56 protein-coding genes (2 of these 56 running past the window's edge) are annotated in these 54,994 nt (G+C 69.5%); 23 read left to right on the forward strand and 33 right to left on the reverse strand.

Annotated elements, in window-relative coordinates:
- On the reverse strand, positions 1-439 hold the beginning of the coding sequence (locus EV668_RS07865) for a DnaJ C-terminal domain-containing protein (protein ID WP_133769219.1). The gene continues 452 nt to the left of window position 1, outside the view; 439 of the gene's 891 nt are visible here — the first part of the coding sequence; its start codon is at positions 437-439; its stop codon lies off the left edge, out of view.
- A gap of 109 nt (positions 440-548) precedes the next feature.
- Entirely contained in the window at positions 549-1,007 is a 459-nt protein-coding gene (locus tag EV668_RS07870) for an RT0821/Lpp0805 family surface protein (RefSeq protein ID WP_133769220.1), read from the reverse strand.
- A 41-nt stretch (positions 1,008-1,048) separates the two neighbouring features.
- Here EV668_RS07870 and pdxH point away from each other — a divergent pair, with 41 nt between their 5' ends.
- Positions 1,049-1,654: a pyridoxamine 5'-phosphate oxidase gene (gene pdxH / locus EV668_RS07875; protein WP_133769221.1), complete on the forward strand. Its 606-nt coding sequence runs from the start codon at positions 1,049-1,051 to the stop codon at positions 1,652-1,654.
- Positions 1,655-1,691: 37 nt separating this feature from the next.
- Here the strand turns inward: pdxH and EV668_RS07880 are convergent, their stop codons facing one another.
- The 13 genes from EV668_RS07880 to EV668_RS07940 all read right to left on the reverse strand — a co-directional run bounded on the left by EV668_RS07880 (position 1,692) and on the right by EV668_RS07940 (position 14,424).
- Complete coding sequence (locus EV668_RS07880) at positions 1,692-2,954, reverse strand: class I SAM-dependent RNA methyltransferase (RefSeq protein WP_166652380.1); 1,263 nt, start codon at positions 2,952-2,954, stop codon at positions 1,692-1,694.
- A complete protein-coding gene (locus EV668_RS07885; RefSeq protein ID WP_133769222.1) occupies positions 2,947-3,684 on the reverse strand; it encodes a TlyA family RNA methyltransferase in 738 nt (245 codons plus the stop codon). Before EV668_RS07885 ends, EV668_RS07880 begins: the two co-directional genes overlap by 8 nt.
- Before the next feature lie 7 nt (positions 3,685-3,691).
- Positions 3,692-3,991, reverse strand: a complete 300-nt coding sequence (locus EV668_RS07890) for an exodeoxyribonuclease VII small subunit (protein ID WP_133769223.1) — start codon at positions 3,989-3,991, stop codon at positions 3,692-3,694.
- A 55-nt stretch (positions 3,992-4,046) separates the two neighbouring features.
- Complete coding sequence (locus EV668_RS07895; protein WP_166652381.1) at positions 4,047-6,740, reverse strand: DUF2339 domain-containing protein; 2,694 nt, start codon at positions 6,738-6,740, stop codon at positions 4,047-4,049.
- Positions 6,741-6,782: 42 nt separating this feature from the next.
- Positions 6,783-7,445 (reverse strand): HD domain-containing protein, encoded by a 663-nt coding sequence (locus tag EV668_RS07900; protein WP_425359591.1) that lies wholly within the window; start codon positions 7,443-7,445, stop codon positions 6,783-6,785.
- The gene (locus EV668_RS07905; RefSeq protein ID WP_208111490.1) at positions 7,442-8,071 is read right to left on the reverse strand and encodes a DNA-3-methyladenine glycosylase I; all 630 of its coding nucleotides are present in this window, start codon (positions 8,069-8,071) and stop codon (positions 7,442-7,444) included. Before EV668_RS07905 ends, EV668_RS07900 begins: the two co-directional genes overlap by 4 nt.
- Positions 8,068-8,946, reverse strand: coding sequence for a CAF17-like 4Fe-4S cluster assembly/insertion protein YgfZ (gene ygfZ / locus EV668_RS07910; RefSeq protein WP_133769225.1), 879 nt, complete (start codon positions 8,944-8,946; stop codon positions 8,068-8,070). Before ygfZ ends, EV668_RS07905 begins: the two co-directional genes overlap by 4 nt.
- Positions 8,947-9,013: 67 nt before the next feature.
- A complete protein-coding gene (locus EV668_RS07915) occupies positions 9,014-9,265 on the reverse strand; it encodes a hypothetical protein (protein WP_133769226.1) in 252 nt (83 codons plus the stop codon).
- Positions 9,266-9,336: 71 nt separating this feature from the next.
- Positions 9,337-9,774, reverse strand: coding sequence for an NUDIX hydrolase (locus EV668_RS07920; RefSeq protein ID WP_133769227.1), 438 nt, complete (start codon positions 9,772-9,774; stop codon positions 9,337-9,339).
- A complete protein-coding gene (locus EV668_RS07925) occupies positions 9,771-10,847 on the reverse strand; it encodes a hypothetical protein (protein WP_133769228.1) in 1,077 nt (358 codons plus the stop codon). The genes EV668_RS07920 and EV668_RS07925 overlap by 4 nt, the downstream gene beginning before the upstream one ends.
- Positions 10,844-11,566 carry an SDR family NAD(P)-dependent oxidoreductase gene (locus tag EV668_RS07930; RefSeq protein ID WP_133770071.1) on the reverse strand — a complete coding sequence of 241 codons (723 nt, stop codon included), beginning with the start codon at positions 11,564-11,566 and terminating at the stop codon, positions 10,844-10,846. Before EV668_RS07930 ends, EV668_RS07925 begins: the two co-directional genes overlap by 4 nt.
- A 110-nt stretch (positions 11,567-11,676) precedes the next feature.
- Entirely contained in the window at positions 11,677-12,663 is a 987-nt protein-coding gene (locus tag EV668_RS07935; RefSeq protein WP_133769229.1) for a magnesium transporter CorA family protein, read from the reverse strand.
- 3 nt (positions 12,664-12,666) lie between these two features.
- Complete coding sequence (locus EV668_RS07940) at positions 12,667-14,424, reverse strand: acyl-CoA dehydrogenase family protein (RefSeq protein WP_133769230.1); 1,758 nt, start codon at positions 14,422-14,424, stop codon at positions 12,667-12,669.
- Between the two features lie 91 nt (positions 14,425-14,515).
- Between EV668_RS07940 and EV668_RS07945 the strand changes: the two genes are divergently transcribed.
- A complete protein-coding gene (locus tag EV668_RS07945) occupies positions 14,516-15,508 on the forward strand; it encodes an L-threonylcarbamoyladenylate synthase (protein ID WP_133769231.1) in 993 nt (330 codons plus the stop codon).
- Between the two features lie 338 nt (positions 15,509-15,846).
- On the forward strand, positions 15,847-16,782 hold the full coding sequence (locus EV668_RS07950; protein ID WP_133769232.1) for a DMT family transporter: 936 nt from the start codon (positions 15,847-15,849) through the stop codon (positions 16,780-16,782).
- A gap of 163 nt (positions 16,783-16,945) precedes the next feature.
- Here the strand turns inward: EV668_RS07950 and EV668_RS07955 are convergent, their stop codons facing one another.
- The 4 genes from EV668_RS07955 to EV668_RS07970 form a co-directional block, all read right to left on the reverse strand.
- Complete coding sequence (locus tag EV668_RS07955) at positions 16,946-17,890, reverse strand: phosphatidate cytidylyltransferase (protein ID WP_133769233.1); 945 nt, start codon at positions 17,888-17,890, stop codon at positions 16,946-16,948.
- Positions 17,887-18,486 (reverse strand): lysophospholipid acyltransferase family protein, encoded by a 600-nt coding sequence (locus EV668_RS07960; protein ID WP_133769234.1) that lies wholly within the window; start codon positions 18,484-18,486, stop codon positions 17,887-17,889. Before EV668_RS07960 ends, EV668_RS07955 begins: the two co-directional genes overlap by 4 nt.
- A complete protein-coding gene (locus EV668_RS07965) occupies positions 18,483-19,106 on the reverse strand; it encodes a CDP-alcohol phosphatidyltransferase family protein (protein WP_245512924.1) in 624 nt (207 codons plus the stop codon). The genes EV668_RS07960 and EV668_RS07965 overlap by 4 nt, the downstream gene beginning before the upstream one ends.
- Positions 19,107-19,571: 465 nt before the next feature.
- Positions 19,572-19,877 carry an endonuclease domain-containing protein gene (locus EV668_RS07970; protein ID WP_245512926.1) on the reverse strand — a complete coding sequence of 102 codons (306 nt, stop codon included), beginning with the start codon at positions 19,875-19,877 and terminating at the stop codon, positions 19,572-19,574.
- 403 nt (positions 19,878-20,280) lie between these two features.
- On the opposite strand from EV668_RS07970, the gene EV668_RS07975 reads away from it, so the two are divergent.
- Entirely contained in the window at positions 20,281-20,805 is a 525-nt protein-coding gene (locus tag EV668_RS07975; RefSeq protein ID WP_133769237.1) for a hypothetical protein, read from the forward strand.
- 192 nt (positions 20,806-20,997) lie between these two features.
- On the opposite strand, the gene EV668_RS07980 is transcribed toward EV668_RS07975, so the two are convergent.
- The 5 genes from EV668_RS07980 to EV668_RS08000 form a co-directional block, all read right to left on the reverse strand.
- Positions 20,998-22,524 (reverse strand): acyl-CoA carboxylase subunit beta, encoded by a 1,527-nt coding sequence (locus EV668_RS07980; protein ID WP_133769238.1) that lies wholly within the window; start codon positions 22,522-22,524, stop codon positions 20,998-21,000.
- A 303-nt stretch (positions 22,525-22,827) separates the two neighbouring features.
- Positions 22,828-23,541, reverse strand: a complete 714-nt coding sequence (locus tag EV668_RS07985) for an ATP12 family chaperone protein (RefSeq protein ID WP_133769239.1) — start codon at positions 23,539-23,541, stop codon at positions 22,828-22,830.
- A complete protein-coding gene (locus EV668_RS07990) occupies positions 23,534-24,205 on the reverse strand; it encodes an HAD-IA family hydrolase (RefSeq protein WP_133769240.1) in 672 nt (223 codons plus the stop codon). Before EV668_RS07990 ends, EV668_RS07985 begins: the two co-directional genes overlap by 8 nt.
- A gap of 8 nt (positions 24,206-24,213) precedes the next feature.
- The gene (locus EV668_RS07995) at positions 24,214-24,525 is read right to left on the reverse strand and encodes a PsiF family protein (RefSeq protein ID WP_133769241.1); all 312 of its coding nucleotides are present in this window, start codon (positions 24,523-24,525) and stop codon (positions 24,214-24,216) included.
- Between the two features lie 27 nt (positions 24,526-24,552).
- Complete coding sequence (locus EV668_RS08000; RefSeq protein WP_133769242.1) at positions 24,553-25,884, reverse strand: RluA family pseudouridine synthase; 1,332 nt, start codon at positions 25,882-25,884, stop codon at positions 24,553-24,555.
- An 86-nt stretch (positions 25,885-25,970) separates the two neighbouring features.
- Between EV668_RS08000 and EV668_RS25570 the strand changes: the two genes are divergently transcribed.
- The 4 genes from EV668_RS25570 to EV668_RS25740 all read left to right on the forward strand — a co-directional run bounded on the left by EV668_RS25570 (position 25,971) and on the right by EV668_RS25740 (position 28,482).
- A complete protein-coding gene (locus EV668_RS25570) occupies positions 25,971-26,300 on the forward strand; it encodes an SH3-like domain-containing protein (protein ID WP_133769243.1) in 330 nt (109 codons plus the stop codon).
- Positions 26,297-26,584 carry an SH3-like domain-containing protein gene (locus tag EV668_RS25575; protein WP_133769244.1) on the forward strand — a complete coding sequence of 96 codons (288 nt, stop codon included), beginning with the start codon at positions 26,297-26,299 and terminating at the stop codon, positions 26,582-26,584. The genes EV668_RS25570 and EV668_RS25575 overlap by 4 nt, the downstream gene beginning before the upstream one ends.
- Positions 26,581-27,192, forward strand: coding sequence for a nitrile hydratase subunit alpha (locus tag EV668_RS08015; protein ID WP_133769245.1), 612 nt, complete (start codon positions 26,581-26,583; stop codon positions 27,190-27,192). The genes EV668_RS25575 and EV668_RS08015 overlap by 4 nt, the downstream gene beginning before the upstream one ends.
- A gap of 303 nt (positions 27,193-27,495) precedes the next feature.
- Positions 27,496-28,482 (forward strand): cell wall hydrolase, encoded by a 987-nt coding sequence (locus tag EV668_RS25740; protein WP_425359592.1) that lies wholly within the window; start codon positions 27,496-27,498, stop codon positions 28,480-28,482.
- A gap of 42 nt (positions 28,483-28,524) precedes the next feature.
- On the opposite strand, the gene EV668_RS08025 is transcribed toward EV668_RS25740, so the two are convergent.
- Positions 28,525-29,739 (reverse strand): GNAT family N-acetyltransferase, encoded by a 1,215-nt coding sequence (locus EV668_RS08025; RefSeq protein ID WP_133769247.1) that lies wholly within the window; start codon positions 29,737-29,739, stop codon positions 28,525-28,527.
- A gap of 71 nt (positions 29,740-29,810) precedes the next feature.
- Here EV668_RS08025 and EV668_RS08030 point away from each other — a divergent pair, with 71 nt between their 5' ends.
- Positions 29,811-30,854, forward strand: coding sequence for a polysaccharide deacetylase family protein (locus tag EV668_RS08030; RefSeq protein WP_133769248.1), 1,044 nt, complete (start codon positions 29,811-29,813; stop codon positions 30,852-30,854).
- A 15-nt stretch (positions 30,855-30,869) separates the two neighbouring features.
- Here the strand turns inward: EV668_RS08030 and EV668_RS08035 are convergent, their stop codons facing one another.
- Positions 30,870-31,859 carry a tripartite tricarboxylate transporter substrate-binding protein gene (locus tag EV668_RS08035; protein ID WP_133769249.1) on the reverse strand — a complete coding sequence of 330 codons (990 nt, stop codon included), beginning with the start codon at positions 31,857-31,859 and terminating at the stop codon, positions 30,870-30,872.
- Positions 31,860-32,032: 173 nt separating this feature from the next.
- On the opposite strand from EV668_RS08035, the gene ilvD reads away from it, so the two are divergent.
- Together ilvD and EV668_RS08045 are read left to right on the forward strand one after the other, a co-directional pair.
- Complete coding sequence (ilvD, locus tag EV668_RS08040) at positions 32,033-33,865, forward strand: dihydroxy-acid dehydratase (RefSeq protein WP_133769250.1); 1,833 nt, start codon at positions 32,033-32,035, stop codon at positions 33,863-33,865.
- 55 nt (positions 33,866-33,920) lie between these two features.
- Complete coding sequence (locus tag EV668_RS08045) at positions 33,921-35,045, forward strand: aminotransferase class V-fold PLP-dependent enzyme (protein ID WP_166652382.1); 1,125 nt, start codon at positions 33,921-33,923, stop codon at positions 35,043-35,045.
- Between the two features lie 23 nt (positions 35,046-35,068).
- On the opposite strand, the gene EV668_RS08050 is transcribed toward EV668_RS08045, so the two are convergent.
- Positions 35,069-35,905 carry a protein-L-isoaspartate O-methyltransferase family protein gene (locus tag EV668_RS08050; RefSeq protein WP_166652383.1) on the reverse strand — a complete coding sequence of 279 codons (837 nt, stop codon included), beginning with the start codon at positions 35,903-35,905 and terminating at the stop codon, positions 35,069-35,071.
- A gap of 217 nt (positions 35,906-36,122) precedes the next feature.
- Here EV668_RS08050 and EV668_RS08055 point away from each other — a divergent pair, with 217 nt between their 5' ends.
- The 10 genes from EV668_RS08055 (at position 36,123) to EV668_RS08100 (ending at position 46,307) form a co-directional block, all read left to right on the forward strand.
- Positions 36,123-37,106, forward strand: a complete 984-nt coding sequence (locus EV668_RS08055; protein ID WP_245512928.1) for a P1 family peptidase — start codon at positions 36,123-36,125, stop codon at positions 37,104-37,106.
- Between the two features lie 289 nt (positions 37,107-37,395).
- Positions 37,396-38,079: a ribulose-phosphate 3-epimerase gene (rpe, locus tag EV668_RS08060; RefSeq protein ID WP_133769254.1), complete on the forward strand. Its 684-nt coding sequence runs from the start codon at positions 37,396-37,398 to the stop codon at positions 38,077-38,079.
- A gap of 82 nt (positions 38,080-38,161) precedes the next feature.
- Positions 38,162-39,469 (forward strand): adenylosuccinate lyase, encoded by a 1,308-nt coding sequence (gene purB, locus EV668_RS08065; RefSeq protein ID WP_133769255.1) that lies wholly within the window; start codon positions 38,162-38,164, stop codon positions 39,467-39,469.
- A gap of 43 nt (positions 39,470-39,512) precedes the next feature.
- Positions 39,513-41,225: an EF-hand domain-containing protein gene (locus EV668_RS08070; protein WP_133769256.1), complete on the forward strand. Its 1,713-nt coding sequence runs from the start codon at positions 39,513-39,515 to the stop codon at positions 41,223-41,225.
- A 143-nt stretch (positions 41,226-41,368) separates the two neighbouring features.
- A complete protein-coding gene (locus tag EV668_RS08075) occupies positions 41,369-42,256 on the forward strand; it encodes a cation diffusion facilitator family transporter (protein WP_133769257.1) in 888 nt (295 codons plus the stop codon).
- A 467-nt stretch (positions 42,257-42,723) separates the two neighbouring features.
- Entirely contained in the window at positions 42,724-43,920 is a 1,197-nt protein-coding gene (locus tag EV668_RS08080) for a L,D-transpeptidase family protein (RefSeq protein WP_245512929.1), read from the forward strand.
- Positions 43,921-43,957: 37 nt separating this feature from the next.
- On the forward strand, positions 43,958-44,635 hold the full coding sequence (locus EV668_RS08085; RefSeq protein ID WP_245512930.1) for a class I SAM-dependent methyltransferase: 678 nt from the start codon (positions 43,958-43,960) through the stop codon (positions 44,633-44,635).
- Between the two features lie 132 nt (positions 44,636-44,767).
- A complete protein-coding gene (locus EV668_RS08090; RefSeq protein ID WP_133769259.1) occupies positions 44,768-45,028 on the forward strand; it encodes a (2Fe-2S)-binding protein in 261 nt (86 codons plus the stop codon).
- A gap of 155 nt (positions 45,029-45,183) precedes the next feature.
- Entirely contained in the window at positions 45,184-45,672 is a 489-nt protein-coding gene (gene bfr / locus EV668_RS08095; protein WP_133769260.1) for a bacterioferritin, read from the forward strand.
- 98 nt (positions 45,673-45,770) lie between these two features.
- On the forward strand, positions 45,771-46,307 hold the full coding sequence (locus tag EV668_RS08100; RefSeq protein WP_133769261.1) for a Dps family protein: 537 nt from the start codon (positions 45,771-45,773) through the stop codon (positions 46,305-46,307).
- Between the two features lie 67 nt (positions 46,308-46,374).
- On the opposite strand, the gene EV668_RS08105 is transcribed toward EV668_RS08100, so the two are convergent.
- Together EV668_RS08105 and EV668_RS08110 are read right to left on the reverse strand one after the other, a co-directional pair.
- A complete protein-coding gene (locus EV668_RS08105; RefSeq protein ID WP_166652384.1) occupies positions 46,375-46,857 on the reverse strand; it encodes a GNAT family N-acetyltransferase in 483 nt (160 codons plus the stop codon).
- A gap of 132 nt (positions 46,858-46,989) precedes the next feature.
- On the reverse strand, positions 46,990-49,485 hold the full coding sequence (locus EV668_RS08110; RefSeq protein ID WP_133769263.1) for a PAS domain-containing sensor histidine kinase: 2,496 nt from the start codon (positions 49,483-49,485) through the stop codon (positions 46,990-46,992).
- Positions 49,486-49,819: 334 nt separating this feature from the next.
- On the opposite strand from EV668_RS08110, the gene EV668_RS08115 reads away from it, so the two are divergent.
- Positions 49,820-50,317, forward strand: coding sequence for a phasin (locus EV668_RS08115; RefSeq protein WP_133769264.1), 498 nt, complete (start codon positions 49,820-49,822; stop codon positions 50,315-50,317).
- Positions 50,318-50,424: 107 nt separating this feature from the next.
- Here the strand turns inward: EV668_RS08115 and glyS are convergent, their stop codons facing one another.
- The 3 genes from glyS to EV668_RS08130 all read right to left on the reverse strand — a co-directional run bounded on the left by glyS (position 50,425) and on the right by EV668_RS08130 (position 54,221).
- A complete protein-coding gene (gene glyS / locus EV668_RS08120) occupies positions 50,425-52,599 on the reverse strand; it encodes a glycine--tRNA ligase subunit beta (RefSeq protein WP_133769265.1) in 2,175 nt (724 codons plus the stop codon).
- 219 nt (positions 52,600-52,818) lie between these two features.
- On the reverse strand, positions 52,819-53,238 hold the full coding sequence (locus EV668_RS08125; protein WP_133769266.1) for a hypothetical protein: 420 nt from the start codon (positions 53,236-53,238) through the stop codon (positions 52,819-52,821).
- On the reverse strand, positions 53,235-54,221 hold the full coding sequence (locus EV668_RS08130; protein WP_133769267.1) for a glycine--tRNA ligase subunit alpha: 987 nt from the start codon (positions 54,219-54,221) through the stop codon (positions 53,235-53,237). Before EV668_RS08130 ends, EV668_RS08125 begins: the two co-directional genes overlap by 4 nt.
- A 51-nt stretch (positions 54,222-54,272) precedes the next feature.
- On the opposite strand from EV668_RS08130, the gene EV668_RS08135 reads away from it, so the two are divergent.
- Positions 54,273-54,611, forward strand: coding sequence for a hypothetical protein (locus EV668_RS08135; RefSeq protein WP_133769268.1), 339 nt, complete (start codon positions 54,273-54,275; stop codon positions 54,609-54,611).
- 56 nt (positions 54,612-54,667) lie between these two features.
- Here EV668_RS08135 and EV668_RS08140 read toward each other — a convergent pair whose 3' ends face one another.
- Positions 54,668-54,994, reverse strand: the end of a protein-coding gene (locus EV668_RS08140) for a tRNA1(Val) (adenine(37)-N6)-methyltransferase (RefSeq protein ID WP_133769269.1). Its footprint extends 462 nt past the window's final position; 327 of the gene's 789 nt are visible here — the last part of the coding sequence; the start codon falls outside the window, past its right edge — the gene reads right to left on this strand; it ends in the stop codon at positions 54,668-54,670.

Consider the following 54,994-nt stretch of genomic DNA (forward strand, 5'->3'; position numbering starts at 1 on the left):
CCCGCGCGATGTCCTCGATCGTCACGGTGAGGACCGCCGAGATGTCCTCGCCCTTCCGCGTCCGGGACCCTCGCCCGCCGCGCAGCGCGTCTCCGAACAGGTGGGAGAAGATGTCGTCCGCGCCCGAGCCGGCGCCGGCGCCGCCGAAGCCCGAGGCGAACCCCTCGAAGCCCTGGCGTCCGCCGCCCCCGAACCCCTCGAAGCCCTGGAATTTCGGCTTGCCCTCGGCATCGATCTCGCCCCGGTCGAACTGGGCGCGCTTCGTCTGGTCGCCGAGGATCTCGTAGGCGGTGTTGATCTCGGCGAACTTCTCCTTCGCCTTCGGATCGTCGGCGTTCCGGTCGGGGTGGTACTGCTTGGCGAGCTTGCGGAAGGCCCGCTTGATCTCGGCCTCGTCAGCTCCCCGCTTGATGTTCAGTGCCTGGTAGGGATCGCGCATGAAAGGCTCCGGTCCCGCGCCGCTGGGAGGCGGCCGGGAGCGATGTCACGGGACATGTAGGGAGGGTGTTGCCGGCATGCAACGCCCTGGTTGTGGAGCGATGCGCCGTTCAGGCCGGTTTGCGCCATGGCCGGACGTCCTTCAGCTCCCAATCGTCCGCGGAGAGCCGGCAGGCATTGCCCTGCAGGGACGTGCTCCGGTCCGGAAACTCGATCGTCGCGAGGAAGGCGCGGCAGATCTCGTGCTCCTTCACGAAGGGCTGCGCGACGGGCGTGATGGTGCCGCTGATCCGCGAATCCGGGTTATCCCATTTCACGGCGGCGCCGCTGCCCTGGGGATCGAGCGCGATGGCGAGCGCTCCCTTGGCGCGGCGCCAATCCTCCTGCCCGAGATCGGGAGACAGCGTCGTCGCCGCCGGGCGGATCGAGCCCGTCGTTTCCACCTTCTCGTCGGACGAGCCGGTGAGCGACAGGCTGCAGCTGCCGAGAAAGAGGCTCAGGAAAGCCGCCGCAGCACTCGCGCGGATGGCTTCGCGGGCGTTCGATCGTCGCCTATAGGTCTCGCTCATCGGCCTTCGGGTGAGTACGCAACAAACGATCGGAATAGAGCGTGGACAACTTAACAGGTGATTTCACGGAGGCGTCCGAGCCCTTCCGCCTGTTCGAAACCTGGCTGGCGGAGGCCTCGCGATCCGAGCCGAACGATGCGAACGCGATGGCCCTCGCGACCGTCGATGCCGACGGCCTGCCGGATGTCCGGATGGTGCTGCTCAAGGGGGCCGATCCCTCGGGCTTCGTATTCTACACCAACCTCGAATCCGCCAAGGGCGTCGAGCTTGCGGGGCAGCCCAAGGCGGCGGCGGTGTTTCACTGGAAGAGCCTGCGGCGACAGGTCCGCATCCGAGGGCCCGTCTCCCGCGTGTCCGACGCCGAGGCCGATGCCTATTTCGCGAGCCGCCCGCGCGACAGCCGCATCGGCGCCTGGGCCAGCCAGCAGTCGCGCCCGCTGGAAAGCCGCTTCGCGCTGGAGAAGGCCGTGGCCGTGAAGGCGGCCCGCTACGCCGTCGGCGAGGTGCCGCGCCCTCCCTACTGGAGCGGCTTCCGCATCGCCCCGGTCGCGATCGAGTTCTGGCAGGACAAGCCGTTCCGCCTGCACGACCGCGTCCGCTTCACGAAAGCGGCGGACGGCTGGACCACGGCGCGCCTCTATCCTTGATCCCACGATCCCCGGATCACAGGATCAAGGGCGGCGATCAGCGCCGGCGCGGGCTGCGCCCTCCCCGGCCGCGCTCCCGCCGGAACGTGCCCACGAGCTCGACATGGGCGCTCCACTTGAACTGATCGACCGGCACGACGCTCTCCAAGGCGAAGCCGCCCGAGACCAGCGCCGCCGCGTCCCGGGCGAAGGTCCCGGCATCACAGGAGACCATGATCACCCGATCCAGGGATGACGGGATCATCTGACGGATCTGCGCCTCCGCCCCCTGGCGCGGCGGGTCGATGACGGCCGCGTCGAAGCGCTCGAATTCCGTCGGCAGGAGCGGCCTACGGAAGAGGTCGCGCTGCTCGGTCGTGATCCGGCGCAGCCCCTCCGTGCGCCGCGCCGCCTTGTCGAGGGCCGCAAGGAGCGCCGCCTCGCCCTCGACGGCATGGACCTCCGCCCGCTCCGCGAGCCGGAGCGCGAAGGGGCCGACGCCGCAGAAGAGATCGGCGACGCGCTTCGCCTTGCCCACCCCCTCCAGCACCAGCGCGGTGAGAGCCGCCTCCCCCGCAGCCGTCGCCTGCAGGAAGCCGCCCGGCGGCGGCACCGGTGCGGCGCGGCCCATCGGGACGGCCGGCGGGCGCCGCTCGACCAGCACGTCGCCATGGATCGAGACCCGCGCGAGATCGAGTTCGGCCGCGAGTGCGATCAGGCTCTGGCGCTGCTTGTCGCTGGCCTTCCCCGAGCCGCGCAGATCCGCGTCGAGCCCCGCCTCGCTCGCCGTCACGGCGACGTCGATCGGCTTGCCGGAGGCGATCACCACGGCCGCGAGCCGCGCGGCGATGGCGGGCGCGGGATGGAGCGCCGGCACCGTGATCGGGCAATGCTCGATCGGCACGAGATCATGGCTGCCGGCCGCCATGAAGCCCGACCTCACCTCGCCATCGATGCGGCGGGCGTGGAGCACCATCCGCCGCCGCCCCGCGCCATGGCCGTCCGCGAGGGCACCGATCGGCGGCGCGAGCCCGGCCCGGGCGAGGGTCGAGACGACCTTCTCGCGTTTCCATGCTGCATAAGGTTCTGCGGCCAAGTGCTGGGAAACACAGCCTCCGCACCGGCCGAAATAGATGCAGAACGGCTCCACGCGGTCCGGCGAGGCCTCGTCGACCGAGAGCAGCCGCGCGCGCTTCCCGCCGGGCTCGACCGTCACCCGTTCGCCCGGCAGCGCATAGGGGACGGGCACGGGCCCTGCGGCGGTGTCCGCGATCCCGTCGCCGCCGGCGCCGAGCCGGTCGATGCGCAGTTGCTCAGCCACGGATCGCTCCCGCCAGGAACTCGCGATTGCCGTCCCCGCCCTCGATCGGGGACGGGATGGGGCCGACCACCCGGAAGCCGAGATCCCCGATCCGTCCGACGATGCGGGCCACGGCCTCGTCCCGCAGAGCATCGTCGCGGACGATGCCGCCGCGCCCGAGACCGGTGCGGCCGACCTCAAACTGAGGTTTAATCAGAACAACGAGTTGCGACATATCCTTGAGATACGACACGAGCATCGGCAGGACCAGATCCAGCGAAATGAAGCTGACGTCGACCGTCGCGAGGTCGATGCTGCCGGGCGCCACCAGCCCCTCGGCCCGGCGGATATCCGTCGCCTCGAGGGCCGTCACACGCGGATCGGCCGCGATGGTCGCGTGAAGCTGCTCGCGCCCGACATCGAGCGCGATCACGTGCCGTGCCCCGCGCCGGAGCAGCACGTCGGTGAAGCCGCCGGTCGAGGCGCCGACGTCGAGGCAGTCGCAGCCCGCCGGATCGATGCCGAAAGCGTCGAGCGCCGCCGCGAGCTTGACCCCGCCGCGCGAGACATAGGGATGGGGCGCGGCGGCTTCGATCGCGGCCGCGTCGCGGATCATGTCGGAGGGTTTGCGGACGGCGGCGCCGTCGGCCGAGACGAGCCCGGCCTCGATCGCGGCGCGCGCCCTCGCCCGGCTCTCGAAGAGGCCGCGGGACACGAGGACCATGTCGGCGCGGCGCCGCTCGCCGCCCATCGCGGCCTCAGGCTGGGTCGAGCGGCGCGGTGCCGGTCGGCTCGCCGTCCGGCCCGAGCGTGATCCGGTCGATCCGCGCCTCGGCGCGCTTGAGAAGCCCCTCGCAATGGCGCTTCAGCGCCTCGCCCCGTTCGAAGATCGCGATCGAATCCTCGAGCGGCACCCGGCCGCCCTCGAGCTGCTTCACGATCTCCTCGAGCTCGGCGAGCGCCGATTCGAAGGGCAGCGCCGCGATATCGGCGGGGGCGCTCGCGGAATGGGCGCTCGCGGAGGGGGCCGGTCCGGCGGAGGCGGCGGTTTTGCTCATGGGCGGCTTATGGGGCCGCCCGCCCGGGGTTGCAAGGATCGGTCGCGGCGGCCGGTCAGGGCGCCGGGTCCGGCGGCCGGGCGGCGCCGGACGGGGCCACGAAGCGCTGGTAGACGAAGCCGATCGCCATCAGCGCGAGGCCGAGCCCGACGAAGGACAGCGCCCGCGTCAGCCCTTGCAGGGCCGAGAGGTCGACGAGGAAGACCTTCAGCACCGCGAGGACGAGGCAGACCAGCGCGGCGAGGCGCGCCTCGCGCAGCCTCCACAGGATGCCGATCGCGAGCAGGACGAGCCCGTTCGCGAGCAGGACCAGCGAATGGCACCAGAGTTCGGCATCCGACATCGACCGGAACAGGTCGATCCGGCCGCCGGGATGGAACAACCGCCGCACCGCGAGAGAACTGTAGGTCAGCTCGAGGATGAGGGCGAGTGCCGCCGCGGCGAGGACGAAGGCCCTCGGACGGTTCAGCCGCGCCGCCCAGGCGAGCGCCGCCGCCATCGCGGCCGGGACCAGATAGGCCGGGATCAGGGAGTTGAAGACCGGCCCGCCGATGACCCGACCGCCGCCGAGGAACGGGTTCTCGAACACGCCGAGGACCACGGCCGAGCCGAGAATCGCGAGCCCGCCGAACAGGAGCGAGGCGTAGCGATACAGCGTATCGGGCCGCGACAGGTCGAGCCGGACCATCAGCAGCGAGAAGGCGAGAGCCTGCGTGACGGCAAGCCCGGCCTCCATGTGGCTCGTGGTCGGCGCGAAGGGATCGCCGCCGTTCAGGGCATGCCGCATCTGGAGGAAGACGAGCAGGGCGGCGAAGACGAAGCCGAGGCTCTCGACGAAGCGCACCACCCAGTCGCGGCCCTCGCGGGCGAGGATGCGGCTCGCGAGGAGGAAGGCCGCCGCCGGCACGCCGTAGCCCCAGAGCAGCCAGTTGACGATCGGCGTCGTGCCGATCTCGCCGCGCATGATGCTCGGGTCCCAGGCGAAGCGGCCCGCGACGGCGATGCCGAGCGCGCCGACCATCCAGCGCAGGGCCGGCACCTTCACCCGTTCGGCGACATACGCTGTCCCGAGCGCCGCGAGGGCGAGCGTGACGGTGAGGATTCCACGGTCGAAGGCGAAGGTCAGGCCCGCCGCGAGCGCGGCGATGGCGGCGGAGGCCGCCCCGCCGACGGCGAGGCGGATCGCCGGGCTGTCGAGATCGGGGTCCTTGCCCCGGAGCCAGGCCGTCGCCGCGGCGAAGCCGAGCCCCATCGCGCCGGCGACCACGGCGAAGGGAATGCTGTGGTCGAAATAGGTCACGCGCCAATAAGCGACGATCAGCACGCCGAGCGGGGTCAGCGTCAGGGCCGCCGTGTACCAGGCCGCGGGGCCCATCCGCAGGCGATGGCCGAAGCCGAGGCGAAGCAGGCTCAGGAGCGGGACGATGGCGCCCACCAACACGGCCGCCGTGACGAAGCTCGTCAGCGCCTCGGGCGCGGGCGAGACCGCGAGGTCCCGCACGAAGCGCTCGGGCTCGCTCCAGGCTTGGCTCACGACCGGCCAGATCGCCAGCATGCCGACGCTCGCGAGGCCGCCGGCGAGCGCGCCGCCGGCACCGGCCGGATAGCGGCAGGCCGAGACGGTCATCAGGAGGACGACCGCGGCGATGAAGAGAGGACGCTCGAGCCCGGTGCCGAAGGAGGCGGTCGCGAAGACGGCCAGGATCGCGAAGAAGAAGACCGGGACCGTGGCCAGACGGTCGATCACCGCCTCCTCCGGCGCCTCGGTCCGGTGCGGATCGACGACGAGGAAGAGGAGCGCCAGCACGAGTTGGACGAGGACGTGCGTCACAAGCGCGGCGAGCCACGCATCGCCGCCGACGAGCAGCCCGAAGCCCCAGAGGATCGCGCCGACCGCCGTCGAGACCGCGAGCCAGCGCCAGAGGCGCAGGCGCGAGACGGCGTAGGACGTTCCGGTCGCGAAGGCGAGATAGAGGACGAGGGCGACGGGGCTGGGATCCGTCGTCTGGACGAGGAGAGGGCAGACGAGAGCCGCGACGAGGCCGAGCCCGGCCAGGGCCGGGCCGTGCAGGATCGCGGCACCCATGGTGACGGCGGCGACGAGGCCGAGCGCGACGAAGGCGAGCGTCGGCCCGATCAACCCGTAGAGGCCGTAGGCCGCGTAGATCGAGGCGAAGGCCGTCGAGGTGCCGGCGGCCGTCAGGATGGCCGGAATATTGGCGTTGCCGAAGGCCGCGACGTCGAGCGGCTGCTCGCGGCGGCGAAGCCATTCCCCGCCCGCGATCAGCCCGGCCGCGAAGGCGAGGCCCAGCAGGACCCGCACGCCGGGCCCGATGAGGCCCTGCTCGATCGAGTAGCGCACGAGGAAGATGCCGCCGAGCGCGAGGGCGACGCCGCCCACCCAGACCGCCCAGCGCGAGCCGAGATTCTCCTCGAAGCCGCGCGACGGGCGCGGCGAGGAGGCCGGAAGGGGCGATGCGGGAGGCAGGGCGACGGGCGGCACGACGGACGGGGCAAGCCGCTCCTGCGTCTCGTCCGTCGCCGTGACCTCCGGCGGTGGGGCAAGCGGTGGGGCGGCCTCCTCCCGGATGTCCGGCGCCGAGGAAACCGGGGCCGGGCCGGGTTCGACCGGCGCCGACAAGGCACGGACCCGCTGCTCCAGCTTGTCGATCCGGCTGGCGAAGCCGGAATTACGGCGGTGCAATCCGACGATCGCGATCAGGCACAGGAGAAGGAGAACGGTTTCCAAGATCGACCTTCGCGGCGCGGGCGCCGGGTTTGCGGAGGGGCGCTATAGCGTGCGCGGATGTCCGACCTGTTTCGCGGGCAGGCAGACGAGGACACGGGCGCGAAACCGCGCCTGGGCGTCCTCGGTCGGCCAGGGTTCGAGGAGATGACCCACGTTGTCCGGGGGGGTGTCGGGCCGGCCGAAGGTCTGGACGGCCTCCTCGAGCGAGAACCCGGCGAGCGAGGTCGCCTCGAGCCAGGCCGCGCTCCGATCGGCGCGCTTGATCAGCCGCCGGAGTTCTGGGGAGGCTTCCGGCGGCAGGCCGAAGGCGATGTGGATGACGGCGTGCAGGCGGTGCTCGATCTCGCCGAAGGCACCGCCGAGCGCCGCCTTCAGGGGCGTGATGACGTCGCCGACGACGTATTCCGGCGCATCGTGGAGGAGGACCGCGAGGCGGGCCGCATCGGTCAGGCCGGGATCGAGTTCGGCGGCGATCGCCTCGACGAGGCAGGAATGCTGGGCGACCGAGTACGGATAGGCGCCGACCGTCTGTCCGTTCCAGCGCGGCACGCGGGCGATGCCATGCGCGATATCGTCGAGTTCGACGTCGAGCGGCGAGGGATCGAGGATGTCGAGCCGGCGGCCCGACAGCATCCGCTGCCAGGCGCGCGGCGGGGCGGCCTTCGCTGCCCGCGCGGATCGGGCGGGTCGCGGCGAGCCCGTCACGCGGACGGGCGCTCGGCGAACGCGGCGCATTCGGCGTGGCGATAGCAGCCGACGAGATGGTCGTTGACCATGCCGGTCGCCTGCATGAAGGCATGGACGATGGTCGGTCCGCAGAACTTGAAACCTTTCGATTTCAGCTCCTTGGACAGGTCTGTCGAGAGTTTGGTCGAGGCCTGGACCTGCCGCCGGCTCTCGATATCCGGCTGGAGCGCGCGGTGATCGATCCGGTCCCAGAAGAAATTCGCGAAGGCCTCCGCCCCACCCATGTCGAGGTAGACGCGCGCGGATTTGATGGTGCCCTCGATCTTGGCGCGGTTGCGGACGATGCCGGCATCGCCCATCAGCGCCTCGACCTTCGCCGGCGTGAAGCCGACGATCGCCTCGGGCTCGAACCCGGCGAAGGCGGCGCGGAAGGCGTCGCGCTTGCGCAGGATCGTGATCCACGACAGCCCGGCCTGGAAGCCGTCGAGGATCAGCTTCTCGAACAGGGCCCGGCCGTCGCGCTCGGGCACGCCCCAATCGGTGTCGTGATAGGCGACGTAGAGTGGGTCCGTCCCCGGCCACCAGCAGCGCATGCGGCCGTCCTCGTGGCGGATGAGGCCGTCCGGGATGACGGGCTTGCTCATGCGGCGTCGGTCGCCGCGCGTCCGGGCACGGCGAACCGGATCCAATCCGGCGCATCGATCCTCGCCGGCACGCCATCCGCGAGCAGCGCCTCGCCCGCGTCGAGCGCGTCCGCCACGCGGTCGATCCGGAGCGTCGCGAGGCCGCGCGAGCCCGAGACGGTGCCGGTCCGTCCGAGCACCTTCTCACCGGCTCTGACCTCGGTGCCGGGAGGCGGCGGGGCGCCGTCATAGATCAGCGGCAGAATGCGGGTGCGGGCGGTCCCGCGATGCTGCATCCGGGAGACGACCTCCTGGCCGACATAGCAGCCCTTCTTGAAATCGACCCCGCCGATCTGATCCATCAGGGCTTCATGCGGAAAGGCGTCCGCGAAGGCGAAATCCTGGCCCCCGCTCGGGATGCCGAGTGCGATGCGATGCGCATCGTAGGCCGCGCCGTCATCCCCGGCCGGCGCCCGGTCGCGCGGGACGATCGCCCGCCAGCCGAGGGCCGCGAGCCGCGGATCGGCAGCCTGCGCCTCGGCACCCTCCGGCGGGCTCGCCTCGCCCCAACCCGCGACGACGGCGAGTTCGGCCGAACGGTCGGCGACGGTCAGCTTGGCGCGCAGCCGATAGAGGGTCAGGCGCTTGGCGAGGTCGGCGACGTTCGCCGCCGGCGCGTCGAGGAGGAAGGTCTCTCCCCCGTCCGCGGCGGCCGCGCCCGGCATCATCACGAAATCGGTGAGGATCTTGCCCTGCGGCGCGAGCAGGGCGCCGTAGCGCGCTCCGCCCGCCGCGAGCGTCTCGACCTCGCAGGTCACGATCCGGTCGAGGAAGGCGCGTGCCTCCTGGCCGGTGACGGCGACGACCCCGCGGTCGTCCAGCCTCGTCGACGGCATGCCCTGGATTCCCGTTGGCGCCGGATCGATTCCGGCCCGCATGATCTAGGACGCGACGCGTCCGCGCTCAATGCTTCGGGGCGATCGAGAAGCCACCGCCCCGGATGCGCTCGGGCAGGCTCTCGGCATAGGTCGCCGTCTGCTCCTCGCCGTAGAGTTCGACGAGATGGCGGAAGGCCTGGAAGAGCGCCGCCTGGACGACGAAGTCGCTGTCCAGCCCGTCGAGCTCGGCTTCCGCGAAAGCCTGCTCGACATAGCCGAGCGCGGCGCGCTTGTGATTCGCTTCGTCGAAGAAGGCGGTGTCTGACTGTTCGATCATTCTGAGCCGGCGATGTCCGCGCTCTTTTTAGCGGCTTCGGGACGCCCGGCCAGCCGAACCTTTCGAACAGGTTAACGGCGTGCGCCGGCGAAGGCCGCGTGCAGGATCGGGATCAGGCCCGGCGTCGTCGGTTCGTCCTCGATCTCGCCCTCGAGCGCCCAGCGGATCGCGAGGGCTTCGGGGCTCGTCTCGCCCTCCCCGCTCAGCCAGGTTGCTGCATGCGGGCAGATGACGAAATGGTGCCGCACGCGCCCCTCCGGATCGCGGTCGATATACTCGATCGGATCGAGGCGGCCGATCAGCGTCGCCTCGACGCCGGTCTCCTCCTTGAGCTCGCGCAGGGCCGCCTCGGCGAGGCTCTCGCCCGGCTCGACGAGCCCGCCGGGCAGGGACCAGATATGATCGAGGGGCGGGCGGGCACGGGCGGCGAGGAGCACCCGGTCTTCCCGCAGCACGGCCACCGACGCGGCGAGGAAGGGCCTCGCCGGATATTGCCGATCCTCGCTCACGGCCGGATATCGGCGACGCGGCCATCCTCGAGCCCGACGACGACGTGGAGGTCGCGCCCCTCGCCGAGCACCGCGAGGCCCGACTTGGCCTTGGCCGGCAGCGGGATGCGGGCGACCTCCTTCAGCTCGGGCTCGACGGCGAGGATCGCGAGCGCGGCCCGGTCGAGCGTCGGCACGACGAGCCGGGGCTTGCCGTCGGGACCGGGGATCCAGGCCGCGAGGTCCTGCGCCGGGCCACCATAGACGTGGTTGGAATAGCCGGCCTTCTCGGCCCGCAGGACGAGCGTGTCGCCCTCCAGCCGCCAGAGCTGGAGGAGGCCGTCGAGATGCGGCCTGCGCACCAGGGCGACGTCGCGGGCAGCGCCCCCCGCGACGGGGTTCAGCCAGCGATAGGGCTCGCCATCCGCCGGGGTTTCGGCCACGAGCCGCCAGGCGCCCTCGCGCTTCGCGACCAGGGCGAGGGCCGAGCCCTTCCCCTGATACGAGCGCACGGCGAGGATGGCTGGCTGGCCGCCCAGCGTCACGAGATGCGGCTCGCGGTCCTCGAAGACCGCGCCCTCGCCCGCGGGGATGCGGACGACGTCCCGGCCGACCGGCTTCGGCTCGCTCGTCGGCGGCGACGGCTTCCGTTCGGTCACGGCGAGGACGCCGGCATGGACGGCCGAGCCGAGCGCCTCGTGGGCGTAGTCGCGCAAGGGGACCTCGAACTGCGCCGACAGCGCCCCGACCCCTCCGACACGCGAGTCCGGCAGGGCGTTGTGCCCGCGCTCCAGGGCCGGCAGGTCGCCGAGGCCCTTGCGTGCCCGCACGACCTTGATCGAAGCCCCGTCGAGCGTCAGCGCCGCGCCGCCCTCCCGACCCCAGACGACCACGACCGGCCCCTTCAGCGCCGCCCGGTCGCCCTCGAAGGCGGCGATGGAGGCCGCCGTCGCGCCGACGCGGCTCGAGGGTCCGCGGAACTGCTCGACCTCGAAGCCGAGCGGCACCACCGTCACGCTCGGCTCGGCCCGCGCCGCGCCGAGGCCTGCGGCGGTGAGGACGAGCGCGGCCGCGATCCGGACGGCTCGGCTCATACGTGCTGGCCGCCGTTGATGTGCAGTTCGGCGCCGTTCACGTAGGAGGAGGCGTCGGTGCAGAGGAAATAGATGGCCTTCGCCACCTCGTCCGTCGTGCCGAGGCGCTTGAGCGGGATCGTCTCGACGATCTTCTCCGTGCCGGGCGACAGGATCGAGGTGTCGATCTCGCCGGGGGAGATCGCGTTCACGCGCACGCCGAGCGGTCCGAAATCGTAGGCCATCTCCCGCGTCAGCGCCGCGAGGGCGGCTTTCGAGGTCGCGTAGGCGGCGCCGGCGAAGGGGTGGACCTTCGAGCCGGCGATCGAGGTGACGTTCACGATCGAGCCCCTGCCCCGGGCGAGCTCGTCCCGAAGGCCGCGCGCGAGCATGATCGTGGCGAAAAAATTGACCTGGAAGACCTTCAGCCAGTCGGCATGCTCGGTCTCGAGCCCGGCGAGCCGCGAGCGGTTCGGCCCCTTGGGCGAGATGCCGGCATTGTTGACGAGGGCGTGCAGGACGGAGCCCTCGCTCTCGAGCCGCTGCTTCGTCTCCGCGATCGCCCGCAGGGTGTCGTCGGCACTGGCGAGATCGACCTGGAGGTGGTCCTCCGGACCCATCTGCCAGGGACAGTTCTCGGGGAAGGCGTGGCGCGAACAGGTGATGACGCGCCAGCCCGCGGCCTGGAAGCGCTTCACGGTCGCGTGGCCGATGCCGCGGCTCGCGCCTGTCAGCAGCATGACGCGGCGGTCGGTGTTGGGACGATCCGAGGCCAAGGGGGATCCGATGCGGCTGAGGGAGCGATCTATCTAGAGGCGGGCGAGAGAGGCGTCCATGCGGCCGGACGCCCTCACAGCCAGCGCTTCAGGCGGAAGAAGAAATAGGGCGCGATGGCCGCCACGACCATCAGCAGCAGGGCGAGCGGGTAGCCGAGCCCGACCTCGAGCTCGGGCATGTTCTTGAAGTTCATGCCGTAGATCGAGGCGATCAGCGTCGGCGGCATGAACACCACCGCCATGACCGAGAACAGCTTGATGATGTTGTTCTGCTCGAGATTGACGAGGCCGAGCGTCGCGTCGAGCAGGAACTGGATCTTGGCCGCCTGGAAGGTCGCGTGCTCCTCGAGCGACTGGAGGTCGCGCAGCGTCGTCCGCATCTGGTCGCGCAGGCCCTTCTCGACCTTGCTGGCGCGGTAGCTCGCCGAGAGGAAGAGCAGCGTGCGCTCGATCGAGACGAGGCTTTCGCGCTGCTTCGAGATGAGATCGCCCCAATGGCCGAGGGCGCGCAGGGTGTCCTGGTACTCGGCGTTGCGGACGCCGGGATCGGCATTGGACCGGAACACGGTGCGCGAGAGCGAATCGATCCGCTCGCCCGCGAGCTGAAGGATGTCGGCCGCGCGGTCCATGATGGTCTCGACGAGGCCGCCGAGGATCTCCTCGCCGCTCCGGCCGCAGCCATAGGGCCGCCCCGCCTTCTGCGTGAACATCGAGAAGGCGCGCGGCTCCGCGTAGCGGACGGTGACGAGCGCGTTGCCCTTGAGGATGAAGGTGATGCCGGAGAGTTCCGGGTCGTCCTCGTCGGCCCGGATGAGGAGGCGCGTCGTCAGATAGCGCGCGCCGTGCTCCGCATAGAGCAGCTCGGACGGCTCGATGTCCTTCTGCTCCTCACGGGTCGGGACCTCGATGCCGAGGAAGATCTCGGTCTTCCGGTCCTCGGCCGGGGTCGGCCGGATCAGGTCGATCCAGAGCGCGTCCGGCGGGATCGGCTCGTCCTCGGAGAGGATGCGCCGGTCGAGGATGCCCGGCGTCTCGTCGCTCGGCCGGTGGATGACGATCATGGCCTAGCTCGCGAGCGCCAGAGCCGCGTCTACGGCGAAGCCGCCGCCGTCGACGACGCTCGCTTCGAGCCCCGCAGCCCCGACGGCGATGTTCTCCGCGAAGAACCGGCAGAGCGCGATCCGCGCCGCCCCCGCCTCGTCCGCGCCCGCCGCGAGCGCGATCTCGGCGAGGAGCGTCCCGCCGGAGGCGAGGCCGAACAGGCGCAGATACGGCGTCGCGCCGGCAAGCGCCGCGGTCGGATCGTTCCCCGCGAGGGCGCGCTGCAGGAACGAGGTCGCCCGGTCCAGGCTCTCGACAGCGTCGCGCAGGCGCGCGGCGGTCATGCCGAAGACCTCGCCCTTGTTCATCAGCGCCCGCACGGTGGCCCGCATCGAGGCGATCTCGGCGCGCACGGCCTCGCCGCCGGCGAGGGGGAGCTTGCGGGTGACGAGGTCGATCGCCTGGATGCCGTTCGTGCCCTCGTAGATCGGTGCGATGCGGGAATCGCGCAGATGCTGGGCCGCGCCGGTCTCCTCGATGAAGCCCATGCCGCCATGGACCTGGATGCCGAGCGAGGCGACCTCGACCCCGATATCGGTCGAATAGGCCTTCGCGACGGGGGTCAGGAGGGCACCCTGGGCCGCGGCCCGCTCGCGCTCGGCGGGATCGCCGGCGAGGCGCGCCCGGTCGAGCGCGGCCGCCGTGCGGTAGCAGATCGCGCGCGAGGCCGCCGTCTGCGCCTTCATCGTGAGGAGCATGCGCCGGATGTCGGGATGCTCGATGATCGGGCTCATGCCCGGCCCCGAGGCGCCCGGCGCGCGGCCCTGCCGGCGCTCCTTCGCATAGGCGAGTGCGCCCTGATACGCGCGCTCGGCGATGGCGACGCCCTGGATGCCGACATTGAGCCGGGCGTTGTTCATCATCGTGAACATGCAGGCGAGGCCGCGATTCTCCTCGCCGATCAGCCAGCCGGTGGCCCCGCCGTCGTCGCCGTAGGACATGGTGCAGGTGGGCGAGCCGTGGATGCCGAGCTTATGCTCGATCCCCGAGCAGCGCAGGTCGTTGCGGCTGCCGTCGGGCAGGATCTTCGGCACGAGGAAGAGCGAGATGCCGCGCGTCCCGGCCGGCGCATCCGGCAGGCGCGCGAGGACGAGATGGACGATGTTGTCCGTCAGATCGTGCTCGCCATAGGTGATGAAGATCTTCGTGCCCGTGATCAGATAGGTGCCGTCGCCGGCCCGTTCCGCCTTCGCGCGCAGGGCCGCGAGGTCGGAGCCCGCCTGAGGCTCGGTGAGGTTCATCGTCCCCATCCACTCGCCGGAGACGAGCTTGGCGAGATAGCGCTCCTTGAGCTCGTCCGAGCCGTGCTTCTCCAGCGCCTCGACGGCGCCGATCGTCAGCAGCGGGCCGAGGGAGAAGGCCATCGAGGCCGCGTTCCACATCTCGGTGCAGGCCACGGACACGACGAGCGGCAGGCCCTGGCCGCCGAATTCCTCAGGTCCCGGAAGAGCGTTCCAGCCGGCCTCAGCCCAGGCCTTGTAGGCCTCGCGATGTGCGGCAGGCAGCGTCACGACGCCGTTTTCGAGGGGCGTGCCGGCCGCATCCCCGGGACGATTCAGCGGTGCGATGACGTCGCCGGCGAAGCGCGCGGCCTCCTCGAGCACGGCCGTCACATCCTCGACGGTCAGATCGCCATAGAGGCCGTCCGCGACGGCGCGCTCGAGCCCGGCGGCGGCCTTGAGGGTCGCGGCCATTTCCTCCACGGGAGCGGCATAGGTCATGAGCGTCTCCGACGATTGACGGGGCGGCCCCCCTCCCCTAGCCGCCCGGAGGAGGCATGGCGAGGGCCGTGCGCGGCCGGATCAATGTGCCTTGAACATGACGCCGTCAACGCAGGCTGACACGGGGCGTCTCGCGCCGGACGAGGCGGGGATCGCGCAGGCCGCTTCGCGCCTCGCGGCGGGCGGGCTCGTCGCCTTCCCGACCGAGACGGTCTACGGCCTCGGCGCGGACGGCCGCGACGGGCGGGCCGTCGCCGCGCTCTACGCCGCGAAGGGCCGACCCTCCTTCAACCCGCTCATCGCCCATGTCGCCGGGATGGATGCGGCGCGCGCCGAAGGGGTCTTCGCGCCCGTGGCCATGCGCCTCGCCGAGGCCTTCTGGCCGGGGCCCCTCACCCTCGTCGTTCCGCGCCAGGCGGACGGGACGGTCTGCGACCTCGCCCGTGCCGGCCTCGACAGCGTCGGCTTGCGGATGCCGTCCCATCCCGTGGCCCGCGACCTTCTCCGGCGCGCCGGCTTCCCCGTCGTCGCTCCCTCCGCCAACCTCTCGGGCCGGATCAGCCCGACCTCGCCCGAGGACGTGCTCGCCGATCTCGACGGCATCATCGATGCGGTGGTGATGGGCGGGCGGACGGAGGTCGGCGTCGAATCGACCATCGTCGCCATCCTCGACGGCGAGCCGTCCCTGCTCCGGCCGGGCGGCGTGCCGCGCGAGGCGATCGAGGCGTTGCTCGGCCGCCCCCTCGCCTCGGGCCGGGACGCAGGCGAGACGCCGATCGCGCCCGGCGCGCTCCTGTCCCATTACGCGCCCCGCGCGACGGTGCGGCTCGAAGCGAAGGTCATCCGGCCGGGCGAAGCGGCGCTTCTGTTCGGATCCGTCCCCCCTGCCGGCCTCGAGGTCGCCGCAGCGTCGCGCGATCTCAGCCCGGGCGGCGACCTCGCGGAAGCCGCCGCCAACCTCTTCGGCCATCTGCGCGCCCTCGACGCCTCCGGCGCCACGTCGATCGCCGTGGTGCCGATCCCCGACCACGGCCTCGGCGAAGCGATCAACGATCGCCTCAGGCGGGCGGCGGCCGAGCGATGACGGCGTCGCGACCGCATCCACGCCGCAGCGACGGCGCGGCGAGCGTCTCCCTCTTGGGCGCGGGCGTGACAGATCGCGGTCGCCGCCTGGCCCAACCCTCCCCCCGCGCAGCGGCGGGGAGGGCGGACCCGCGCGGAGCGCGAGCCGGGTTGGGGGCGGCTCAACCTGCCGAGAGGTCCGAGCATTCACGTCGAGATCCCCCCGCCCCGGTCCTCCGCTTCGCTCCGGCTCGGCCCCCCCCGCCGCTTCGCGGGGGGAGGGTTGGCGCGGCGGCACCGGCGGGGAGCCACCCGGCCCGCGCGCTCGCCTCACCGCATCCGCAGCGCTGACCGCCGGGCATGGACGCCGTCGTTCTCTCGCTGGTCGCGGGGTTCCTCATCGCGCTCGGCCATGTGCTGGCCCGCTTCGGCCTCGGCACCCTGACGCCTCTGCGCGGCGCCGGGATCAGCGTGCCGAGCGCGGCGCTGTGCTTTCTCCTGCTCTCGCCTGTCTTCATGGATGTCGGCCTGTGGAACTGGCGCGTCCTGCCGATCTTCGTCGCGGTGGGCTGCGTCTTCCCGGCCGTGGTGACGCTGCTCAACTTCGAATCGAACCGCCGGGTCGGGCCGTCCCTGACCGCTGCCCTCACCAATTTCACGCCGGTCTTCGCCGTGCTCGGCGCGGTCGTCGTCCTCGGCGAGGTTCCGCGCGCCCATCAGGTGCTGGCCCTCGCCGTCATCCTCGCCGGCATGGCGCTCCTGCTCTGGAAGCCGGAACGGCTCCTCGGCACCCTCCCCCTCCTCGCCATCGCCGTCCCGATCGGAGCCGGCGCCCTGCGGGGCGCGACGCAGGCGGCGGTGAAATACGGCCAGCTCTCCTGGCCCGACCCCTATGCCTCGACCATGATCGGCTACGTCGCCTCGGCCGTGGTCATCCTCGCCGTGAAGGCGGCCCTGGAGAAGGGGTTCCGGCCGCCGCCGCGCGAGCGGGGCACGCTGTGGTTCATGGCTGCCGGCCTCGTCAACGGCAATCTCCGTCCTCGCGATCTACGCCGCCCTCGCCCGCGGCCCGATGGCGCTCGTGGCGCCTCTCGTCGCCAGCTATCCGCTCTTCGCGGTGATCCTCAGCCGGATCGTCATCGGCACGACCGTCGATCTGCGCGGCTGCATCGGCATCGCGATCACGATCGCCGGTATCGGCCTGCTGCTGGCGTTCTGAGGGGGCCGGCCAGGCCCCGAACCCCCACCCTCCCCTGGAGGGGGAGGGTCGCCGGCGAAGCCGGCGGGGTGGGGTGAAACCCACCTCTCCCCTGGAGGGGGAGGGTCGCCGGCGAAGCCGGCGGGGTGGGGTGAAACCCACCTCTCCCCATCGTCGGCGTCTCCGGAGCGGGACCCGGGCATCACCCCCACCCCGGACCTCCGGTCCGACCCTCCCCCTCCAGGGGAGGGTGAAGGCCCCCTACGGGGTGAACCAGTACCGCGTCAGGTGGAAGAAGACCGGCGCGGCGAAGCACACCGAATCCAGCCGGTCGAGCACGCCGCCATGGCCCTCGATGGCCGTGCCCCAGTCCTTGACACCCATCGAGCGCTTGGCGGCCGAGAGGACGAGGCCGCCGAAGAAGCCCATGATCGCGATCACGGCCGAGAGCCCCATCGCCTGGAGCGGCGTGAAGGGCGTCAGCCCATAGAGCGCGGTGCCGATGGCGACCGCGGCCGCGACGCCGCCCGCGAGCCCCTCGACGGTCTTGGACGGGCTCACCCGGGGCGCGACCTTCGTGCGGCCGAACAGCTTGCCGAACACGTATTGCATCACGTCCGAGAGCTGCACCACGACGATCAGGTACACGAGGAGCAGCGGCGTGCGGCCCTCGTAGCCCGGGATCGGCAGGAGGAGCAGGGCCGGCGCGTGGCTGATGCAATAGACGGCCAGCATCACGCCCCATTGGATCCGCGCCATCCGCAGCACGTAATCCTCCGTGTCGCCGCGGACGACGCCGAGGATCGGCAGCAGGAGATAGGCGTAGACCGGGATCAGGACCGAGAAGAGCCCGTACCAGTCCCACCCGATCAGCACATATTGCGCCGGCAGGAACACGTAGAAGGCGGCGAGGAGCGGCCAGTGGTCGGCCGGCTTCGTCGGCGTCAGCGAGAGGAACTCGCGCAGCGCGAAAAAGGACAGGAGGCCGAACAGGAGGATCGTCGCCGTCCAGCCGAGCGCGAGCGCGCCCGCCAGCACCGCCACCATCACCCACCAGGCGCGGATGCGGGCGTTCAGGTTCTCGACCGTCGCGCGGCTCGCCGCATCGGCCGCCCGGCGCGCGAGGACCCAGCCGATGAGCGAGGCGACGGCCAGGAAGGCGAGGATGCCGCCGACGAGCAGCAGAAACGAGCGGTCGTGGATCACGCGGCGAGATCCACGACGGCCTGCCGGGCCCGCTCGAGGAAAGCCGATCTGTCCTCGTCCGGGCGCAGGCCGATCGGCGAGCCGAACCGGGCCGTGCAGGCGATGGGAGCGGGGATCAGCGCGCCCTTGGGGAAGGCGCGGGAGAGGTTCTCGAGATAGACGGGGATCAATTCGACGTCCCGATGCGCGGCGGCGAGGTTGTAGAGCCCGGCCTTGAAGGGGCCGGGCAGGCGCTCGGTCCGCCGCGTGCCCTCCGGGAAGATGATCAGCGAGCGGCCGAGATCCAGCGCGTCGTGGAGGGGGCGGAGCACGTCCTCCTTCGGGCCCTGGCCGCTGCGGTCGATCAGGATCGAGTTCAGGACGTCGACGCCGATATGCCGGCGCAGCCGACCCGTTCCCCAATAGTCGCGCGCCGCGACCGGATGCGTCGTCGCCCGCAGCGCGTCCGGCAGGGCGAACCAGAGCACGATCGTGTCGAGATGGCTGCCGTGATTGGCGAAATAGATGCGCTGCCGCATCGTCGGGCGCGATCCGATCCAGCGTGGATGACCGCCGACCAGAAACCGCGTCAGCCCCAGCAGGACGGGTCCGATCAAGGCCTGTCCTCGAGCAGCGCCGCGATGGCGAGGGCGCGGATGATGCAGGTCAGGACCGATCCGACGAGGATGATCCACAGGGCGGCTTCGAGGGCATAGTCGGCCCGCCACCACGCCTCGACCGGCGCGAGCAGGCAGGCGAGCGTCATCACGGCCATCCGGTGCTGCTTGGCCATCGGGCCGCGGAAATCGTGGCCGAGGCCCAGAGCGGCGCCGGAGACGCGGATATAGGCCGTCAACGCCGCCGCCAAAGCGCCCGCCCAGCCGAGCCAGGCCTCACCCGCCGCATATCCGAGCGCCACGATGAGGAGGCTGTCGGCGATCCGGTCCGGAAACTCGTTGAACAGCGGCCCGACCTTCGACGCCCGTCCGCCCTCCACGGCGACGAGGCCGTCCATCAGGTTGCAGACGAGCCGGAGCTGGACGAGGATCGCCGCCGCGAGGAAGAGCCAGGGCCGCGTGGGGGCCTCGATCAGCGCCCAGGCCCCGAGGCCGGCGAAGACGACCGACAGCACCGAGATCTGGTTCGGCGTCACGCGCGTCGCGAGAAGCCACCGAAGCAGCCCCTTCGTCCATCGCGCCCGCCGGGCGGCGATGGGGCGACGATCAGTATCAACCATGGTCCCTCGCATCGAGGAACGTTGCTAGGGCCGATACGTTTCGCGCCAATGTCGCGTCCGTTTCGCCCCGTACTCGGCGGCCGCCGCGACGGCACGGAGAGCGAGAGGCGCTTTGGGCGCGACGTGCATGCGGCGAGGATGCCGGCAGCAAGCCGGCGTTTCAGGATGTATTCCTGCCAATTGAGCCAACGCCCCTTCTCCCCTTGCGGGAGAAGGTGGCAGCGTGGAGCGCTGACGGATGAGGGGTGCGCGCGCCGAGAAAGCAGCATCCCGTGATCCGTGCCCGCGCTCCAATCAGGTTGGCGAAGCCGAGACGGCGCAACCCCTCATCCGACCCGGCTCCGCCGGGCCACCTTCTCCCGCAAGGGGAGAAGGATTCAGCGTCGGCGAAAGCTGCCTTGATCCCTGACCCAGAACGTCGACGCTACGCCCCTTCTCCCCTTGCGGGAGAAGGTGGCCTTCGCGTCAGCAAAGGTCGGATGAGGGGTGCGCCGCGAGAGTTTTCAGGATCGCCGCCAAGACGAGGTCGGCTCCCCCGCCCAGCAAAAGGTCGTTCGAAAACCGGAGCACCCGAAAACCCTCGTCCCGAAACCAGCGGTCACGCGCTTCATCATGCGCCCGCTGCTCCGGTTGGTCATGCGGCGCACCATCGAGCTCGACGATGAGCCGCGCCTCGAAGCAGACGAAATCCGCGACGTATCGGCCGATCGGGCATTGCCGTCGGAACTTGAGCGCCGAGAAGCGTCGGTCACGAAGCGCGCGCCAGAGCATCTCCTCGGCGCGGGTCGGAATGCCCCGCCCGCTTCGGGCGAGGCGGCGCGTGCTCAGACGGATGGGCCGATGCGACATGACCCCTCATCCGACCCGGCTTCGCCGGGCCACCTTCTCCCGCAAGGGGAGAAGGGATCCAACGTCGAGCATCCGGCAAGGAAATCAAGGCCGCCTTTCGCAGGCCCTTCCTTCTCCTCTTGCGGGAGAAGGTGGCAGCGCGGAGCGCTGACGGATGAGGGGTGCGCAGCAATGTGGTCTGCATCCGCTCCACAATGCATTCGACGTCGTGCTCTCGTCTGTCCACAATCACCTCGGCCCCTTTGAAGAGCCTGCACGAAGCCTGCACGCCGTCTGACGGTTGAGCGATTAGGGAAAGGGACCTCAACAGGCGTCCGAGACGAAAATGTTCAGGAAGATTGCAATCGCGACAGCGGCCTATCTCGTCTGCTCGCTCGCACTCTATGGCTGCAATTCCCCGGTCAGTTTCGTTGTTTTCAGCAAATCCACCCGGATCGGATTGCCCTACTGGAAGGAAATTTCGGTCTTCATCGTCGTGCTCGTCGGGTTGGCAGTGCTCATTCCACCGAGGCAGAACTTCATACCCTTCAGCGTGCGGCTTCCCGTGTTCGCCGTCCTCGCACTCCTGCTCCCGACCGTGATCATTGGAGCCTATGCCGACTGGACCCGCACCGAATTGATCCGACAGTTCGAGGCGGATCACCTCATCGAGCACTCGTTTTTTCGTTCGATCCGCGAGGCGCCGGCCGACATCGTTCAGTTCTACCTGCACGCCGCGGCATTGAAGAACTGCGTTCCCTACGCCTGGAGCTACCGCGAGATGGCCTTCTACGAGTTGCGCCCGGGCGTGGCGATCAACGTCCTGCCGCAGGGGTGGCTCAAAATGTGCGGCATCGGCGCCCGCCCCTGATGCGGCATGACCCCTCATCCGACCCGGCTCCGCCGGGCCACCTTCTCCCGCAAGGGGAGAAGAGATCCAGCGTCGGCGAAAGCTGCCTTGATCCCTGACCCAGAACGTCGACGCTACGCCCCTTCTCCCCTTGCGGGAGAAGGTGGCCTTCGCGTCAGCGAAGGTCGGATGAGGGGTGCGCCGTGACGCCCCTCACAACGGAATGTTGTCGTGCTTCTTCAGCGGGGTCTCGACCTGCTTCTCGCGCAGCATCGAGAGCGCCCGCGCGATGCGGCGGCGGGTCGAATGGGGCATGATGACCTCGTCGATATAGCCGCGCTCGGCCGCGACGAAGGGAGAGAGGAAGCGGTCCTCGTATTCCTTCGTCTTGGCCGCGATGCCCTCGGCATCCGAGCCGCGGAAGATGATCTCCACCGCGCCCTTCGCGCCCATCACGGCGATCTGCGCCGTCGGCCAGGCGTAATTGACGTCGCCGCCGATGTGCTTGGAGGCCATGACGTCGTAGGCGCCCCCGAAGGCCTTGCGCGTGATCACCGTCACGAGCGGCACGGTGGCTTCCGAATAGGCGAAGAGCAGCTTCGCGCCGTGCTTGATGAGGCCGCCATATTCCTGCGACGTGCCCGGCAGGAAGCCCGGCACGTCCTCGAAGGTGACGATCGGGATCTCGAAGGCGTCGCAGAAGCGCACGAAGCGGGCGGCCTTGCGCGAGGCGTCGGAGTCGAGCACGCCCGCGAGCACCATCGGCTGGTTCGCGACGATGCCGACCGTGCGGCCCTCGATGCGGGCGAAGCCGGTGATGATGTTCTTGGCGAAGGCCTCCTGGATCTCGAAAAAGTCACCCTCGTCGGCGACCTTCAGGATCAGCTCCTTCATGTCGTAGGGCTTGTTCGGATTGTCCGGCACGAGCGTGTCGAGCGAGGCGTCGACGCGCTCCGGATCGTCGAACGAATCCCATTCCGGCGCGCCCGCGACGTTGTTCGCCGGCAGGAAGTCGATCAGCCGGCGCACCTGCAGCAGCGCCTCGACATCGTGGTCATAGGCGCCGTCGGCGATGGACGATTTCGAGGTGTGGACCTTGGCGCCGCCAAGCTCCTCGGCGGTCACGACCTCGTTCGTGACGGTCTTCACGACGTCCGGGCCGGTCACGAACATGTAGGAGGTGTCGCGGACCATGAAGATGAAGTCGGTCATGGCCGGCGAATAGACGTCGCCGCCGGCGCAGGGTCCCATGATCACGGAGATCTGCGGGATCACGCCCGAGGCGATGACGTTGCGCTTGAAGACCTCGCCATAGCCGCCGAGGGCCGCGACGCCCTCCTGGATGCGCGCGCCGCCGGCATCGAACAGGCCGATGATGGGCGCGCGCGCCTTGAGCGCCATGTCCTGGATCTTGGTGATCTTGCGGGCATGGGCTTCCGAGAGCGAGCCGCCGAAGACCGTGAAATCCTTCGAGAACACGAAGACGATGCGGCCGTTGATGGTGCCCCAGCCGGTGACGACGCCGTCGCCGGGGATCTTGGCCTTCTCCATGCCGAAATCCGCGCAGTTGTGCTGCACGAACATGTCGAATTCCTCGAACGAGCCGTGATCGAGGAGGAGGTCGATGCGCTCGCGGGCGGTGAGCTTGCCGCGCTTGTGCTGCGCCTCGATCCGCTTCTCGCCGCCCCCGAGGCGGGCATCGTCACGCCGCTTGGCGAGGAGCTCGAGCATGTCTTTCATGGCGGTTCCGTCAGTCCCTTTCCCGTCGCCTAGCACGACGGGGCGGCGGGGCAAACGACCTGGACGCGCCGTCATGGCCGGGCTTGGCCCAGCCACACCCAACCCTCGTCATGGCCGGGCCGAGCCCGGCCATGACGACGAAGGATTCCGAAACGTTGCTCCCGAAGCCCTCATCCCCTGACACGTCATGGCCGGGCTCGGCCCGGCCATCCACGAAAGACGCCGCCACGAGCACGCCGTCGACGCAGAGGGGATGGAGAGACGTTGATGGCCGGGACAAGCCCGGCCATGACGATGGAGGGTTCAGCCCAACCGTAGCACCGTCGACGCCGCCGTGAACTCCGCCTCGCGCAGCGCCCGGCGCTCGGCGGCTTCGGAATCGAGGCCCCAGCGGCTCTCCTGGAAGAGCTCGTCGACGTGGGCGGCGCGCCAGGCCTCCTCGCGGCCGAGCCGCCCCGCCCCGTGCATCAGGGCGATGAGGACCGAGCCCGTCAGCGTCGTCATCACGTGGAGCGCGGCGACGGCGAAGGGCGAATCGTGCCGCTCCAGCGCCTCGCGGATGCGCGCGAGCGAGAGTTCCGGCTGGTCGACGTAGGTCACGCCCTGGCTCAGCACGAAACGCGCGCCGAGATCGGTGCGCGCCCATTCTAGCACCGGGTCCCAGGCCGCCGATTGTGCCGCGACAAGGGGCTCGGGATCGGCCGCACGATAGGCGACGAGATCGGAGCCGGCATAGCGGGCGAGATCGGCGCGGACGGCCGCCAGCTCGCGCGCAACGCCGTCGATGGCGGTGTTGGCGAGCCGGGTCAGGGGCATGGTGGCCGGCAGGATGCGCTCTCCCTGGGCCGCCCATTCGGCGGCGACCGCCTCGCCGAGCGCCCGGGTCGGCAGGGCAAGCGGCACCCGTCCCGGGGTGCGGGCGGGGCGGCCATCAAGCGTCAGGACGAACCCGTCCGGCCCGGCTGCGATCTCCGCCGCCGTGTAGAAGCGCTTCGGCGCGGCCTGCGTCTCAACCATGGCTGGGAGCGCGCTCGTCGAGCCCGATCAGCGGCGCGAGGTCCTCGATCCGCGAGATCAGGATCTCCGCGCCGGCTTCCTCGAGCGCCGCGAGGGGGTGGTAGCCCCAGGTGACGCCGATCGCGCGAACCCCGGCCGCGCGGGCCATCGCCATGTCGAAGGTCGTGTCGCCGACCATCACCGCATCCTCGGCCGCGACGCCCGCCTCGGCCAGGGCCTGGCGCAGCATGGCCGGGTGCGGCTTCGAGGGTGCGTCGTCCGCCGTCTGGATGGTCGAAAACAGGCCGTCCCAGCCGTGGCGGCGGACGAGATAATCGACGCCGCGCCGCGACTTGCCGGTCGCGATGCCGAGGAGGAAGCGGTCGCTCCGCGCGAGCCGCGCGACCATGGCCTCGATGCCGGGGAAGAGCGGCTCGTGCCAGGCGGGATCGGTCCGCAGGGCCTGGAAGGCGAGCTTGTACTCCTCGCCGAGCCGCTCGTAGGGGCCAGACGGGCCGACGAGGACGAGGAAGGCCTCGCGCAGAGACAGCCCCACGATCGAGAGCGAGCGCTCCCGCGTCGGCGGCTCGAGGCCGCAGGCGGAGAAGGCACGGCGCTGGGCCTCGACGATCAGGGCCTGGCTGTCGACGAGGGTGCCGTCGACGTCGAGAACGACGAGTTGCAAATCGGGCCTCAGTGGGGCGCGGCGCGGCCGCGGCGGAAGAGCCGGTGCCCGTAGCCGAGCCGGCAGCGTTTCACGAAATGGCGGCGGTCGGCCCCGCGCAGCTTGCGGGCCATCGCCTCCCGGTTGCAGCGCTTGAAGGTCCGCTGCCCCTTCGGCACCGCCATGGAGGCCGGCGGCAACGGCTGGCGGCCCGTCACCGAGCCCGATTGGGGGAGCGCGAGCGATCCGCCCGGCCGGGGGCTAGGGGCCGCCGAAGCGAGACCGAGCCCCACCGCCAGACCGGCGGCGACCACCGACAAGCGGACGATGTCTTTCACCATCTCGGACCGTCCCTCCAGCCGGGAGCTTCACGCCTCGGGTGATTCCTCGATCGGATCATAGCGCGAGACGTCGAGGCCCAGCAGATTGAAAGTCTGCTGCATATGGGGCGGAAGCGGGGCGGTCACATCGACCGGCCGACCCGTGCGCGGATGCGGCACGACGATGCGGCGCGCCAGGAGATGGAGCCGGTTCTGGATCCCGCCGGGAAGCTCCCAGTTCTCGACGTCGAAATATTTGGGATCGCCGACGATCGGATGGCCGATATGCGCCGCATGCGCGCGAAGCTGATGGGTCCGGCCCGTCACCGGCTTCAGGGACAGCCAGGCCAGCTTCTGCGCCGCCTGGTCGATGACGGCGTAGTAGGTCAAGGCGTGGCTCGCGCCGTCGTCGCCGTGGCGCGCCACCTCCATCCGGGTCTCGTTCTCCCCCGATTCGCCGCGGGCGAGATAGGTCGACACGCGGCCCTGCCGCACCCGCGGGACCCCGGCGACGATCGCCCAGTAGATCTTCCGCGTCGTCCGCGACCGGAACGATTTCGCCAGGGCGGCGGCCGCAAAGCGGGTCTTCGCGATGACGAGGCAGCCTGCGGTGTCCTTGTCCAGGCGGTGGACGAGGCGCGGCTTCTGGCCGTCGCGCGAGCGCATCGATTCGAGCAGCCCGTCCACATGCCGCGTCATGCCCGAGCCGCCCTGGACGGCGAGGCCGAACGGCTTGTTGATGACGAGCATGTCGTCGTCCTCGAACAGGGCGAGGGAGCGCAGGAAAGCCTCGTCAGCCTCGCTTTCGCTCTGCGGGCGCTCGGGCTTCTGGTCGAGCTTGAGCGGCGGGACGCGGATGCCCCAGCCGGCTTCGAGCCGGTCGCTCGGCTTGGCGCGGTGGCCGCTGACGCGGACCTCGCCCTTGCGCACGATGCGCTGGATATGGGTCTGCGCGAGGCCCGGGAAGCGCCCGAGCAGGAACCGATCGAGCCGCATCCCGGCCTCGTCCGGCTCGACCGAGAGGATCTGGACGCCGGTCGGCAGAGGCACCGCCGAAGGCGCGGCCTCTCGGGCCTCCGCCGGTTTCGCGGCGGCTTGCGCCGGGCGCAGTGATGTCTCGGTCGTCTTCGCCGGGCCCTCGCCTCGCGCCGAGCCGCGGCCCGAGGAGATACGGGGACGGCTTCCGCTGCCTGCTTTGGCGCGAGGCGGCTTGAATTCTCCGCCCCGCTTCGGCTCGCCATCGGTCGCTGAGCCGTCGCCCGATCCCGCGCGGACGCGCGGCGTGGTCGCCCGCGCCTTCGTGTGGGGTCGCAGCGGCCCGGCCGGACGTGCCGGCCTGCCCTTGTCCGGCTGCCTGCCGCCTCCGTTACCGCGCCTCATCCAGAAAATCCCTTCGCTGATCCCTCCCTCTAGAGGAGGTCGACGAGCGACGAAAGTCGGCTATCCTTGCGAGCGGAGAACCGATCATGGCCGAAGCGACATTGGAAGAGGAGCGCCCGCGCGCCCACCACGATCTGGGCGGCGTGCCGCGCTTTCTGTGCGAAGAGATCGATATCGAACCCCATGAGCTGACGGATTTCGACCGTCAGGTCGACGCCTTGCGCCAACTCCTGTCCGCCAAGGAGCTCATGACCGTCGACGAACTGCGCCGTGGCATCGAGGAAATCCCCGAGGAGGATTACCTGCGCCTCAGCTACTATCAGAAATGGATCCGCTCGATCACGGCGACGCTGATCCGTCGGGGTGTCCTGACGGCAGAAGACGTTGCGGCCCGAATCGACGGAGCCTCCCGATGACGCTCGCGGATGGGATCCCGGTCCGCGTGAAGGACGAGTGGCCCGAGGCCGTCGGGCCGGTCCATTGCCGCACGCCCCATTACATCCGCGGAAAGCACGGAATGGTCGTGCGCCATCTCGGCGATTTTCCCGATCCGGGCGACATCGCGTTCGAACGCGAGCCCGTGATGCGAAGCCTCTATCACGTCGCCTTTCCGTTCCGGGAATTGTGGCCGGAGGGAAGCGACGACGAACTCGTCGTGGAAGTCTACGATCACTGGCTCGAACCGGAGCACCGGGCATGACGCTGGCAAAAGTCCTCGAAGCCGACAGCGCGAAGCTCTTCGCAGCCGTGTCCGGGATCCTCGCGGAGCGCGGTCTCGTCTCCCCTCAGGAGATCGTCGAGCGGATGGCGTCCACCGATCGCGCGTCGCCTGCCCTGGGGGCGGCGATGGTCGCGCGGGCCTGGACGGATCCGGGCTACGCGGCGCGCCTCCTGAAGGACGGCACCGCAGCCGCCGAAGAGGCCGGGATCATGATGCTGGGGATGCCCCCGCTCGGTGTCCTGGAGAACACGCCGGACACCCACAACGTCGTCGTCTGCACGCTGTGCAGTTGCTATCCGCGCGCCGTGCTCGGCTATCCGCCCTTCTGGTTCAAATCGACCGCGTACCGGGCGCGCACGGCGCGTGACCCGCGCGGCGTGCTCGCGGATTGGGGCACCACGATCCCGGCGGATGTCCGGATCCGGGTGGTCGATTCCACCGCAGATTATCGGTGGATGGTTCTCCCCATGCGGCCGGCCGGAACCGAAGGCTGGTCCGCCGAACGCCTCGCCGGCATCGTCCGTGCGAGCGATATGATCGGCGTCACAGTCCCGCCGGCCCAGGACGCGTCCGCATCGCCGAGTTAGAGCCGGCCTCGATACCCCGACTCTGGCTGTCCTCCGGCGCGCCGTGCCGGAAGGCGCCGGGGCTTAATCAAATCTCAACTCACTGAGCGTGTTTTTAGCCTTCGTGTCGAGGAGGGCACAGCCGATCGGCCGTGACCTCCGCTCCCGTGTTGCGTATCTCGGAGTGACGCCTTGGCGAGCCCGATCAAGGCCGCGCCCTCAGCGGCGGCTACTGTCTTGGCCCTTTCAATGGGTGCCTGCAGCCACAATCCAACGACCACGGCCTCCTTGGGGAGCCGGCATTCCCTGAGCGATCGAGAGTGCATGGCGCGCGCCATGTATTTCGAGTCGAACCGCTCCAGCGAAACGGGGATGCTCGCGGTCGGGACGGTGGTGATGAACCGGCTGAATTCCGGCCGCTATCCGGGCAGCGTCTGCGCCGTCGTCGGCCAGCGCAACCAATTCGCCCCGGGTGTCCTGTCGAAACCCGTCTCCGGGCGGTCCTGGGCGCTCGCGCTCGAGACCGCCGACGCCGTGCTGTCGGGGCGGCGCCATGCCGGCGTCCAGCGCGCGAAGCACTTTCACACCGCAGGCTACACGTTCCCCTATCGGAACATGGCCTATGTCGTCGCAGCGGGCGGAAACGTCTTCTACGAGAAGCGCGCGCCCGGCACCTTCACGCCGATCCATCCGAACGTCCTCGTGGCGCGCGCGGCCGAACCGCGGACCCCGACGAGCGAGCGCGTTCTGATCGCCCGGGCGGAGGAGACAACCACACGCGCGGCGAGAGGCTCCGGTCTGATCCAGCTCGCTTCGGCCGACCGGCACGAGCGGACGCCCCTTTCTCGGACGGCGGCCCCGTCTCGCGAGCCGGCTCCGTCCCAGCGCGCGGAGGGAACGCTCATCAAGGCCGGAGGCGCCCGCCTCCCGAGCCTCGCCCGCGACCGTGGGCAGGACGAGAGGGCCGACCGGCGCACCGCCGAGCGCCCGCGCCAGGACCGCCTTCGCTTCGCGCAGCTCGAAGACAAGGCTTTGCCCGATCACGGGAGGACGCGCTCCGACGCGTCGAGCGAACGATCGTCGGGATTCGATCTTCCGAAGCGTCCCTCCCAGCTTCGGGCCGAGCCGTCGAAGCCGTCCCTCGCATCGACGCCGAACAAGAGCGCGCGGTCTCATCCGTCGACGCGGGACGAGGGTATCCCGCTCGCCTACAAGAACGCCGCGAAGCCGAAGGTCATCGCCCCGTCGCTGCCTCCGGCGAAGCCGAATGCGGCGGAACGGACGGCCAAGCACACGGCGAAGAAGGGGTGAAGGCGCGGCGCGGTGGCCCGGACGTCACCCGCCGCGCGCCGATCAGCTGGCGGGACCGGTGTGCCGGAGCTTGGCCCGCGAGCGCCGAAGCAAAGCGACCATCGCCATCGCCTGCGGGTTAGTCTTGATCCGGCGCTTGGCCGCGAGAAGGTGCGATTCCACGAACCTCACGGCGCGGCCCGCTCGCGTGATCGGCAGCATGACGTCCACCAGCGCCTCGACCTCGTCGCAGATGCTGCGCTTGTAGCGCGCATCGCCGACGCCGAGGTCGAAGACGACGCGACCCTGCTCACATTGCAGGCCGATCACTCGGGTGACGAGTTGCTCTCCAGGGCTGAACCGGGCGAGCGGTCCCGACTGGAAGGATAGGAACATTCCGCTGAGGCGCCGCCCGTCACCCGCCGCGCCGAGCACCGCCGCGACCTCCTCACCCACGGTCAGGGCATGCAGCTCGATCGCGGGGCGTCCTTCCGCGAGCCCTGCCAGCGCACCCGTCCGGAGGAATGTGCGGATATGCGGAGCGGCGAATGGATCGGCGATCCCGAGCTCGGCAAATCGATCCTCCTTCTGGCGATAGAAAGCGTCCAGGAGGCGGTCGACCTCATCCGCGGTCCGTGCGCGCAGCACGCGGACCGGGCCGAAGGCGTCCATCGCGCGGCTCTTGCTCCGCAGCTTCTTGCGGGCATCGCCCTTCATGCTGCGGCCGAGCGTCTTCTCGCCGGTATCCATCAGCCGGACCGACCAGACCGGGTCCGCCGCGGGCTCGCCGGCCGCGGCAAAGGGGTTCGGCCGCCCCCGCCAGATCGCCGGCACGCTCGGCAGGTCGATCATGTCAGCCTGCATCGCGCGTCCGGCCGCCGTCAGGAAGGACGTCGCAGCCGCGGCGTCGAGCGTCGCGAAGACGTCCGGCCGCGAAACAGGGAGGTTGAGGTTGGCGTGCTTGCCACCGATAGCCGCCGCGATGACAAGGCCGAATCGTCGCTCGATTCGGAACGGCATCAGCAGGGCGGGTCCGGCATCGTCGGTCATGACAGCGATGCGGATGTCGCGCTCCGCATCGGGCAGGCTCGCGGCGAAAGAGGCGACCCAGTCGAATCGACCGTAAGGCGACATGACGGCGTCGCGTTCCAGCCGTCGCCATATCGGCTCCGCTGTCCGGCAGCAGCTCAGGATCTCGATCGAGCCCGCTCCCGATCCGGCCCCGACGCGTGTGATGGCTTGTCCGAGCGGCTGTCCGGCCGCCGACGCGGTCGACATGGAAGCCTCCCCTGGTTGCCCGACGAGGCAGCGGTAACGGAACTTTGTTAAACCTGCGCTAAGCTTATGCGATGGCCATAAGCCTGAGACATCGGATCATCGGCGCTGGCCTGACGGCCGTCGCTGCCAGCCGGGCCGACCTGTGGCTTGCGCCTCTCGCGCGGGGACTGGGCGCGATCCTCACCTTCCATCATGTGCGACCGCAGCGAGCGGACGGATTTCGCCCGAACGCTCTTCTGGAGATCACGCCCGAGCATCTCGACGGGACGCTCGAACTCGTGCGGCGCCTCGGACTCGAGATCGTGCCGCTCGATGCGGTTCCGGATCGGCTCACCCGCGGTGAGGGCGGCTTCGTCGCACTCACCTTCGACGACGGCTACCGCGACAACCGCGACCATGCCCTGCCCGTTCTGCGCCGCCATGGCGCGCCCTGGACGATGTTCGTCACCACCGATTTCGCATCGGGCCGGGGGAGCTTGTGGTGGGTGGAGCTCGAAGAGGCGATCCGGGCGTCGGATCGGATCGTCTTCGACGGCCGGGTTCTGCCATGCGGCACGTCGCAAGAGAAGGATGCGGCATTCGCCGCCCTTTATGCCGATCTGCGGGCCGGGCCGGAGCCGCGGCTGCGCGAGGCGACGGCCCGGCTTTGCGAAGAGGCCGGGATCGATCGCGCGCGCCTCGTGCCGGACCTCTGCCTCTCCTGGAGCGAGCTCGACGCGCTCGCCGCGAGCGAGAACGCGCCGGCGATCGGCGCGCATACGCTGACCCATCCGATGCTCGCGCGATGGGACGAGGCCACCGCTCGGCGCGAGATCACGGAGCCGAAGGCCGCGATCGAGGAGAAGCTCGGCTCACCGGTTCGGCATCTCGCCTACCCCGTCGGCGATCCGGGCTCCGCCGGCTTCCGCGAATTCGCCATCGCCCGCGAGGCCGGCTACGCGACGGCCGTGACGACGCGGCCCGGCCATCTCTTTGCCGGGCATGCGGCCCATCTCACCGCCCTGCCCCGCGTCTCGATCAACGGCCTCTATCAGACCGAAGCCGCGACGCGGGCGCTTCTTTCGGGCGTCCCCTTCCTGGCCTGGAACCGAGGACGCCGGCTGAATGTCGGCTAGCGCCGCGCGTGGGGGCTACTTGGTCTCGCTGGCCTTCACGCCGGAGCTTTCGACGAGCTTGGCGATCCGGGGCATGTCATCGGCGAACAGCTTGGCGTGAGCTTCGGGCGTCTGCTGATCCTCGGGAAACGTCACGGTCCCCATCTGCAGCAGTTTCTGACGGACGCCGGGATCCGCGAGCGCCTCGCGCAAGGCGGCGTTCAGCGCCGCGACCGTCTCCTTCGGCGTGCCCTTCGAGACGTACATGCCGTGCCACATCGTGTACGTGACCTGCGGCATGCCGATCTCCGCCGTCGTCGGAACATCGGGCGCCTGGTCCAGGCGCTTCGTCGAGGTCATCGCGATCCCGTGGAGCGAGCCTGCCTGGACCTGGGAGAGCGCATTCGTCGCCTGATCGCAGAGGAGATCGATCTGCCCGGCGAGAAGGTCGGTGATGGCGGGGCCCGAGCCGCGATAGGCGACCACGGTCGGCCTGAAGCCGAGCACATTGCCGATCATCACCGCGCAGAGATGGCTGTTCGTCCCGACACCGCCATGGGCGAAGTTCGCCTTCTCGCCCTGAGCCTTGATCCAGGCGACGATCTCCTTCTGATCCTTGCCGGGGATGGTTTTGCGGCCGACGAGCAGCATCGGCGCATTGTTCACGAGCCCGATCGGCTCGAACGCCGTCTTGGTGTCGTAGCGGAGATTGGTGAACAGGCTCGGGGCGGAGAGCAGCGCCGAGTGATTGATCAGGATCGAGCTGCCGTCCGGCGCCGAGCGTGCGACCCGTTCGTTGGCGATGGTCCCGCCACCGCCCACGACATTCTCGATGATGACGCTCCGTCCGAGGGCGCGGGACATTCTCTCACCCACGAGCCGCGCGACCGCATCCGTGCCGCCGCCCGCCGAATAGGGCACGACGATGGTGACGACGCCGGATGGCGACTGTGCCTGGACGGAGAATGGAAGCAGGATGGCGAGCGCTGCCGCGGCCAAGCCCTTGAAGACGTGCCGATCGATCATCTTTGACGTTCCTCCGATGTGTTTTGGTTTTGCTTGATCGTATACAGGTTCGTCGGCGCACGCGATTCCGCGCTGCAACACCGAAGCGGAGCGAAGAGCGCCCGCATTGAAAATGCCGCGCGGTTCTGTGACAGAGGCGCGACAGCTTAGAACCAATTGAAGCCGGAAGCCTCATGCCCGCCTATCGCTCGCGCACCTCCACTCATGGCCGCAACATGGCCGGTGCTCGCGGGCTTTGGCGCGCGACCGGCATGAAGGACGGCGATTTCGGCAAGCCGATCATCGCAGTCGTGAACTCCTTCACCCAGTTCGTGCCGGGGCACGTGCACCTGAAGGATCTCGGCCAGCTCGTGGCGCGCGAGATCGAGCAGGCGGGGGGCGTCGCCAAGGAGTTCAACACGATCGCCGTGGATGACGGCATCGCGATGGGCCATGATGGGATGCTGTATTCGCTGCCCTCGCGGGAGCTGATCGCCGACAGCGTCGAGTACATGGTCAACGCCCATTGCGCCGACGCGATGGTCTGCATCTCGAATTGCGACAAGATCACCCCCGGCATGCTGATGGCGTCGCTCCGCCTCAACATCCCGACCGTCTTCGTCTCCGGCGGCCCGATGGAGGCCGGGAAGGTGGTGCTCGGCGGCATCACGAAGAAGTACGACCTCGTCGACGCCATGATCGCGGCCGCCGACGACCGCGTCTCCGACGAGGACGTGAAGATCATCGAACGCTCGGCCTGCCCGACCTGCGGCTCCTGCTCGGGCATGTTCACCGCCAATTCGATGAACTGCCTGACCGAGGCGCTGGGCCTCGCCCTCCCCGGCAACGGCTCGGTCCTCGCGACCCATGCCGATCGCCGACGTCTCTTCGTCGAGGCGGGGCACCTCGTGGTCGACCTGGCACAGCGCTATTACGAGCAGGACGATGCGAGCGTCCTGCCGCGCAATATCGCGACCGTCGCCGCCTTCGAAAACGCGATGACGCTCGACATCGCCATGGGCGGCTCGACCAATACCGTGCTGCACCTCCTGGCCGCCGCATACGAGGGCGAGGTGCCCTTCACGATGGCCGATATCGACCGCCTGTCGCGGCGCGTGCCGGTGCTCTGCAAGGTCGCTCCCGCCGTCGCCAACATCCATATGGAGGACGTGCACCGCGCCGGCGGCATCATGGCGATCCTCGGAGAACTCGACCGGGCCGGCCTGATCGACAAGAGCACCGGCAACATCGCCGCCGGGACCCTCGGCGAGGCGCTGGCGCGCTGGGACATCCGCGCGACCCAGAGCACCACCGTGCACGAGTTCTACCGCGCAGCGCCGGGCGGCGTGCCGACGCAAGTCGCCTTCAGCCAATCCTCGCGCTTCGACGACCTCGATCTCGATCGCGCGGGCGGCGTCATCCGGGACTTGGAACACGCCTATTCGACGGACGGCGGGCTCGCCGTTCTTTACGGCAACCTCGCGCTCGACGGCTGCATCGTGAAGACGGCCGGGGTCGACGCCTCGATCCTGACCTTCGCCGGCCCCGCGCATGTCTTCGAGAGCCAGGACGCGGCGGTGGAAGGCATCCTCCAGAACAAGGTGAAGGCGGGCGAGGTGGTCCTGATCCGCTACGAGGGTCCGCGCGGCGGCCCCGGCATGCAGGAGATGCTCTATCCGACGAGCTACCTGAAATCGAAGCAGCTCGGGAAGGCCTGCGCGCTCGTCACGGACGGGCGCTTCTCGGGCGGCTCCTCCGGCCTCTCCATCGGCCACGTCTCCCCGGAAGCGGCGGAGGGCGGCCTCATCGGCCTCGTCCGGCAGGGCGACCTGATCGAGATCGATATTCCCAATCGCCGGATCCATCTCGCCGTCGACGACGCGGAACTCGCCCGCCGCCAGACCGAGCAGGAGAAGGCAGGCTGGCAGCCGGCGGCACCGCGCAAGCGGAAGGTCACGACGGCACTGAAGGCCTATGCGAAGCTGGCGACCAGTGCTGCCAAGGGAGCGGTGCGCGTGGTGGACTGATCCGCGCCGCGGCCCGTCTGGCAAACCGGCATCGCTCGCTCAACTGAGACCCAGGATGACGCAGAGCCTGCCACCCCTGTTCGATCCCGGCGATTTCGCCATTTCGCCCGGGATCGTTCACGTCTGCGCGGGTGGCGAGAGCGCTCCGCTCCGTTCTCATGGTCCCGCCGTCGAGGCCTATCTGCGGGATAAGGCCGAGGGCATGGTCGGGCGGGACGCCCAGGAAGACGTGATCGGACGCGTCCGTGCGCGAGCCGGGGCTGTGTGGTCCGTCCCGGACGGCGATATCGGCTTCGTCGCCAACGTCGCCGAGGGGATGTCGATGCTGGTGGAGAGCATCGACTGGCGGGACGGCGACACGGTCTGCGTCGAGGGCAGCGAATATCCCTCCGTCGTGGCGCCGTTCCTGGCAGCCGCCCGCCGCGCGCCACAGGTCCGGTTCGCCCGCGGCACTGGGCCCGATCGGATCGTCGCGGCGATCGACAGCACGACGCGGCTCGTCGCCGTCAGCTACGTGTCCTATCTCAACGGCGAGCGCTTCGACCTTGCACGTCTGCGCGCCCGCGCGGACGAGGTCGGCGCCCTTCTCGTCGTGGACTACACCCAGGCCGCCGGCTATCTGCCGATCGATGCGTCCGTGGCTGATTTCGCCTTCAGCGCCTGCTACAAATGGCTCCTCGGGGTGACGGGCTGTGCCCTCGCGTTCTGGAACAGGGCCCGACAGCCGCACTGGAGGCCCCGCACCGCCGGCTGGTACTCGCTCGCGACAGGCGCTCGCCCGGATTATCGGGAAGGCCTCGCACTTCGGCCTGACGCGCTGCGTTTCACGCGCGGTAATCCCTCTCACGTGTCGCTCTACGTCCTCGACGGCGCCCTCGCCTATCTGGAGCGCTTTCGGCCCGAGAAGATCCAGGCCCACGTCCAGGCTCTCACCACGACCCTGCATGAGCGCCTTCGCGCGGCTGGCCTCGACCCGTCGACGCCAGCCGATCCGGCCCGTCACGGCGCCAGCATCTGCATCGACGGCGATTACGGACCGCACATTCCCGCCGAGCTACAGCGGCGAGGCATCCTGCTGTGGGGCAATCGCGGCCGCCTCCGCATCAGCTTCCATGGCTATAACGGCGAGACCGACATCGACCGGATCATGACCGAGCTGCCGGCCGTGCTTCGGGGCTGACGGCCCGCCGAGGCCCCGTCCCGTCACGGTTCAGCCGCGGAGAACCAGACCTCGTCCAGAATGGCCGTCGCGGTGGCGTCAGGCTCCCGCTCTCGCCGCAGATGCAGGGAGCGCGTCTCGCCCAAGGCCCTCGGCCCCGGCCTGGTCCCACTTTCGCGCGCGCCGTCGGCACCGACGCACGCGATGAAGGCGACGCCGAAGAGCATCGTCGCGCGAAACCCCGACGGCTCTCGCCTCACCAGCAGCGTCCGTCCCACGTCCCGGGAGGGCTGCCATGGAACGATCAGGCGGCCGCCCGGCTTCAACGCGTCGAGCCAAGCCATCGGTGGAGCCTCGACGGAAGCGGCGGCATAGATGACGTCGGCAGGGGGCAACGGCCCGAGCCCCGAGCGGGCGAGGAGGCGCACGCGGGCCAGGCTGGCGAGGTTCGTCCGCGCCGACCTCGCGAGGCGTCCGTCGATCTCGTAGGCCTCGACCCGGCCGGCCTCACCGACGAGCTCCGCCAGAATGGCTGTGTAGTAGCCCGTCCCCGCGCCGATCTGCACGATCGTCTCCCCAGGCTGCGGAGCGACCGCTGCCATCCAGGCGGCATGAAGCGACGGCTGGCCGTTATTGATGCCTCGCCGGGCGTCGAGCACGATCAGGACGTCGTCGTAAAGCTTTGCGGGGTCCGACGTCATCCCGTGCCCGCCGGCGCCTCCCGCGAAGATCTCCCAGGGTGCCGGGGTGAGGAACTCCTCCCGCCGCACCGCGGCGAAGGCGCGGGCGACCGCCTCCGTCTCGAAGCCCAGTCCGCCCGCAAGGCCGACGATCTTCGCGGCAAAGCGCGCCCGAATGTCGTGAAGGGATCTCGCATTCATCACGATCGTCAACGCCCAGCCGCGCGGCGGGCTCCACGACACCAGAGCGCCCAGGATCACATGACGCCAGGATCCCGGGACGCCAGGATACCGCGAGACCAGGATCCCCGGTTCCCGTGATCCTGGACGGCCCATGCGAGCCCCGCCCCTTCCGCCATGCGCCGAAGCCGGCCTATCCTTCCGCGGGACCTTCGATCCGGGACTGCGAGGAGCGGGCGTGAATCTTCTGATCGATATCGGCGGACTGACCGTCGGCCAGGCGCAGGACGAGCACCTGGCGAGCGGGGTGACGGTCGTCGTGTTCGACGAACCCGCGATCGCGGGCGTCGCCGTCCTCGGCGGGGCTCCGGCGGGACGCGATCAGGAATGCCTCCTGCCGGACAGGACCGTCGAGCGGGTCGATGCACTCGTCCTCTCTGGCGGCTCGAGCTTCGGCCTCGACGCGACGACCGGCGTCCAGGCCTGGCTGCGCGAACGGGGGCGCGGCATCGCCGTCGGCAATGTCCGAGTGCCGATCGTGCCGACCGCGATCCTCTTCGACCTCGTCAACGGCGGCGACAAGGACTGGGGCCAGTATCCGCCGTACCGGGAACTCGGCTACGCCGCCTGCCAGGCCGCCGGAACACGCTTCGACCTCGGCACGGCCGGGGCTGGCTACGGCGCGACTACGGTGGACCTGAAAGGCGGGCTCGGTTCGGCCAGCATCCGCACGACGGCCGGCCATACGGTGGCGGCGGTCGTCGCCGTCAATGCGATCGGTTCGGCGATGATTGGGAACGGCCCGCATTTCTGGGCGGCGCCCTACGAGATCGGCGGCGAGTTCGGCGGCCTCGGCTGGCCCGCTCAGCCGACCGATGTGTATCCTCTCGCTTGGAAAGGCCAGGGCGTGACCGCGACGACGATCGGGATCGTCGCCACCGATGCCGTGCTGACGAAGGCGCAGGCGACACGTCTCGCCGCCGTGGCGGGGACCGGCCTCGGCAAGGCGCTCCGTCTCTCCCACGCCTCGATGGACGGCGACACGATCTTCGCCGCCGCGACGGGCCAGAAGCCCCTCCGCCCCGGCCTCGACGACTTCATCGAACTGGCAGCCCGCGCCTCGGACTGCGTCGCGAGGGCTCTCGCCCGCGGCGTGTACGAAGCGACCGCCCTGCCCTTCCCGGGATCGCTACCGAGCTGGCGAGATCGTCACGACAAATGAATGGGTTGCCTCGACTCGCGGAAGTTACGGGCGAGCGCTGACGGGGCGAGGATTGAAGGCACGATCCGTCATGATTTTCAGAGAGTTACGCCAGGGGCCATCTGTGCCCCGAGCGTCAGATTCAGAATACGTATTAATATGACCGCATAACTTATTGTTTTAGAAAGACCATAACCGCTCTCTCCCTCGCCCCTTTCGGCATCTCCGCACGCCATCGTCCGCCCGCCGGTCAACTGCAAATCGTGGCTCGCGGATTGCCGGGCCTCGGCCCCCGTGATAGCCGGCCGGCATGCCCATCTCGCCCGTCCTCGTCGCACCCTCGGTGCTCGCCTGCGATTTCGGTCGCCTCGCCGAGGAAGTCCGTGCCGTCGACCAGGCTGGAGCCGATTGGATCCATGTCGACATCATGGACGGCCATTTCGTGCCGAACATCAGCTTCGGGCCAGACATCACGCGGGTGATCCGCAAGGCGACCGGCAAGCCGCTCGACGTCCATCTGATGATCGCTCCGACCGATCCCTACCTCCAGGCCTTCGCGGAAGCCGGGGCCGACGTCATCACCGTCCACGCCGAGGCCGGGCCGCATCTGCACCGCTCGCTCCAGGCCATTCGCGCCTTGGGCAAGAAGGCGGGCGTCGCCATCAATCCTGGAACGCCTGAAAGCGTGGTCGAGCCGGTGCTCGACATGGTCGACCTCATCCTCGTGATGACGGTCAATCCGGGCTTCGGCGGCCAGAAGTTCCTCGAGGCCCCGCTCGAGAAGATCCGGCGCCTGCGCGCCATGACGGCCGGCCGCGACATCCTGATCGAGGTCGATGGCGGCATCACCGTCGAGACGGCGCCGCTCGCCGCAGAGGCGGGCGCGAGCGTGCTCGTCGCCGGCTCGGCCGTCTTCGGCAAGGGGCCGGACTACGCCAAGCCGATCGACGCCATCCGTGCCGCCGCCGAACGGGCGACGGGCCTCTGGGCGTGAACGCCCACACGCTCCTCATGCCGAGGTGCTTGCCGAAGGCGAGCCTCGGGATGAGGACGGTTCAGACTGACGAGACGCAGCCATGATCCCTCGCTATTCCCGCCCTGAAATGACGGCGATCTGGTCGCCGGAGACGCGGTTCCGCATCTGGTTCGAGATCGAGGCGCACGCCACGACCGCGCTCGCCGAACTCGGCGTCGTGCCGAAGGAAGCCGCGGCCAAGGTCTGGGAGAAGGGTCGCGAGGCCGTCTTCGACGTCGCGCGCATCGACGAGATCGAGCGCGTGACGAAGCACGATGTCATCGCTTTCCTGACCCACCTGTCGGAGATCGTCGGGCCCGAGGCGCGGTTCGTGCACCAGGGCATGACCTCCTCGGACGTGCTCGATACCTGTCTCTCGGTCCAGCTCACGCGCGCCGCCGACATCCTCATCGCCGATGTCGATACGCTGCTCGACCATCTGAAGCGGCGCGCCTTCGAGCACCGGATGACCCCGACGATCGGGCGCTCGCACGGGATCCACGCCGAGCCCGTGACCTTCGGGCTCAAGCTCGCCGGCTACCATGCGGAGTTCCAGCGGGCCCGGGCGCGGCTCGTCGCGGCGCGAGCGGAGATCGCGACCTGCGCCATCTCCGGAGCCGTCGGCACCTTTGCCAATATCGACCCGCGCGTCGAAGCCTATGTGGCGGAGAAGATGGGCCTCGCGGTCGAGCCGGTCTCGACGCAGGTCATCCCGCGCGACCGGCATGCGATGTTCTTCGCGACGCTCGGCGTCGTGGCCTCCTCGATCGAGCGGCTGGCCATCGAGATCCGCCACCTCCAGCGGTCGGAGGTCTATGAGGCCGAGGAGTTCTTCTCGGAGGGCCAGAAGGGCTCCTCCGCCATGCCGCACAAGCGCAACCCGGTCCTGACCGAGAACCTCACCGGTCTCGCCCGGATGGTGCGCGCCTATGCGCTGCCGGCCATGGAGAACGTCGCCCTCTGGCACGAGCGCGACATTTCCCACTCCTCCGTCGAGCGCATGATCGGCCCGGATTCGACGATCACGCTCGACTTCGCCCTCTCCCGCGTCGCGGGCGTCGTCGACAAGCTCGTCGTCTATCCGGAGAACATGCAGAAGAACCTCGACCGGCTGGGCGGCCTCGTCCACTCGCAGCGGGTCCTCCTGGCCCTGACCCAGAAGGGTGTCTCGCGCGAGGACGCCTATCGGCTCGTTCAGCGCAACGCGATGCCGGTCTGGCGCGGAGAAGGCGACTTCCTGACGCTCCTCAAGGCCGATGCCGAGGTGAAGGCGGCTCTGTCCGACCTCGAACTCGAGGAACTGTTCGATCTCGGCTACCACCTGAAACAGGTCGACACGATCTTCGGCCGCGTCTTCGGTACGGACTGACGTGGGGCGTCGCGACGGCCGACGGGCGGGGAGGCCTTCCAGAATGATGCGCCGTCTGAGCACGCTCGGCCTCGCGATCGGCCTTGCCGGGCCGGCCCTGGCCCAGACCCCGCCCGCACCTGAGGCTCTCGACTGGATGCGTCTGCGGACAGGCGAGAGAATCCAGCAGCAGCCGCATCTCTGGAGCGTCGAGCAGGTCGACGCGATGCTCCGGCCTCTGTTCCTGGCGGTCTCGCGCGACGGAACGCGCATCACGGCAGAGGATCGGGACATCGCAGCCAGGGCAGGCCTCGCCCGCGCGCGCCCGACCGCCATGACACAGTTTCTGAGGGCGGACATCTCGGGCGCGGGACGGATCGACCGCGATGCGATGGCGACCGCGACGGCCCTCGGGAGCCAGCCGCCCCGCGCGAAGGACGACCCCGCGGTCCTCGCGATGGTCGAACGCTATTTCCGGCAGGCCGATACCGACGGCGACGGCATCGTGACCTATCGGGAAGCCGTCGTCGCGGCCGACCAGTCGCTGGGCCAGACCAGCAGAGCGAACCTCACCGCCGTACCGGCCGAGCTCGATCTTGACGGCGACGGCGCCGTCGGTCTCGACGAGTTCGGAGCGGTCCTGCGCGTCGTGTTCGAGGAGATCGATACCGACCGGGACGGCCGCATCTCGAGGCCCGAAGCCGATCATTTCCGCGGCGCTGCGATGCGTCAGGCCCAGCGGGCCGAGAACGAGCGGACGTCCCGGCGGATGGCGGTCGAACGCGCCCGCCGCAACGCGGCCGAGTGCGCCGTCCCGTCCTGGCCCTCGGATGCGGTCATCGTGGCCGCAATCGGCCCGCGGGGGAACCGATCGCTCGCCGACGTCACGATCGGCAGCGGCGAGGCGAAGATCGGCGCCGTCAATGTCCATATCGAGCCCGGGCCGCAGCCTCTCGCAGTGGTCCTCACGGCGCCCGAGCCGACGATCTGGCAGTTCAGCGGCGAGACGGGGCGCGTCGTCTCGGTCTTCGTGGCGCAGGACGACGAACGGCGGTTCGAATCGCGCGGCCAACTGGCGCCCCTTCCGAGTTGGGAGCACCGCTCAGGCGTCACGGGTCTCGATAGGCCCCGCATCACCTTTGCTCCGAAACCCGGCTGCCTTCCGCCCGCCGGGCCGTCCAACGTCGAAGCTCTGGAGGCGGCGCTGAGCCGACGCCCCGAGGCCGTCGCCGGCGGCTTCGGGATGACCACCGCCCGACTGCCATCCGGCTCGGCCCTCGCCGACGGCATCTTCCCCAACCGGATCGAGTTTCCGACGGGCGGTGCGGGCGGGCCTCTCTGGGCGCTGGCGGCGGAAAGGCGCGAGGCCGTGATCCGTGTCGAGCCCGATTCGGTCGTCGCCGCTCGTCCCGTCTCGCGGTCGACGCTGCCCGGGCTTGCCGGCCTCGCGACGCTCGTCGACGATGGACGCGCCAAGATCGCCGCTTGGCAGACCGTGACGCGCTTCCTCGATGCCAGCGGGCGTCAGGTCGGGCCGACCATCCCGGGCGACCCGGACCGGGCGCGTCTCGGCGGGTTCCACGGGACGCCGACCGTCAGCCGCATCCCGACCGAAGTGATGCTCCTCGCGCCGGTCGCCGTGCCCACCGGCCTGCAGGGGTCGGGGATTCGGCGGCTCATCCTCGCGCGCGGCGTGCCTGCGCCTTCGGGCGATCGCATGATCTGCATCATTCGCGAGGATGACGGAAAGCCCCTGCCCGGCTCGCGCTGCAACTGAGAAGCGACGGGCTTCGCCTCGACGCCGTGATGCGGTAAGGGCTCGCGCTCACTCGGCGAGAGCCGTCATGTCCAGTCATTCGGGCGTCGTGTGCCTTCGTCAGGCAAGCCCGTCAGTTCGGTAGCAGCCTGGCAGTCGTCGTCATGGACCCGAGACAGAAGCTCGCGCTGGCGAGCATCGCGGTCGCGATCGTGGTGCTGGGCCTGAAATATGCCGCCTATCACGTCACCGGCAGCGTCGCGCTCTATTCGGACGCGCTCGAAAGCATCATCAACGTGGCGACGGCCCTCGTCGCCTTCTATGCGATCCGGGTCAGCCTGCAGCCGGCCGATGCCGACCACCCCTACGGGCACACCAAGGCGGAGTATTTCTCGGCCGTTTTCGAGGGCGCGCTGATCGTCGTCGCCGCGCTGCTGATCCTGCGCGAGGCCTATTTCGCCTATCTCGCCCCACGCCAGATCGAGGCGCCCGCGCTCGGACTAGCCATCAACGCGGGAGCCTCCATCCTGAACGCGGGCTGGGCCTGGATCCTGATCCGGAAGGGTCGGGCCCTGCGTTCGCATGCTCTCCAGGCCGATGGCCGCCATCTGCTGGCCGATGTCGCCACCTCGATCGGGGTGCTCATCGGGCTGGTCGCCGCCATCGCGACGGGCATCCCGCAATTGGACCCGGCGCTCGCAGCGCTCGTGGCCCTGAACATCCTGTGGGCGGGCTGGCAGGTCATGCGCGAATCCGTCGGCGGCCTCATGGACCAGGCGGCCTCGCCCGACACCATCGCCCGGATCAGGGAGCTCATTTCAGCCCATGCCGAAGGGGCGATCGAGGCTCACGACCTGCGTACACGCCATGCCGGCCGTGTGACCTTCCTCGATTTCCATCTGGTCGTGCCCGGCACGCTCAGCGTCTCGGAAGCGCACGACATCTGTGACCGGATCGAGCGCGCGGTTCGTGCGGAATTCGAAGGCTGCCTCGTGACGATCCATGTCGAGCCGGAGAACAAGGCGAAGCATTCCGGCATCGTCGTGCTCTGACGCACCGATCCCGATCCGGGCGCGATCACGGTGAGACTTCGTCAACCTTAAGCGATCACCTTGCGCTCCGGACAAGGCGGATCAGTGTTGTGCGTAACGTCGGCCTCCTGGCAATCTTAAGCATCGCGCTCCCTGTGGGAGCCGCGCACGCGGAAATGGTGCCGCCGAACGGCTCCGTGGCGTCATCGAGCCCCACGTCGAGCCCGCTTCCGCAGGCGGCGGGCGCGTTGCTTCCGGGGCTCGGCGCTCCGATCGAGATCACGCCCGCTCCCCGGCTTCCCCCCGCCGAGGCAACCGTCCCGCGGCCGCGAGCGGCGACGCCGCGTCCCAGCCCGGCTTCGGCAGGTGCGGCGGGAACAGTTCCGCCCTCCTCAGCGTCCCGTCCGGCCATCCCGAAGCCGCGCACGGTGCTCGCCGCGCCCAAGGTCGACCAACAAGCCATCGACAGGCCCGCATCGAAGAATCCGGTGCCTCCGCCGGAGCCGATCAAGCTCTCGGACGATCCCCGGCCGACGCTCGGACCCGACACCTTCGTCTCCACGATGAAGGCCGGAGAGCGCTATCAGGCGATCGCCGAGGGAGGCGGCTGGTCGAGCGTGCCGAGCGAGATCACGCGTCTCAAGACCGGCGACGACGGGCCGGCAATCGTCGCGCTGAGACGGCGCCTCGCGCTGACCGGCGACCTGCCGCAGCAGGAGGCGTCGGGAAGCCAGTTCGACGATGCGCTCCGCGCCGGCATCCGCCGCTTCCAGGCTCGCCACGGTCTCGAGGAGACCGGGCTCGTCGGGCCGCGCACGCTCGTCCACCTGAACATCAGCGCATCGCAGCGCGTCCGGCAGCTTCAGGCATCGGCCACCCGGCTGATGGGCTCGAAATTCGCCTTCGGCGACCGCTACGTCGCGGTCAACATCCCCTCGGCCGCCGTCGAGGCCGTCGATCGGGGCGTGGTCGCGAGGCGCTACGTCGCTGTCATCGGGCGGCGCGAGCGCGCCTCGCCGCAGGTGGAGACCCGGATCACCTCGGTGAACTTCAACCCGACCTGGACGGCTCCGGTCTCCATCATCAAGAAGGACATCATTCCGCACGTCCGCAAGGATCCGGCCTATCTCGCGAAGATGCGCATCCGCCTCTTCGACGCGCAGGGCCAGGAGGTCGATCCCAACACGATCGACTGGTCGACCAACCAGGCGGCGAACTACACCGTGCGGCAGGATGCAGGCGCCGACAACTCGCTCGGCGAGATCCGGATCGACATGCCGAACCGGCACGCCGTGTACATGCACGACACGCCGTCGAAGCGGCTCTTCGCCCGGTCGATGCGGGCCCAGTCCTCGGGCTGCGTCCGTGTTTCCGGCGTGAAGGACCTGGCAGCCTGGCTGCTCGAGACGTCTCCCGGACCCGCCGGTCAGGGCTGGAGCGGGATCGACATCGAAACGGCGATCGCCGGCGGACGGCGGGTCGACGCGAAGCTGTCGAAGCCCGTGCCCGTCGCCTGGGTCTATATGACGGGCTACGGCATGGCGGACGGCAGCGTCCACTTCCGCGACGATGTCTACGGGCTCGACGAGCCCCCGCCCCTTCCGGAGCCCAAGCCCGCCGCCATCGCAGCGGCGAGAGCGGCGGATCCGGTCGTGACGTCGTCCATCACCCCGGCCCGTCGCTGAACGGCATGGCGGGGAGCGGCAGTCGGCGACAAGCTCGGTGAGCAAGGACGCGTTCTCGGATCCGCAGTCCGTGGCACGCTATGCCGAAGGGCCGCCCAAGCTGGTCCCAGGTTTCGCAGACCTGCAACGCATGGTCCTGCTTCTCCTCGCGGAGCACGCGCCGGACGATGCGCGGGTTCTGGTCCTCGGGGCCGGCGGGGGCCTGGAGATCAAGGCTTTCGCCGAAGCGAAGCCCGGCTGGCGGTTCGACGGTGTCGATCCGTCCGCCGCGATGCTCGACCTCGCCAGCGCCACGCTCGGCCCACTCGCGGCGCGCACGCAGCTTCATTGCGGCGTCATCGATCGTGCGCCTGACGGTCCGTTCGATGCCGCGACGTGCCTTCTGACACTCCATTTCGTGGAGCCCGAGGAGCGTCTGCGGACACTCCGCGAAGTTCGGCGCCGCATGAGGCCTGGAGCACCGTTCGCCGTCGCGCATCTGAGCTTCCCTCAAGACGGCGCCGACGGCGACCTGTGGCTCGCGCGATATGCCGCATTCGCCGTCTCGTCCGGCGTCGACCCCACCAAGGCTGAGGAAGCTCGACGCGCGATCGCCGCCCGCTTGCCGATCCTCTCCCCGCAGCAGGACGAGCAGCTCCTGCGGGACGCCGGATTCAGCGATGTCGGCCTTTTCTACATGGGCTTCGCTTTCCGCGGCTGGGTTTCGCGCGCCTGACGCTCGCCGGCCGAGCCGGGGGCCGGTGCGTGCGACAGCCGACCACCGGGAGCGCCCTTTGCATCTGCCTCCGCAATCCGCTAAGGTCCTGAAATCGTTCGTAGTTTAAACTCCTTCTAAACTGGCTGGCGGATGATTGTTTGCTCGTGCAACGTCCTTTCGGACGGCGACGTGAAGGCCTGCCTCGCGCCGGGGCCGGACTGCCCGCGCACGCCCGCCCAGGTCTACCGCTGCCTCGGCTGCTCGCCCAATTGCGGTCGCTGCGCCCGTTCCATCCGTGCCATCATGGATGACGCGCTCCTGGCCGCCGCCCAGCAGCACGACTGCACGGTCTGCAAGGCCACCGCCTGCCCCGGCCATCACGATCAGCAATACGACTTCGCTGTCGCTTGACGGTCGGCCGTCGCGTCAGCCATGTCCGACGGAATCGAGCTGGGCTCAGCCGGCCGCATCAGGCTGCCCGGATCGCTACCTTAAAAAGATTCTAAACTATCTGGACACGACGATCGGATCGGCCTACATCGCCTCTCAACATCGGAGAGGTTGACATGAAGGGCGACGCCAAAGTCATCGAGTATCTCAATCGCGGACTCCGCAGCGAGCTGACCGCGGTGAGCCAGTACTGGCTGCATTTCCGCCTGCTGGAAGACTGGGGCTATCTCGATCTCGCCAAGCACTGGCGCAAGGAATCGATCGAGGAGATGCAGCACGCCGACAAATTCATCGCGCGCATCATCTTCCTGGACGGCTTCCCCAACCTCCAGGTCCTCGATCCGCTGCGGATTGGCCAGAATATCAAGGAGATCCTCGAATGTGATCTCGCTGGCGAGGTCGAAGCGCGCGCGCTGTATCTCGAAGCCGCGAAGTACTGCGACAGCGTGAACGACCGCGTCTCGAAGAACCTCTTCGAGGAGCTGGCGACGGACGAGGAGGGCCATATCGACTTCCTCGAGACGCAGTTCAACCTCATCGAGCAGCTCGGCATCCAGCTCTATGCCCAGAAGCATATGGGGCCGGTCGAAAGCGGCGACCACTGAGCCGTCATCCCGATCCCTCGAGGCGTTGAGGGAACGGGCCGGTCGCGATACCGTTCTGTCTGCTGCGCCGAGATCGACGGCGCGCAGGAGACGAGCCGATGGCCAAGGCGACCAAGACGAAAGCGCCGCGAGAGCGTACCAATCTCGCGACGCCCACGGATCTCGATCCGAAGGCCGTCGAGGCGATTGCGCAGGCTCTCAACGGCCTCGTCTGCGACGCCTTCACGCTCTACGTCAAAACGAAGAACTTCCACTGGCACATGAGCGGACCGCATTTCCGCGACTATCATCTGCTGCTGGACGAGCAGAGCGACCAGATCTTCGCAACCATCGACCCGCTTGCCGAGCGGGTCCGCAAGCTCGGCGCCCGCACGGTGCGCTCGATCGGCCAGATCAAGCGCGATGCGAGCCTCACCGAGAACGAGGCCGATTTCGTCGGCCCGCTCGACATGCTCAGCGAGCTCGTGGACGACAACAAGGCCATGGCGAAAGCGATGCGCGAGGCGCACGCCCTTTGCGACGAGCACGACGATGTCGCCTCGGCGAGCCTCCTCGAAAACTACATCGACGAAACCGAACGGCGGACCTGGTTCCTGTTCGAGGCGAGCCGTTCGTCCGACCGGACGGGCCACTGACGGAAGGCGTTGCGCCGATGTGTCGAAGCCGGCCCTCGCCCTCAACCTGGCGAGAGCCGGCGGTCCTTCAGGCCGCGCGACGGTGGTCGGGCGGTTCCAGATCGAGCGAAGCGCGCAGCAGCCCGGATTCTTCGGGATCCGGTGCGATCGCGAAACCGAGTTCCTCGGCGAGCGCCCGCATGCCGGTATTCTCAGGCAGGACGAGGCCAACCACCTCGGTGACGCCGATCGACGGTGCTCGCTCGATCACCTGCCGCAGGAGAAGGCCGCCGAGACCCTGTCCCTTCAGGTCCGAGCGCACCATCACCGCGAATTCGCCCTGGCGCCCCTGGATGCGGTGAAGGCGCCCGACGCCGTAGAGCTCGCCGCAATCGATCCCGACCGCGGCCCGCACGACCGCCTCGCGCGGATCGTAGCGCGTCAGGCGAAAGATCTGTCGCTCGCTCAAGGGCGCTGCGGAGAAGAAGCGAAGCCGGCGATCCGATCCCGAGACGTGGCTGTGGAACTCAGGGTAAAGGACGTCGTCGCCGGGCTGCAGGGCCCGGATCATGACGGCGCGCCCTCCGGACAGCACAAGGTCCGGCCGCGCTCCCGATGGGACGGCGATCACCATGCCCGCAATATAGTGTGCAGTGCAGCATAATGCGAGCCCTGACGGGCGACGCCGACGAATCCTGCCGAGCTACTCCGCGGCAACGGCACCGATGGCAGGGCGATAGGCGGGCAAACGTACCTCGACCAGCGTGCCGAGGTCCGGCGCGCTCGTGACCGAGAGCGCACCGTCATTGGCTTCCGCCAGCGCTTTCGATAGCGGCAGCCCGAGCCCCGTTCCGTCCGAGCGGCGTGTGCTGGGCACCTGCCGGAAGGGCGTCAGCGCAGCGGCGATCTCTTCCTTGCTCATGCCGGGTCCGGTGTCGCGAACGCTCAGGACCACCTCGCCGTGCCCACCGACGGCCGTCGAGACGATGACCTGCCCCCCCGCCCCCGCGAACCGGATCGCGTTTGACAGGACGTTGATCACGATCTGCCGCACCGAGCGCTCGTCCGAGTACACGAGGGAGATATCGGGCGAGAAGCTCGTGCGCAGGATCGTCCGCTCACGGGCGGCCAGCGGAGCGGTGAGGCCCACGCATTGCTGGGCCAGTGCATTGAGGTCGACCGCCGAAGGCTGCAGATCGGTCCGGCCGGACGTCGCCTTGGCGAGATCGAGCAGATCGTTGATCAGGCTGAGGACATGGACGCCGGAATCGCGCACGTCCTTGAGGTATTCCTTGTACCGCTCGTTCCCGAGCGGCCCGAACCGCTCCTCCAGCATCAGTTCCGCGAAGCCGGTGATGGCGGTGAGCGGCGTGCGCACTTCGTGGCTGATCCGGGCCAGGAAATCGGCCCGGTTCGCGCTCGCAGTTTCTGCGACCGCACGCGCCTCCCTCAAATCCTGCTCGAGCAGCTTGAAATGCCGGATATCGCGGAAGGCCAGCGCGAAGCCGCTGCCGTGACCGACCGGGCTACGGCCCGCCCGGACAGAGAGCGGAATCGTCGTGCCGTCTCGCGTCCGGCCGAGCAACTCGCATTCCGCGCGGGCGTCCGATGCGCCGCCGCGCAGCGAATCGAGGATGGTCAAAAGCGCTCGGTGATCGCGCGGATCGACGAGCGCAGTGACACTGTCGCCGACGACCTCGTTGGCGCGGACCCCGAATAGCCGCTCGGCCGATCCGCTCAGCGACAGGAGGCGTGCAGCGGCGTCCAGGGTCACGACCCCGTCGGCGGCGAGATCGAGAGAGGTCGCGAATTCGCGCTGCGCCGTGTCGCGGCGGTGCAGTTCGAGCTTGGCGGCGCCGAGTTCGGCCGATGCTCCCTCGACCGGCGGCGTGAGGACGACGAGCACGGCGCCGAGATCGCCCCATCCGATGCGGCCCGCGCGCGCCTCGAAGATCCGCCGCTCACCCGATGCGGCGCCGAGCGCGAGCGTGGTCGTCCGCTCGCCGCCATCGGGGTCGAGGCCCAGCACGTCGTGAAGACCGTCCGTCGCCACGAGATCGGGGAGATCGCGCGCGGACAGGTTCGCCAACAGGAACCGGTTGGCGAAGAGAGGCACGCCGTCGCGCAGGACCACGATGCCGACGGGCATGTCATCGAGGAGCCGTGTCGGCTCTCCGGAGCGGACATGCTGCACGGGCAGCGGCACGATCTCCGCCGAATCCCGCTCCTCGCTCGGAGGCTCGCCTTCCGCCGAGCCGCTGAGGGCGCGTGCGATCTCGTGCAGGGCCCCCTGTTCGCTGAGCGACAGGCTGTCGGCCTTGGCGGAGGCGCCGGTATCCGCGACGCGATCGGCGTCTGCAATCGGTGCGCTTGCCTGATCGCCGGACGGTCCCGCCGTCCGTTCGGCATCAGCCTCCGTCCCCGCGATGCGCGCCGACAAGGATTCGCCGAGCTGCGCGCTGAACCAGGACCGCAGCATGCCGAAGACCGTGTCGTCGGCAGAGTCCCCAGTCGAGGGATCGACGGGCGACGCGGCAGGCCCAGGCTCCGTCGCGACGGCGGCAGCGGCCAGGGCGCCCGCGGGAGCCGGCTGGGCCTCATCCGGCCAGGCAAGGCCGAATCCTCGCCACCCGCCGCCCTCCCCGGCCAACGGCGTGCCGCTCAATTCGACCGGGATCACACGACCGGAAGCCGGCGCAAGCCATTGGGCGGGCAGCCGATGCCATGCGGTGGTCCCGGAAAGGGCCCGGCCGATGCCACCGTCTTGATCGATGACGAGACGCCCGACCAGATCCTCCCAGCGATCGCCGAGTGCGGCCGACGCTCCTTCGCCCACGCATTCGTGGAACTCGGGGGATATCGTGGTGAACCGACCATCCGCATCCGCGGACCAGGTGAAGCGACGGCCGCGGGGCCGCACCACCTCTGCCGGCGGACGGGGCGATTCGTCGCGGTACTGCGGCCGGTCTCCATCGCTCGCAGCCCGCGCCTCCGACAGGGAGCGGCTCGCTGCCGGGCTGTCGAGAATCACAGTGAGGAGGACGTCTTCGCCCGCTTCGCTCAGGATGCGGCAGGCAAAGGTCACGGGCGGCGCAAGGCCTGCGAGCCGCAAGCGCTCCAGACGGAACCCGGCCCGAGGCGCGAGCCCTCCGGCGAGCAGGCGCAATCGCTCCAGGGTCGCCCGAGGAAGAGCTTCCAAGGGCGGGAGCATCGTGCCACCCTGCGATCGCCAGATTGGCTCAGCCAGGGACGACCAGACGATGACGGGTGTCGACCTCTCGCTCAGGCGAGCAAGACCGGGCTCGGTGGCGAGCGCCTCAATCTTCGTTTTCCAGTCGGGGGCCGTTCCGGCCATCGGGTACTCTCGGACCTCGGGTGCTGCGAGAAAGCAAATCTTTCGTCTCAAAGCGAGACCTTCCGTCACCTAAGCGCGTTAACTCCCCGGTAAAGTTAATCTGCGGGCACGCACTTGCATTTTGCACCGCACAGGATATGTTGCATTGCACAAGACGCCTATAGGGCAGGAGGTGACCATGGACGATAAGACGATCAAGTACGAAATCCCGACCGAGATGCGCGATTTCGCCGAGAAGAGCGTCGAGCAGGCCCGCAAGGCGTTTGACGGCTTCCTGAGCGCCGCCAACAAGGCCGTCGACACGTTCCATGGCTCGTCGTCGAACATGCAGTCGACCGCCTCGGACGCGACGAAGAAGACGCTCTCCTATGCGGAGCAGAACATCGCGGCCGCGTTCGACCATGCTCAGCGCCTCGTGCGCGCCACCGACATTCAGGAAGCCGTGCGGCTTCAGAGCGAGTTTGTCCGCTCTCAGTTCACGACGATGCAGGGCCAGATGAAGGAGCTCGGCGAGATCGCTCAGTCGGCCGCGCGCGACGCGACGACGAAGGCTGCGAGCGTTGCCAGCGAGGCTGCCGCCGCCACGCGCTCGGCCACCGAGCAGGCGACCGCTGCCTTCAACCGCGCTTCCCAGACGGCCGCTGCCGCCGCCAAGCCGAAGCCCCCGGTGAAGTAATCAGGCGGCGGCCGCAAGGCCGCCGTTCCAGCACCAGAAGCCGCCCTCCCTGCCGGGACGGGCGGCTTTTTCGTGCCTGTTGCCTGCGCGGCCCGATGGCCGCGAGACTACCCCTCGATACGGGAGAAATCCGCGACTTCGCGTGTCGCCCGGCGAAGCATCGCGAGCAGCTTCAGCCGGTTCTCGCGCAGATCGGCCTCGGTCGCATTCACCGTCACCTTCTCGAAGAAGGCATCGACCGCCGGGCGCAGTTCGGCGAGGGCCTTCATGGCGTCCTCGAACTTTTCGTCCGCCACCGCCTCGCTCGCCGCATGGGCGGCGCGGGCGAGCGCAACGGCGAGACCCTTCTCCTCGGGCTCGACCAGCGCGCTCAGCGCCGGCGCGTCGTCATAGGAGCGCCCGTCCTTCTTCTCCTCGATCCGCAGGATGTTGGCCGCGCGCTTCGTGGCGGCGAGGAGGTTCTTGCCGTCGTCGGTCTCGAGGAAGCGCGACAGGGCTTCCACCCGCCGGACGATCATGAGGAGGTCGTCGTTCGCGCCCTCCCTCTCCCCGCTTGCGGAGGGAAGGGTCGACCCGGCCGGACGTTCCGCGTCCGCTCGGCTCTCCCCGCCGCCGGCACGGGCGGAGGGTTGGCCGGCCGCCAGCACGGCGTCGATCAGATCGTGCCGGGCGCCGCGCTCGCGCAGATAGACCTTCAAGCGATCGTGGAAGAACGAAAGGAGGTCAGCGCCGGCCGGCCCGGGGCCGCATCGCTTCCCCATCGAGACCCGCAGCCCGTTCTCCAGCACGATCCGGATCACCCCGAGCGCAGCGCGGCGCAGGGCGTAGGGATCCTTCGAGCCCGTCGGCTTCTCGTCGATGGCCCAGAAGCCGACGAGGGTATCGAGCTTGTCGGCGAGGGCGACGGCCACCGCGACGGGATCGGTCGGGATCCGGTCGGAGGGGCCGACCGGCCGGTAGTGATCCTCGATGGCCGTGGCGACAGCCGGCGTCTCGCCCTGGGCCGCCGCGTAGTAGCGGCCCATCAGGCCCTGAAGCTCGGGGAATTCGCCGACCATCTCGGTGACGAGGTCGGCCTTGGCGAGCCGCGCGGCGCGCTCGGCCTCGGCGGGATCGGCGCCGACGACCGGCGCAAGCTCGCGTGCCAGCGCGACGATGCGCTCGACGCGCTCGAACTGGGTGCCGAGCTTCTCGTGGAAGGTGATGGCCTTCAGCCGCTCGAGCCGATCCTCGAGCTTCGTCTTCTTGTCGGTCTCCCAGAAGAACTTCGCATCCGAGAGGCGAGCCCGCACGACGCGCTCGTTGCCGGCGACGATCGCCTTGCCACCGTCCGACGCCTCGATGTTGGAGACGAGGATGAAGCGGTTCGCGAGCGCGCCGTCGCCGGCCGCTTGTTGCCCTCGGCGCAGAACGAAGCACTTCTGGTTGGCCCGGATGGTGGCGCGGATCGCCTCGGGCGGGATGTCGAGGAAGCTTTCGTCGAACGAGCCCATCAGCACGACCGGCCACTCGACGAGGCCGCCGACCTCCTCCAGCAGCCCCTCGTCCTCGACGACCTCGAGGCCCTGCGCGAAGGCGAGGTCGCGGGCGTCGTGGCGGATGATCTCCCGCCGGCGCGCCGCATCGACGACGACCTTGGCCTCGCTCAGCGCCGCCGCGTACTCGCTCCAGCGCCGCGCCCGGATCGCGCCGGGCGCCATGAAGCGGTGACCGCGCGTCGTATCGCCCGAGATGAGGCCGTCGATCAGGAGCGGCACGATCTCGGAGGTGTCGCCTTCCGTGCCGAAGGTGCAGAGCACCGATTGCAGGGGCCGCACCCAGCGGAGCGAGCCCGGCTCGCGCGAGGCCGCGCCCCAGCGCATCGATTTCGGCCAGGGAAAGCCCTTGATGATGCCCGGCAGCAGTTCGGACAGGACCTGCGGGGTCGGCCGGCCCGCGCGCTCGATGGTCGCGACGTAGTAGTCGCCCTTCTTCGCGTCCTGGACGACGCGGATCTGCTCGGCCGAGGTGACGCCCGCGCTCTTGAGGAAGCCCTTCATGGCCTCCTCGGGCGCGCCGACACGCGGGCCGCGCTTCTCCTCCCGCACGTCCTTGCCCTTCGCCGGCAGGCCGGCGACGTGGAGCACGAGCCGGCGCGGCGTCGCATGGGCGACGGCTCCCTCATAGAGGAGGCCCTGGCCGACCAGCGCGTCGGTGACGAGCTTCTTCAGGTCATCGGCGGCCCGGCCCTGCATGCGGGCGGGAATCTCTTCCGAGAGAAGTTCGAGCAGAAGGTCCGGCATGGAACCGCGATCAGAGTGCGAAAAGGAGGAGGAAGCCGCTTAGGCGCGCGCCGCCCGCTTGTCGAGGAGTTGCGGCGCCAGGGGCTTCAACGCGATCCTCCCCTGGAGAGGGAGGGTCGGACCGACGATCCGGGGATGGGGCGGCACCCCTCGTCACGTCGGAGACGAAGACGACGATGCGAGGTGGTCTTCACCCGACCCCGCCGGCTTCGCCCGTGTTCAACCTCGGCTGGCCGAGATTTCCATCTCGTGGACGAGATCGAGCCGTCCGTCCTCCGACACGTCGCAGGAGAGGCGGATCGCGGCGCGGCGGGAGCCGTGGGCCAGATCGAGCAGGCGGAAGAAGCGGTCCGCAGCCAGGAAGACGTCGAAACGGTGCTCGCCCGCATCCGAGACGCCGAAATAATCGCCGGAGACGGCGTCGAACCGCTCCGGCCAGTTGCGGGCCCGCATCTTGAGCTGGGCCGGGGTCGAGCCCCAGAAGGTGAGATCGACGGGACCGAGTTCCTCGTTCGTCTCGACCAGCATCGCAGGCCCCGTGAGCCGGGCGACGCCGGTGTCGAGCGTCGCATCGCTCACGATGTCGTAGGACACGCGCGTGATCGAGATCCGGATATTCCGGCGTGATCCCGGCTTCATGCAGCCTCCTTGGCGGGCTCGAGGGCCGCTCCGCCGCCTTCGGTCTTGAGCCAGGCCGCGCCGCAGGCCTTCGCGAGATCGCGGACGCGCCCGATATAGCTCTGCCGCTCGGTGACGGAGATCACGCCCCGCGCATCGAGCAGGTTGAAGACGTGGCTCGCCTTGATGCACTGGTCGTATGCCGGGAGGGCAAGGCCGTGGCGGCCGCCGGAACCGGCGCCCTCCCCCGCCGCAAGATACGCCTTGCAGGCCGTCTCGGCGTCGCGGAACTGGCGCAGCAGCATCTCCGTGTCGGCATGTTCGAAATTGTGCCGCGAATATTCCTGCTCGGCCTGGAGGAAGACGTCGCCGTAGCTGATGCGCTCCGCCCCTTCGCGTCCGTTGAAATTGAGGTCGTAGACGTTCTCGACGCCCTGGACATACATGGCGAGGCGCTCGAGCCCATAGGTGAGCTCGCCCGACACGGGCATGCACTCGAATCCGGCGACCTGCTGGAAATAGGTGAACTGGCTCACCTCCATCCCGTCGCACCAGCATTCCCAGCCGAGCCCCCAGGCGCCGAGGGTCGGGCTCTCCCAATCGTCCTCGACGAAACGGATGTCGTGAAGCCTGGCATCGATTCCGATCGCGGCCAGCGAGGCGAGATAGAGCTCCTGGAGATCCGGGGGGTTCGGCTTCAGGATCACCTGGAACTGGTAATAGTGCTGGAGCCGGTTCGGGTTCTCGCCGTAGCGGCCGTCCTTCGGCCGGCGCGAGGGCTGGACATAGGCCGCGCGCCAGGGCTTCGGGCCGAGCGCACGAAGCGTCGTCGCCGGATGGAAGGTGCCGGCGCCCACCTCCATGTCGTAGGGCTGCAAGATCACGCAGCCCTGCGCCGCCCAGAATTGCTGCAGCGTCAGGATCAGCCCCTGGAAGGAGCGATGGGGCGAGAGATGGGGCGGCAGCGAAGCTGCGCCCTCGGGCGGCGTGGTGGACGTCGGCATGATGGCCGGAACCCTTAAGAGCGGCCCCTCCCCTGTCAAGCGGAAGGCGTCATGGCGCTGAACCTTCCGCCCGTCCCGCGCGACCAACCCTTCGAGCCGGGGAACGAGACCCCAGGGACGGGCCGGCTGGAGGGAGTGACGAACATGATCGGCATCGGACGGATCGCCATCGCAGCCGCCATCATGACGGCATGCCTCGTCGTCGCGGAATCGCACGGCGCCCGGGCCGGAACGGACGGCAATACGGGGACAGGTCCGGCCTCCTCGTCGCCTGGAGCGCCAAGCGAGGCCGGGTCCGCCGCAGCCGATCCGGCCTGCCCCCGCGTCAAGGTCGTCTATGCCGGCCATGGCGAGGCCGAGCGCTCGCCCTGCCGTCCGGCATCGCGCTGAAACCCACGCCAGCCCGGACACTCTTCATCGGCACGGCCCAGCCGGGCTGACACGGATCAACCGAGTGCAGGATCGTGCAGGCGTGCCGCTTCCGGCGTGAAGCGCCCATCCGGCTCATGCAGGATCAAGGGCGGCAGCAGGAGAAGCGGCGATCGCCCTCCCCTTCGGGCGAAGACGAGGATCCGGCTCGCATTCCGCCCGGCGCGCGGATGGATCGGCATGACGGCCGGCGCACCGAAATCCGGAGCGAGGGCCGCAAGGCAGGCGCCGAGGGCATCGGCCCGGTGGATCAGCGCAAGCCGGCCCCGCGGTTTCAGAACCCGCGCCGCGGCTGCGAGCCAGTCGCGCAGGCCCCCGCCCTCCATGACATGGGCCTTCCTCCG

This window comes from Enterovirga rhinocerotis, assembly GCF_004363955.1.
Lineage (GTDB): Bacteria > Pseudomonadota > Alphaproteobacteria > Rhizobiales > Beijerinckiaceae > Enterovirga > Enterovirga rhinocerotis.

What these genes read in the sequence shown, in the direction of transcription:
- EV668_RS07870 (WP_133769220.1), bottom strand. Translation starts at nt 1,007, where the DNA reads ATGAGCGAGACCTATAGGCGACGATCGAACGCCCGCGAAGCCATCCGC.
- EV668_RS07885 (WP_133769222.1), bottom strand. Translation starts at nt 3,684, where the DNA reads ATGGGCGGCGAGCGGCGCCGCGCCGACATGGTCCTCGTGTCCCGCGGC.
- EV668_RS07890 (WP_133769223.1), bottom strand. Translation starts at nt 3,991, where the DNA reads ATGAGCAAAACCGCCGCCTCCGCCGGACCGGCCCCCTCCGCGAGCGCC.
- EV668_RS07905 (WP_208111490.1), bottom strand. Translation starts at nt 8,071, where the DNA reads ATGAGCAAGCCCGTCATCCCGGACGGCCTCATCCGCCACGAGGACGGC.
- ygfZ (WP_133769225.1), bottom strand. Translation starts at nt 8,946, where the DNA reads ATGCCGTCGACGAGGCTGGACGACCGCGGGGTCGTCGCCGTCACCGGC.
- EV668_RS07915 (WP_133769226.1), bottom strand. Translation starts at nt 9,265, where the DNA reads ATGATCGAACAGTCAGACACCGCCTTCTTCGACGAAGCGAATCACAAG.
- EV668_RS07925 (WP_133769228.1), bottom strand. Translation starts at nt 10,847, where the DNA reads ATGAGCCGAGCCGTCCGGATCGCGGCCGCGCTCGTCCTCACCGCCGCA.
- EV668_RS07930 (WP_133770071.1), bottom strand. Translation starts at nt 11,566, where the DNA reads ATGCTGCTGACAGGCGCGAGCCGCGGCATCGGCCACGCGACCGTGAAG.
- EV668_RS07935 (WP_133769229.1), bottom strand. Translation starts at nt 12,663, where the DNA reads ATGATCGTCATCCACCGGCCGAGCGACGAGACGCCGGGCATCCTCGAC.
- EV668_RS07940 (WP_133769230.1), bottom strand. Translation starts at nt 14,424, where the DNA reads ATGACCTATGCCGCTCCCGTGGAGGAAATGGCCGCGACCCTCAAGGCC.
- EV668_RS07950 (WP_133769232.1), top strand. Translation starts at nt 15,847, where the DNA reads ATGGACGCCGTCGTTCTCTCGCTGGTCGCGGGGTTCCTCATCGCGCTC.
- EV668_RS07965 (WP_245512924.1), bottom strand. Translation starts at nt 19,106, where the DNA reads ATGGTTGATACTGATCGTCGCCCCATCGCCGCCCGGCGGGCGCGATGG.
- EV668_RS07970 (WP_245512926.1), bottom strand. Translation starts at nt 19,877, where the DNA reads ATGCTCTGGCGCGCGCTTCGTGACCGACGCTTCTCGGCGCTCAAGTTC.
- EV668_RS07975 (WP_133769237.1), top strand. Translation starts at nt 20,281, where the DNA reads ATGTTCAGGAAGATTGCAATCGCGACAGCGGCCTATCTCGTCTGCTCG.
- EV668_RS07980 (WP_133769238.1), bottom strand. Translation starts at nt 22,524, where the DNA reads ATGAAAGACATGCTCGAGCTCCTCGCCAAGCGGCGTGACGATGCCCGC.
- EV668_RS07985 (WP_133769239.1), bottom strand. Translation starts at nt 23,541, where the DNA reads ATGGTTGAGACGCAGGCCGCGCCGAAGCGCTTCTACACGGCGGCGGAG.
- EV668_RS07995 (WP_133769241.1), bottom strand. Translation starts at nt 24,525, where the DNA reads ATGGTGAAAGACATCGTCCGCTTGTCGGTGGTCGCCGCCGGTCTGGCG.
- EV668_RS08000 (WP_133769242.1), bottom strand. Translation starts at nt 25,884, where the DNA reads ATGAGGCGCGGTAACGGAGGCGGCAGGCAGCCGGACAAGGGCAGGCCG.
- EV668_RS25570 (WP_133769243.1), top strand. Translation starts at nt 25,971, where the DNA reads ATGGCCGAAGCGACATTGGAAGAGGAGCGCCCGCGCGCCCACCACGAT.
- EV668_RS25575 (WP_133769244.1), top strand. Translation starts at nt 26,297, where the DNA reads ATGACGCTCGCGGATGGGATCCCGGTCCGCGTGAAGGACGAGTGGCCC.
- EV668_RS08015 (WP_133769245.1), top strand. Translation starts at nt 26,581, where the DNA reads ATGACGCTGGCAAAAGTCCTCGAAGCCGACAGCGCGAAGCTCTTCGCA.
- EV668_RS25740 (WP_425359592.1), top strand. Translation starts at nt 27,496, where the DNA reads ATGGCGCGCGCCATGTATTTCGAGTCGAACCGCTCCAGCGAAACGGGG.
- EV668_RS08025 (WP_133769247.1), bottom strand. Translation starts at nt 29,739, where the DNA reads ATGTCGACCGCGTCGGCGGCCGGACAGCCGCTCGGACAAGCCATCACA.
- EV668_RS08030 (WP_133769248.1), top strand. Translation starts at nt 29,811, where the DNA reads ATGGCCATAAGCCTGAGACATCGGATCATCGGCGCTGGCCTGACGGCC.
- EV668_RS08035 (WP_133769249.1), bottom strand. Translation starts at nt 31,859, where the DNA reads ATGATCGATCGGCACGTCTTCAAGGGCTTGGCCGCGGCAGCGCTCGCC.
- ilvD (WP_133769250.1), top strand. Translation starts at nt 32,033, where the DNA reads ATGCCCGCCTATCGCTCGCGCACCTCCACTCATGGCCGCAACATGGCC.
- EV668_RS08045 (WP_166652382.1), top strand. Translation starts at nt 33,921, where the DNA reads ATGACGCAGAGCCTGCCACCCCTGTTCGATCCCGGCGATTTCGCCATT.
- EV668_RS08050 (WP_166652383.1), bottom strand. Translation starts at nt 35,905, where the DNA reads ATGAATGCGAGATCCCTTCACGACATTCGGGCGCGCTTTGCCGCGAAG.
- rpe (WP_133769254.1), top strand. Translation starts at nt 37,396, where the DNA reads ATGCCCATCTCGCCCGTCCTCGTCGCACCCTCGGTGCTCGCCTGCGAT.
- purB (WP_133769255.1), top strand. Translation starts at nt 38,162, where the DNA reads ATGATCCCTCGCTATTCCCGCCCTGAAATGACGGCGATCTGGTCGCCG.
- EV668_RS08070 (WP_133769256.1), top strand. Translation starts at nt 39,513, where the DNA reads ATGATGCGCCGTCTGAGCACGCTCGGCCTCGCGATCGGCCTTGCCGGG.
- EV668_RS08075 (WP_133769257.1), top strand. Translation starts at nt 41,369, where the DNA reads ATGGACCCGAGACAGAAGCTCGCGCTGGCGAGCATCGCGGTCGCGATC.
- EV668_RS08090 (WP_133769259.1), top strand. Translation starts at nt 44,768, where the DNA reads ATGATTGTTTGCTCGTGCAACGTCCTTTCGGACGGCGACGTGAAGGCC.
- bfr (WP_133769260.1), top strand. Translation starts at nt 45,184, where the DNA reads ATGAAGGGCGACGCCAAAGTCATCGAGTATCTCAATCGCGGACTCCGC.
- EV668_RS08100 (WP_133769261.1), top strand. Translation starts at nt 45,771, where the DNA reads ATGGCCAAGGCGACCAAGACGAAAGCGCCGCGAGAGCGTACCAATCTC.
- EV668_RS08105 (WP_166652384.1), bottom strand. Translation starts at nt 46,857, where the DNA reads ATGATCCGGGCCCTGCAGCCCGGCGACGACGTCCTTTACCCTGAGTTC.
- EV668_RS08115 (WP_133769264.1), top strand. Translation starts at nt 49,820, where the DNA reads ATGGACGATAAGACGATCAAGTACGAAATCCCGACCGAGATGCGCGAT.
- glyS (WP_133769265.1), bottom strand. Translation starts at nt 52,599, where the DNA reads ATGCCGGACCTTCTGCTCGAACTTCTCTCGGAAGAGATTCCCGCCCGC.
- EV668_RS08125 (WP_133769266.1), bottom strand. Translation starts at nt 53,238, where the DNA reads ATGAAGCCGGGATCACGCCGGAATATCCGGATCTCGATCACGCGCGTG.
- EV668_RS08130 (WP_133769267.1), bottom strand. Translation starts at nt 54,221, where the DNA reads ATGCCGACGTCCACCACGCCGCCCGAGGGCGCAGCTTCGCTGCCGCCC.
- EV668_RS08135 (WP_133769268.1), top strand. Translation starts at nt 54,273, where the DNA reads ATGGCGCTGAACCTTCCGCCCGTCCCGCGCGACCAACCCTTCGAGCCG.